The 54946-nt window shown below is 71.9% G+C and carries 55 protein-coding genes (2 of these 55 running past the window's edge); 18 read left to right on the top strand and 37 right to left on the bottom strand.

Annotation, left to right across the window (positions count from 1 at the left end):
• A protein-coding gene (locus AB0C28_RS32440) for a hypothetical protein (protein ID WP_358079826.1) crosses the window boundary here: on the top strand, nucleotides 1-445 show its 3' portion. The gene continues 17 nt to the left of window position 1, outside the view; only the last 445 of its 462 coding nucleotides appear in the window; the start codon falls outside the window, past its left edge; it ends in the stop codon at nucleotides 443-445.
• A gap of 27 nt (nucleotides 446-472) precedes the next feature.
• Here AB0C28_RS32440 and AB0C28_RS32435 read toward each other — a convergent pair whose 3' ends face one another.
• From AB0C28_RS32435 to AB0C28_RS32420, 4 genes are all read right to left on the bottom strand, one after another.
• Nucleotides 473-895: a thioesterase family protein gene (locus tag AB0C28_RS32435; protein WP_357859715.1), complete on the bottom strand. Its 423-nt coding sequence runs from the start codon at nucleotides 893-895 to the stop codon at nucleotides 473-475.
• Nucleotide 896: 1 nt separating this feature from the next.
• The gene (locus AB0C28_RS32430; RefSeq protein WP_358079824.1) at nucleotides 897-1529 is read right to left on the bottom strand and encodes a helix-turn-helix domain-containing protein; all 633 of its coding nucleotides are present in this window, start codon (nucleotides 1527-1529) and stop codon (nucleotides 897-899) included.
• 153 nt (nucleotides 1530-1682) lie between these two features.
• Nucleotides 1683-2558, bottom strand: coding sequence for a methyltransferase domain-containing protein (locus AB0C28_RS32425; protein ID WP_358079822.1), 876 nt, complete (start codon nucleotides 2556-2558; stop codon nucleotides 1683-1685).
• Nucleotides 2559-2793: 235 nt separating this feature from the next.
• A complete protein-coding gene (locus AB0C28_RS32420) occupies nucleotides 2794-4026 on the bottom strand; it encodes an MFS transporter (protein ID WP_358079820.1) in 1233 nt (410 codons plus the stop codon).
• A gap of 214 nt (nucleotides 4027-4240) precedes the next feature.
• Here AB0C28_RS32420 and AB0C28_RS32415 point away from each other — a divergent pair, with 214 nt between their 5' ends.
• The gene (locus AB0C28_RS32415) at nucleotides 4241-5299 is read left to right on the top strand and encodes an LLM class flavin-dependent oxidoreductase (protein ID WP_358079818.1); all 1059 of its coding nucleotides are present in this window, start codon (nucleotides 4241-4243) and stop codon (nucleotides 5297-5299) included.
• A gap of 498 nt (nucleotides 5300-5797) precedes the next feature.
• Here the strand turns inward: AB0C28_RS32415 and AB0C28_RS32410 are convergent, their stop codons facing one another.
• The gene (locus AB0C28_RS32410; protein ID WP_358079816.1) at nucleotides 5798-6523 is read right to left on the bottom strand and encodes an SDR family NAD(P)-dependent oxidoreductase; all 726 of its coding nucleotides are present in this window, start codon (nucleotides 6521-6523) and stop codon (nucleotides 5798-5800) included.
• A gap of 98 nt (nucleotides 6524-6621) precedes the next feature.
• Here AB0C28_RS32410 and AB0C28_RS32405 point away from each other — a divergent pair, with 98 nt between their 5' ends.
• Both AB0C28_RS32405 and AB0C28_RS32400 read left to right on the top strand, forming a co-directional pair.
• On the top strand, nucleotides 6622-7215 hold the full coding sequence (locus tag AB0C28_RS32405; protein WP_357859732.1) for a helix-turn-helix domain-containing protein: 594 nt from the start codon (nucleotides 6622-6624) through the stop codon (nucleotides 7213-7215).
• 278 nt (nucleotides 7216-7493) lie between these two features.
• On the top strand, nucleotides 7494-7673 hold the full coding sequence (locus AB0C28_RS32400; protein ID WP_358079814.1) for a hypothetical protein: 180 nt from the start codon (nucleotides 7494-7496) through the stop codon (nucleotides 7671-7673).
• Nucleotides 7674-7708: 35 nt separating this feature from the next.
• Here the strand turns inward: AB0C28_RS32400 and AB0C28_RS32395 are convergent, their stop codons facing one another.
• Nucleotides 7709-8974, bottom strand: a complete 1266-nt coding sequence (locus tag AB0C28_RS32395; protein ID WP_358079812.1) for an erythromycin esterase family protein — start codon at nucleotides 8972-8974, stop codon at nucleotides 7709-7711.
• Between the two features lie 421 nt (nucleotides 8975-9395).
• Nucleotides 9396-10124, bottom strand: a complete 729-nt coding sequence (locus tag AB0C28_RS32390; RefSeq protein ID WP_358079810.1) for a helix-turn-helix domain-containing protein — start codon at nucleotides 10122-10124, stop codon at nucleotides 9396-9398.
• A gap of 345 nt (nucleotides 10125-10469) precedes the next feature.
• Here AB0C28_RS32390 and AB0C28_RS32385 point away from each other — a divergent pair, with 345 nt between their 5' ends.
• From AB0C28_RS32385 to AB0C28_RS32370, 4 genes are read left to right on the top strand one after another with little or no spacing between them, the layout of a single operon-like run.
• The gene (locus AB0C28_RS32385; protein ID WP_358079808.1) at nucleotides 10470-11447 is read left to right on the top strand and encodes an SDR family NAD(P)-dependent oxidoreductase; all 978 of its coding nucleotides are present in this window, start codon (nucleotides 10470-10472) and stop codon (nucleotides 11445-11447) included.
• A gap of 29 nt (nucleotides 11448-11476) precedes the next feature.
• Complete coding sequence (locus tag AB0C28_RS32380) at nucleotides 11477-12373, top strand: ABC transporter ATP-binding protein (RefSeq protein WP_357859744.1); 897 nt, start codon at nucleotides 11477-11479, stop codon at nucleotides 12371-12373.
• A complete protein-coding gene (locus AB0C28_RS32375) occupies nucleotides 12370-14001 on the top strand; it encodes a hypothetical protein (protein WP_358079806.1) in 1632 nt (543 codons plus the stop codon). Before AB0C28_RS32380 ends, AB0C28_RS32375 begins: the two co-directional genes overlap by 4 nt.
• 39 nt (nucleotides 14002-14040) lie before the next feature.
• Nucleotides 14041-14634, top strand: a complete 594-nt coding sequence (locus tag AB0C28_RS32370) for a hypothetical protein (RefSeq protein ID WP_358079804.1) — start codon at nucleotides 14041-14043, stop codon at nucleotides 14632-14634.
• A gap of 100 nt (nucleotides 14635-14734) precedes the next feature.
• Here AB0C28_RS32370 and AB0C28_RS32365 read toward each other — a convergent pair whose 3' ends face one another.
• The 9 genes from AB0C28_RS32365 to AB0C28_RS32325 all read right to left on the bottom strand — a co-directional run bounded on the left by AB0C28_RS32365 (nucleotide 14735) and on the right by AB0C28_RS32325 (nucleotide 22446).
• Nucleotides 14735-15097, bottom strand: coding sequence for an STAS domain-containing protein (locus AB0C28_RS32365; RefSeq protein ID WP_357859755.1), 363 nt, complete (start codon nucleotides 15095-15097; stop codon nucleotides 14735-14737).
• 290 nt (nucleotides 15098-15387) lie between these two features.
• Complete coding sequence (locus AB0C28_RS32360; RefSeq protein WP_358079802.1) at nucleotides 15388-16290, bottom strand: amidohydrolase family protein; 903 nt, start codon at nucleotides 16288-16290, stop codon at nucleotides 15388-15390.
• Entirely contained in the window at nucleotides 16287-17561 is a 1275-nt protein-coding gene (locus AB0C28_RS32355; protein WP_358079800.1) for a VWA domain-containing protein, read from the bottom strand. Before AB0C28_RS32355 ends, AB0C28_RS32360 begins: the two co-directional genes overlap by 4 nt.
• A complete protein-coding gene (locus AB0C28_RS32350) occupies nucleotides 17554-18414 on the bottom strand; it encodes a MoxR family ATPase (RefSeq protein ID WP_357859765.1) in 861 nt (286 codons plus the stop codon). Before AB0C28_RS32350 ends, AB0C28_RS32355 begins: the two co-directional genes overlap by 8 nt.
• Complete coding sequence (locus tag AB0C28_RS32345) at nucleotides 18411-18713, bottom strand: EthD family reductase (protein ID WP_346101866.1); 303 nt, start codon at nucleotides 18711-18713, stop codon at nucleotides 18411-18413. Before AB0C28_RS32345 ends, AB0C28_RS32350 begins: the two co-directional genes overlap by 4 nt.
• Nucleotides 18707-19720 carry a molybdopterin cofactor-binding domain-containing protein gene (locus AB0C28_RS32340; protein ID WP_106239398.1) on the bottom strand — a complete coding sequence of 338 codons (1014 nt, stop codon included), beginning with the start codon at nucleotides 19718-19720 and terminating at the stop codon, nucleotides 18707-18709. Before AB0C28_RS32340 ends, AB0C28_RS32345 begins: the two co-directional genes overlap by 7 nt.
• Complete coding sequence (locus AB0C28_RS32335; RefSeq protein ID WP_357859769.1) at nucleotides 19720-21108, bottom strand: molybdopterin cofactor-binding domain-containing protein; 1389 nt, start codon at nucleotides 21106-21108, stop codon at nucleotides 19720-19722. The genes AB0C28_RS32340 and AB0C28_RS32335 overlap by 1 nt, the downstream gene beginning before the upstream one ends.
• Nucleotides 21105-21593, bottom strand: a complete 489-nt coding sequence (locus tag AB0C28_RS32330) for a (2Fe-2S)-binding protein (RefSeq protein ID WP_357859773.1) — start codon at nucleotides 21591-21593, stop codon at nucleotides 21105-21107. Before AB0C28_RS32330 ends, AB0C28_RS32335 begins: the two co-directional genes overlap by 4 nt.
• A gap of 40 nt (nucleotides 21594-21633) precedes the next feature.
• Nucleotides 21634-22446: an FAD binding domain-containing protein gene (locus AB0C28_RS32325; RefSeq protein ID WP_357859775.1), complete on the bottom strand. Its 813-nt coding sequence runs from the start codon at nucleotides 22444-22446 to the stop codon at nucleotides 21634-21636.
• A 108-nt stretch (nucleotides 22447-22554) separates the two neighbouring features.
• Between AB0C28_RS32325 and AB0C28_RS32320 the strand changes: the two genes are divergently transcribed.
• From AB0C28_RS32320 to AB0C28_RS32310, 3 genes are read left to right on the top strand one after another with little or no spacing between them, the layout of a single operon-like run.
• Complete coding sequence (locus AB0C28_RS32320; RefSeq protein ID WP_357859778.1) at nucleotides 22555-23232, top strand: GntR family transcriptional regulator; 678 nt, start codon at nucleotides 22555-22557, stop codon at nucleotides 23230-23232.
• Between the two features lie 52 nt (nucleotides 23233-23284).
• Complete coding sequence (locus AB0C28_RS32315; protein ID WP_358079798.1) at nucleotides 23285-23773, top strand: MarR family transcriptional regulator; 489 nt, start codon at nucleotides 23285-23287, stop codon at nucleotides 23771-23773.
• Nucleotides 23774-23819: 46 nt separating this feature from the next.
• A complete protein-coding gene (locus AB0C28_RS32310) occupies nucleotides 23820-25049 on the top strand; it encodes an epoxide hydrolase (protein ID WP_357859784.1) in 1230 nt (409 codons plus the stop codon).
• Between the two features lie 135 nt (nucleotides 25050-25184).
• Here AB0C28_RS32310 and AB0C28_RS32305 read toward each other — a convergent pair whose 3' ends face one another.
• Together AB0C28_RS32305 and AB0C28_RS32300 are read right to left on the bottom strand one after the other, a co-directional pair.
• Nucleotides 25185-25352 carry an NUDIX domain-containing protein gene (locus tag AB0C28_RS32305; RefSeq protein WP_357859787.1) on the bottom strand — a complete coding sequence of 56 codons (168 nt, stop codon included), beginning with the start codon at nucleotides 25350-25352 and terminating at the stop codon, nucleotides 25185-25187.
• Nucleotides 25353-25399: 47 nt separating this feature from the next.
• Nucleotides 25400-25783 (bottom strand): hypothetical protein, encoded by a 384-nt coding sequence (locus AB0C28_RS32300; protein ID WP_358079796.1) that lies wholly within the window; start codon nucleotides 25781-25783, stop codon nucleotides 25400-25402.
• A gap of 221 nt (nucleotides 25784-26004) precedes the next feature.
• Here AB0C28_RS32300 and AB0C28_RS32295 point away from each other — a divergent pair, with 221 nt between their 5' ends.
• Together AB0C28_RS32295 and AB0C28_RS32290 are read left to right on the top strand one after the other, a co-directional pair.
• Nucleotides 26005-26925, top strand: coding sequence for an AEC family transporter (locus AB0C28_RS32295; protein WP_358079794.1), 921 nt, complete (start codon nucleotides 26005-26007; stop codon nucleotides 26923-26925).
• 93 nt (nucleotides 26926-27018) lie between these two features.
• Nucleotides 27019-27492 (top strand): VOC family protein, encoded by a 474-nt coding sequence (locus AB0C28_RS32290; RefSeq protein WP_357859796.1) that lies wholly within the window; start codon nucleotides 27019-27021, stop codon nucleotides 27490-27492.
• Nucleotides 27493-27650: 158 nt separating this feature from the next.
• Here the strand turns inward: AB0C28_RS32290 and AB0C28_RS32285 are convergent, their stop codons facing one another.
• Nucleotides 27651-28307, bottom strand: a complete 657-nt coding sequence (locus AB0C28_RS32285; protein ID WP_358079792.1) for a DUF3159 domain-containing protein — start codon at nucleotides 28305-28307, stop codon at nucleotides 27651-27653.
• Nucleotides 28304-29449: an NAD(P)/FAD-dependent oxidoreductase gene (locus AB0C28_RS32280; RefSeq protein WP_358079790.1), complete on the bottom strand. Its 1146-nt coding sequence runs from the start codon at nucleotides 29447-29449 to the stop codon at nucleotides 28304-28306. Before AB0C28_RS32280 ends, AB0C28_RS32285 begins: the two co-directional genes overlap by 4 nt.
• A 98-nt stretch (nucleotides 29450-29547) precedes the next feature.
• On the opposite strand from AB0C28_RS32280, the gene AB0C28_RS32275 reads away from it, so the two are divergent.
• Entirely contained in the window at nucleotides 29548-30156 is a 609-nt protein-coding gene (locus AB0C28_RS32275) for a TetR family transcriptional regulator (RefSeq protein ID WP_357859804.1), read from the top strand.
• Nucleotides 30157-30302: 146 nt separating this feature from the next.
• Here AB0C28_RS32275 and AB0C28_RS32270 read toward each other — a convergent pair whose 3' ends face one another.
• From AB0C28_RS32270 to AB0C28_RS32255, 4 genes are all read right to left on the bottom strand, one after another.
• Nucleotides 30303-30737 (bottom strand): GNAT family N-acetyltransferase, encoded by a 435-nt coding sequence (locus AB0C28_RS32270; protein ID WP_358079788.1) that lies wholly within the window; start codon nucleotides 30735-30737, stop codon nucleotides 30303-30305.
• A 110-nt stretch (nucleotides 30738-30847) separates the two neighbouring features.
• A complete protein-coding gene (locus AB0C28_RS32265) occupies nucleotides 30848-31306 on the bottom strand; it encodes a DUF6300 family protein (protein ID WP_358079786.1) in 459 nt (152 codons plus the stop codon).
• Complete coding sequence (dnaE, locus tag AB0C28_RS32260) at nucleotides 31303-34848, bottom strand: DNA polymerase III subunit alpha (protein ID WP_358079784.1); 3546 nt, start codon at nucleotides 34846-34848, stop codon at nucleotides 31303-31305. Before dnaE ends, AB0C28_RS32265 begins: the two co-directional genes overlap by 4 nt.
• Before the next feature lie 173 nt (nucleotides 34849-35021).
• Nucleotides 35022-36341, bottom strand: coding sequence for an MFS transporter (locus tag AB0C28_RS32255; RefSeq protein WP_358079782.1), 1320 nt, complete (start codon nucleotides 36339-36341; stop codon nucleotides 35022-35024).
• Nucleotides 36342-36453: 112 nt separating this feature from the next.
• Between AB0C28_RS32255 and AB0C28_RS32250 the strand changes: the two genes are divergently transcribed.
• Nucleotides 36454-37896, top strand: a complete 1443-nt coding sequence (locus tag AB0C28_RS32250; protein WP_358079780.1) for an AlkA N-terminal domain-containing protein — start codon at nucleotides 36454-36456, stop codon at nucleotides 37894-37896.
• A 184-nt stretch (nucleotides 37897-38080) separates the two neighbouring features.
• Nucleotides 38081-38920 carry a class I SAM-dependent methyltransferase gene (locus tag AB0C28_RS32245; protein WP_358079778.1) on the top strand — a complete coding sequence of 280 codons (840 nt, stop codon included), beginning with the start codon at nucleotides 38081-38083 and terminating at the stop codon, nucleotides 38918-38920.
• 219 nt (nucleotides 38921-39139) lie between these two features.
• Here the strand turns inward: AB0C28_RS32245 and AB0C28_RS32240 are convergent, their stop codons facing one another.
• From AB0C28_RS32240 to AB0C28_RS32225, 4 genes are all read right to left on the bottom strand, one after another.
• Nucleotides 39140-41695, bottom strand: a complete 2556-nt coding sequence (locus AB0C28_RS32240) for a DUF6493 family protein (RefSeq protein WP_358079776.1) — start codon at nucleotides 41693-41695, stop codon at nucleotides 39140-39142.
• 285 nt (nucleotides 41696-41980) lie between these two features.
• Nucleotides 41981-42805, bottom strand: a complete 825-nt coding sequence (locus AB0C28_RS32235; protein WP_358079774.1) for a siderophore-interacting protein — start codon at nucleotides 42803-42805, stop codon at nucleotides 41981-41983.
• 43 nt (nucleotides 42806-42848) lie between these two features.
• Entirely contained in the window at nucleotides 42849-43043 is a 195-nt protein-coding gene (locus AB0C28_RS32230; protein ID WP_346101828.1) for an MbtH family protein, read from the bottom strand.
• A 125-nt stretch (nucleotides 43044-43168) separates the two neighbouring features.
• Nucleotides 43169-44452 carry an FAD-dependent oxidoreductase gene (locus AB0C28_RS32225; protein ID WP_358079772.1) on the bottom strand — a complete coding sequence of 428 codons (1284 nt, stop codon included), beginning with the start codon at nucleotides 44450-44452 and terminating at the stop codon, nucleotides 43169-43171.
• Between the two features lie 195 nt (nucleotides 44453-44647).
• Here AB0C28_RS32225 and AB0C28_RS32220 point away from each other — a divergent pair, with 195 nt between their 5' ends.
• Nucleotides 44648-45574: an RNA polymerase sigma-70 factor gene (locus AB0C28_RS32220; RefSeq protein WP_358079770.1), complete on the top strand. Its 927-nt coding sequence runs from the start codon at nucleotides 44648-44650 to the stop codon at nucleotides 45572-45574.
• Between the two features lie 63 nt (nucleotides 45575-45637).
• Nucleotides 45638-46834, top strand: a complete 1197-nt coding sequence (locus AB0C28_RS32215) for a cytochrome P450 (RefSeq protein ID WP_358079768.1) — start codon at nucleotides 45638-45640, stop codon at nucleotides 46832-46834.
• 19 nt (nucleotides 46835-46853) lie between these two features.
• Here AB0C28_RS32215 and AB0C28_RS32210 read toward each other — a convergent pair whose 3' ends face one another.
• The 9 genes from AB0C28_RS32210 to AB0C28_RS32170 form a co-directional block, all read right to left on the bottom strand.
• The gene (locus tag AB0C28_RS32210) at nucleotides 46854-48002 is read right to left on the bottom strand and encodes an FAD-binding oxidoreductase (protein ID WP_358079766.1); all 1149 of its coding nucleotides are present in this window, start codon (nucleotides 48000-48002) and stop codon (nucleotides 46854-46856) included.
• Nucleotides 47999-48805 (bottom strand): ABC transporter permease, encoded by an 807-nt coding sequence (locus AB0C28_RS32205; protein ID WP_357859843.1) that lies wholly within the window; start codon nucleotides 48803-48805, stop codon nucleotides 47999-48001. Before AB0C28_RS32205 ends, AB0C28_RS32210 begins: the two co-directional genes overlap by 4 nt.
• On the bottom strand, nucleotides 48802-49686 hold the full coding sequence (locus AB0C28_RS32200; protein ID WP_357859847.1) for an ABC transporter permease: 885 nt from the start codon (nucleotides 49684-49686) through the stop codon (nucleotides 48802-48804). The genes AB0C28_RS32205 and AB0C28_RS32200 overlap by 4 nt, the downstream gene beginning before the upstream one ends.
• Entirely contained in the window at nucleotides 49650-50744 is a 1095-nt protein-coding gene (locus AB0C28_RS32195; protein WP_358079764.1) for an ABC transporter ATP-binding protein, read from the bottom strand. The genes AB0C28_RS32200 and AB0C28_RS32195 overlap by 37 nt, the downstream gene beginning before the upstream one ends.
• A complete protein-coding gene (locus AB0C28_RS32190) occupies nucleotides 50741-51790 on the bottom strand; it encodes an ABC transporter substrate-binding protein (RefSeq protein WP_358079762.1) in 1050 nt (349 codons plus the stop codon). The genes AB0C28_RS32195 and AB0C28_RS32190 overlap by 4 nt, the downstream gene beginning before the upstream one ends.
• Entirely contained in the window at nucleotides 51787-52671 is an 885-nt protein-coding gene (locus AB0C28_RS32185; protein WP_358079903.1) for an FAD-dependent oxidoreductase, read from the bottom strand. Before AB0C28_RS32185 ends, AB0C28_RS32190 begins: the two co-directional genes overlap by 4 nt.
• A gap of 140 nt (nucleotides 52672-52811) precedes the next feature.
• Entirely contained in the window at nucleotides 52812-53549 is a 738-nt protein-coding gene (locus tag AB0C28_RS32180; protein WP_357859858.1) for a GntR family transcriptional regulator, read from the bottom strand.
• Between the two features lie 87 nt (nucleotides 53550-53636).
• Nucleotides 53637-54425, bottom strand: coding sequence for an ABC transporter permease (locus AB0C28_RS32175; protein ID WP_358079760.1), 789 nt, complete (start codon nucleotides 54423-54425; stop codon nucleotides 53637-53639).
• Between the two features lie 52 nt (nucleotides 54426-54477).
• Nucleotides 54478-54946, bottom strand: the end of a protein-coding gene (locus AB0C28_RS32170) for an ABC transporter substrate-binding protein (protein WP_358079758.1). 551 nt of this gene lie beyond the right edge of the window; 469 of the gene's 1020 nt are visible here — the last part of the coding sequence; the start codon falls outside the window, past its right edge; it ends in the stop codon at nucleotides 54478-54480.

The following is a 54946-nucleotide window of genomic DNA, read 5'->3' as shown; positions in this document are numbered from 1 at the left end:
CATCGATCACACCGGTCCAAGCGCATGGCGGATCGCCATGGACGCCACCGAGGCGACGCTGTCCGTGGGCACGTCGGGGCGGCGGCGTTCGCTGTCCGATCCGCCCGGCGTCAGCGGCGCCTTCTACCTACGGCCGAGTGGCGCGCTGGCGGGATTCGCCCTGCGTCTGCCGCTGCGGCCGCCCGTCCCGGGGGCCGAGGCGCCGGTGCTGGCATGGGAGTCGGCCGAACTGGAGAGCGAGGGGCGGGCCTGGCTGCGGTTCGGACGTCAGGAGGTGTGCCGGGCGGTGTCCGTGCTGTGTGCGGAGGTTCCCGGCGCGCATCCGTATGTGAAGATCGTCCTGGAGACGGCGTTCTCGTCCTGGAGCCTGCGCCTGCCCGGGGTGAGGTGGCCACGGCCGCGGATGGTGACGCTCCGGCTGTTCAGCGAGATCCGGATGGCGTGATCCGCGACTCCGGCTGGGCCTGGGAGATCAGGCCACCGGTGTGCGGAGCAGGGGTTCGGCGGCGCTGCGCAGTTCGTCGCTGAACGGCTTCGGCCGCAGCGTGGCGGGGTCGAGGTTGACGTTCACCCGGTAGCCCTCGGCGTGCACCACCGCGCGGTCGGCCGACACGACACGGAAGCCGTACACGCCGCTGGTGCGTCCCATGCGGTCCATCCAGAAATGCACCGCCACCTCACCCGGCCCCGCGATGGGCACATGGTAGGTGACCTTGAACTCCCGCACGGCCATGAACACGCCCTTCAACGCCGACGGGTCCTTGTCCGTCACCCAGCCGAGGCGCTGCCAGTAGGTGCCGATGGCCCGTTCGACCAGCAGGGCATAGCGGGAGTTGTGCAGCAGGCCCATGGCGTCGAGCTCGTCGAAATGCACATATACCGGCTCGTAGATCACGTCAGTCCTCCGGGAGAAGTGATGGGTCGGGACAGAGCGCGCGCAGGCGCTGCAGGACGGCGCGGCGGGCGCGGACGAGCGCGTCCGATCCGGCGAGCAGGCGGGAGTGGACGACGACCACCTGACCGAGGGCGTCGATCTCGTACGAGAGCTGGGCCGCGTCCACGTCCGCTGCCAGTTCGCTCAGGGCGACGGCCTGCTCCACCTGCCGCTGGACGTACTCCAGCCACTCGCGCATGACCTCCGCGACCCGGTCGCGCACGGCCCCGGGACGGTCGTCGAACTCGGCCTGCACGGTGAAGAAGAAGCAACCGCCGGGCAGCACGCCGTCGGCGTAGAACCGCAGCCGCGACTCGTGCAGCGCGAACAGCCGCCGCACGCCGGCCGGCGCCCGCAGGGCGGGCCCCACCACCTGCTCACTCCACTGGCGCCGCGCCCACTCGACGGCGTCGAGCTGGAGCTGCTCCTTGCCGTTCCAGTGGGCGAAGAACCCGGACTTGCTGGTGCCGGTCGCGGCCGCCAGCCGCCCCAGGGACAGCCCGTCCAGCCCTTCGACCGAGGCCAGGCTCACGGCCCGTTCCAGGATCGCCTCGCGGCTACGTGATCCACGCAGTCGCCGGCCGTCGTGTGTCATGCCGGCCAACCTACATTAACGACCGATCGTTTGCATAGTTGAGGCACGCGGACGGTGGCGGTGCGGTGTCGTCGCCGTACGCGCGAAGCATTGCGGCGCGGGTCGCTTGGGTGGGACGCCGGCGGCTTGGGTGGGGCGCGGGGCCGAGCCTCGTTACGAGACCTCGTACACGCGGGTGGTGCCGAACACGCCCTCGCCGCCCCGCCGCCGCCAGGGCGCGACCGTGCGCAGGTGGCGGAAGCGGCCCGTGCCCAGCAGGCGGTGCTCCTCGACCGGATTGAAGTAGATCAGGGTGAGCGGGCGCGGGTTGCGGTCGACCGAGTCGAGCAGGCCGCCCATCGCGGCGGCGAACGTCTCGCCCCTGAACGGGTTGTTCAGGAAGACCACGCTGACGTCGTCGGGGATCCGGTAGTCGAGCACGTCGGAGCGGACGAACTCCACCTCGCCGGCCCGCAGCCGGAGCCTCGCGCCGGACAGGTTGGCCCGGGCGACCTCGGTCAGCTCGGCGGACAGCTCGACGCCGATCACCCGCTTGAACGTGTACGCGCTGGCCGCCTCCAGCACCATGCGGCCCTTGCCGGCGCCGAGGTCGAGGAACACGTCGTGGCCGGCGACGTCGCGGGCGGGCAGCGCCCGGCGCAGCGTGCCCCAGTGGGCGGGCGAGTAGTAGACGCGTTCGGGATGGTCGAGGCCGAAGTCGGCGAGATCGGCGAAGTCGGCGGTGCTCACGCCGTAGCGGCGGTCGTACAGGAGACGGGCGAACCTGCGGCGCAGCGAGCGCAGCCGCATGGGCAGGCCACCCATCATCAGGACCTCTTCGACGGGCAGCGCCGCCTCGCAGGCCAGCGCGATCGGCGCGCTGGTGGCGAGCGCGCCGAGCAGCAGCGGGATCCGCTCCCGGACGTACGCACGGGGAATCGGTCCCGTACGAGGAGCCGGGGCCGTCGGAGGGATCTTGCCCGTCGGAGGGATCGGGAAGGAGGGGACTGCGGCGTGCGGCGGGCGGGCCAGGTCGTCGATCAGGGTCACGGCACGTCTCCTCGGGAGAAGCGGGGTGGCTCCGGACGGCGGTACGGGCCGGGACATGACGCCGCTCGCCGTCTCGAGTATGCCCCGCCACCCGGCACACCATCACGCACCACCACTCATCACCGCCGCCACCGAGCACCATGCCGCGTATCCTCAGCCCGAATCACCCGTCGCCGGCTCGCAGAGGGCGGTCTCCCTGCGATGGCCGTCCGTTCGTCCGCACATCGGATCGCCGTCAGGAGGCCGGGCGGACGCGGGGCGCGTCCGCGCGCCGCCGGGCCGTGGCGCGTACCGCGGTGACGGTGAGCAGCAACGTCAGCGCCGACACGCCGGCCAGCAGGACCAGGCCCAGCCCGTACGAACCGGACCGGCCGTACACGAAGCCCATGACCAGCGGCGGCACGAACCCGCCCAGCCCGCCCGCGGCCCCGACCAGACCCGTGACCGACCCCACCTTGTCGGCCGGAGCCGCCGTCGCGACCAGGGCGAAGGTGGAGCCGCTGCCCGCGCCGAGCGCCGCGGCCATGACCAGGAACGCGGCCGTGCCCGCCATCATCAGCGGCGGGGTGAACGCCTGGGCCGCCGCGCAGAGCGCCACCACGGCGAAGACGGCGGCCAGGACGGGGATCGGGCCCATCCGGTCCGACAGCCAGCCGCCCGCCGGGCGTGCCACGACGGCCAGCAGTACGAACCCGGCCATCCGGTTGGCCGCGTCCGCCTGCTCCAGGCCGTAGGCGGACTCCAGGTAGACGGGCAAGTAGACGGAGAAGGCGACATAACCGCCGAACGCGACCCCGTACAGGATGCAGGCCTGCCAGGTGATCGGCAGGCGCACGGCCGCGGCCAGGCGTGCCGTGATCGGCGCGACCGGCCCGGCGCGCCCGGGCGGGTCGCGCATCAGGAGCCAGGCGACGGCGGCGTACAGGGCGAGCACGGCGGCGGTGAGCAGGAACGGGGTGGCCGCGCCGCCGGTCCTGACCAGGTTGACCGTGGTCAGCGCGCTGATCGCGGTGCCGCCCATGCCCATCCCGAACACGCCGACGGCCAGGCCGCGCCGTTCGGGCGGGAACCAGCCGCTGATGTACGGCACGCCCACGGCGAAGACCGTACCGCCGATGCCCAGGAAGAACCCGCCGACGAGCAGGGCCGCCAGGGAGCCCTGCCCGATCAGGCCGATGAACAGCACCGGCACGATGGTGGCCGCCGAGATCAGTGGGAACATCGTCCGGCCGCCGAAGCGGTCGGTGAGCGCTCCGACGGGGATGCGGCCCAGCGAGCCGACGATCACGGGGACCGCGACCAGCAGCGCCTGCTGGGCGGCCGTGAGGTTCAGGGTCTCCTTGAACCTCGGGCCCAGGGGGCTGAGCAGGGCCCACGCCCAGAAGTTCACGGCGAACCCCGCCGTCGCCAGCAGCAGCATCAGCGCTCGCGTCCTGTCCGGCCGTGCGCTGATCTTGTCGGTGCTCATCCTGCTCCTCCCCCCATAAGCCCTGCTCAGGGCCTTCCCCTGGGGTGGATCCCGGTAAGCATCCGGCCGCTCGTTCGCCTCTCCCAAAAGTCTCCCGAACGTCTCCCTAAGGTCACACGGGCCCCGCACGGGCGCGGGGCACCCACTTGCGACAATCCCACCGCCTTTTATACTTAACCTACATGTAGAGTAGGTTTTTGGAGGAAGGTCGCTGATGAGTCTCACGTTCCTGTGGTACATCCCGAACCAGGCGCAACCCGGCCACCGGGGCGACGACGTCGTCGAGGACCACAACAGCTTGACGACCCTCACGAGCCAGGCCCTGGCGCTCGAACAGCACGGCTGGCACGGGGCGTTGCTCGGCACCGGATGGGGGCGGCCCGACACGTTCACGGTCGCGACCGCGCTGGCCGCGCGGACGACGACGTTCCAGCCGCTGATCGCAGTGCGGCCCGGTTACTGGCATCCGGCCAAGTTCGCCTCAGCCGCCGCGACACTCGATCACATCAGCGAGGGGCGGGTGCTGGTCAACATCGTCTCGGGCAAGGACAATCTGGCCGCGTACGGCGACAGCGAAGGCGACCAGGCCCACCGCTACGCCCGTACCAGGGAGTTCATCCGGATCGTGCGCAGGTTGTGGACCGAGGAGAACGTCACCTACCATGGCGAGCACTTCGGCGTCACCGACTCCACCGTGGTGCCGCGCCCGGTCGTCCGGGGCGAGCGCCGGCATCCCCCGCTCTACTTCGGCGGCGCCTCCGAGGCCGCCGAGCGGGTGAGCGCCGCCGAGGCCGACGTGCAGCTGTTCTGGGGCGAGCCGCTCGACGGGGTCGGCGAGCGCATCGAGCGGCTCAAGGCGCTCAGCGAAGAGGTCGGGCGCGAGCACGCCCCGCTGGAGTTCGGGCTGCGCATCACCACGCTGGTACGCGACACCACCGAGCAGGCCTGGGCCGACGCCGAGGCCAAGGTCGCGCAGTTGGCGCAGGGCCACATCCCGCGCGACCCGAACTGGCGCGCGGCCGTCGGCCAGCAGCGCCTGCTGGACCTGGCCGCACGGGGCGACGTCCTCGATGACAACCTCTACACCGCGCCAGGCCGGTACGGGGCCGGTGGGGCGGGGACGACCTGGCTGGTGGGGTCCGCCGAGGACGTGGCGAAGTCACTCCGCCGCTACCAGGCCCTCGGCATCACCCACTTCGTCCTCTCCGACACCCCTTACCTGCCGGAGATCACCCGCCAGGGCGAACAACTCCTCCCGCTCCTCGGCACCTGACCGCATCCAACCTCTGCTCAGGGCCCGACAAGCACCCCTCCGACCACGATGAGCACACCACGCGGGTGGCTCTTCCGGCCGGGCAAGCGATCGACGAACACGGTGTACGACCGGCGGGGGAAGTACACGACCGACAAATGCCGCACTTGATCGGCGGGCGGTGCACGATCACCGGGACCGGACCTCAGTGACCAATGGCGACCGTGCCCAATCAGCAGGCTGGCCGGGCCAACGCACCGTGACGGCGACCGAGGCGAATCGGCAGCCTCCACCACCCCAGCGAGAACCCTGTACCACCGAGCGCCGCACCTGACCGACAACGCCCAGCCCGTACGGCGGAGGCGGCGCACGATCTGCGGAGGGCACGACTGATCGCCGAAGTCGCGCCTCATCGACCGAGTCACGCCTGACCGGCGGAGACCGTACCCAACCGGCGGGTCTGATCAGCCGCGCCCGCGATCGATCAGTCGATCTACCGGTCAGTCGATCTACCGGGGGTCAGAACGCGCTGAACGTCGTTTCCGGGCGGTCGCGCTTGGTGAACAGCTCCCAGCCGCCGTCCGCGATCACGTCCGGGTCGAGGGATCGGATTTCCCCGCCGAAAAGCTCAGGCTGGGAGGCGACCACCTGGTAGATGTCGCCTCGTTCGATCAGGCCCCCAATGATCAGGTTTCCGGCGTACACACCCTGCTCGGCCAGCGCCGCGTTCAGTGTCAGCCCGTAGTTGCGCAGCGCCGCCGCGGCGAGAGCCAGGCCGCCGAGGGTGGGCATCGGCATGACGGCGCTGAGGCCGCCGGCGAACAGCAGCCCGCCCTCTCCCCTGGCGAGCATGCCCGGCAGCACCTTGGCCACCACGTCTACCGCCGGATAGAGCAGTTCCATCGCCTCCCGGGCCTGCGCCGGGGTGGTGTCGGTGATCGGCTCGGGCCAGACGGACGGGTCTGCCGCCCCGGGGCCGTAGTAGACGACGTCGATCGTCCCGAACCGTTCGGTGATCTCGTCGAGCGCGCCGAGCAGCCGGTCGCGGTCGTGCACGTCGACGGCGAAGCCGGCCGCCTCGATGCCCGCCTCGGCCAGGGACGCCACGTATCCGGGGTGGCGATCCCCGGAACGGGAGACGAGCGCCACGGCGTACCCCTCGCGCCCGAACCGGTGCGCGACGGACAGGCCGAGCCCGGGTCCCGCCCCGATGACGACGATGGTCTTCCTTGCTGTTGCGGACATGACTATCCCCTTCCAGACAAATCGAGGGTTGCCTCAACTTTCTCCTCAGACCGTATCACGGAACTTGAGGGCGTCCTCGATTTCGTATGATGGAGGGCATGGCAGCCGAATCGAAGCCGCTGCGGTCGGATGCCGCACGCAATCGCGACAAACTGCTGGTCGCAGCCGCCCAGACCTTCGCCGAACGCGGCCTCGACGCGCCCCTGGAACACATCGCCCGCCGCGCCGGGGTCAGCATCGGCACCCTCTACAACCACTTCCCGACCCGGGAGGCGCTGCTGGAGGCGATCCTCCCCCAGCGACTGGCCGCGCTGACGGAGATCAACGCCTCCGCCCTGGCCGACCCCGACCCGTGGTCAGGGTTCGTCGGCCTGCTGGAGGGGATCTTCACGCTGCAGGCCGAGGATCACAGCCTCAACGACGCCATGGTCCAGAGCTTCTCCCTGAACACCGACATGAGCCAGGCCTGCGGCGGCGGCCTGGGGGACGTGGAACGCATCATCGAACGCGCCAAGGCCGCCGGCCGGCTACGGGCCGACTTCGACGTCCAGGATCTGGTCACGCTGGTCTGGGCGATGTCGCAGGTCATCCGGGAGTCGATGAACACGGCGCCGGACACGTGGCGCCGTTGCCTGTCCTTCTTCGTCGACGGCCTGCACGCCGAATCCACCCAGCCACTCCCCTCCCGATAACCTCCCGTCAGCCGCTGTCAGCCGCTGTCAGCCTCTGTCAGCCCACCCTTCCGGTCCCGGCTGACCGGCATGACGCGGCTAGGCGCCCGCCAGCGCCGCGCCGGTTCCCCGCGCCAGTTCCCCATGCCGGTTCCCCACGCCGATTCGCCGCGCCAGTTCGCCACACCGTTCCCCGCCGGTTCGCCACTCCGATTCGCCGTGCCGCGTCCCTTCCCGGCTCCACTACCCGGGGCCACGCCACTAGCCAGCACCATTTCGCCGCGCCACGTCACTTCGCCGTGCCACCCACCTCGCCGGTTCGCCGCGCGTCACTACCCGAGGCCACTTCACCGCACGACCTCTCCGGCACCGTGTACGTCAGCCCGAGCGGGTCGTTGCAGGGTGACGGATCCAAGAACGTCATCGTGGAGTTCTGCGGCGGGCCGCACGACGCCGGGTTCGACCTGCGCTGTCACTGACCGGTTGGTAATCAAGCGCTCGGTCCCCAAGCCGGTCACAGCGGGGTCACCGGCTCTGCCTCTGGTACGTAGACCAGGGCGTCGTAGGACTTGGCGGGCACCATCTCCACCGTGTACGCCCACTGGATCGAGCTGTAGGCCGACCGGAAGCCGTCGCCGACGCTGCCCATCCTGATCTTCGAGGTGAGCAGCTCACGGTTGCCCGGCTCGGCGGAGGCCCGCGCGATGTTCACGTAGCCCATCGGCTCGCCGCCGAACAACTTGGCCAAGGGCGAGTCGTGGCTGACGGTGAAGCGCCTGCGTTCGCCGGAGCCGTCGTCCTTGCTGATGAAGGTACTCCTGCCGAACTCGGTGCCGATGGCGAAGTAGCCGCCGCCGTAGGTCTTGGCCAGCCGCTGCCCCATCGACTCGAACGAGAACGCCGCGCCGCTCTTGTCGATGTGACCGTTGTGCCCGGCCACGATGAGTTTCTCCTGTTTCCTGGTTGCTTCGGTGGCGGCGATCCAGCGGATGTTCTCGGCCATCCAGGCGTCGCGTTTGGCGGCGTAGGCGTTGCCCGAGGTCTGCAGTTGCGCGCCGCGCCAGATGGTCTCGGCGTGGTGCAGGGCCAGCGCGTACGACTGCGCGGAGCTCGCTGTCACGTACCGCTCCCGTCCGGCCTTCATGGTGACGACGAGCCGGGCGGCGGCGGAGGCCGCGGCGGTGATCTTCTTCGGGTCCTGAGTGGCCCGGGTGGCGTCGGTGAGGTCGGCCAGCGACGTCTCCGCCTCGCGTCTCAGGGCGGGATCGACCTTGGCGAGGTAGCGCAGCAGCCGCTCCTTGTTGCGGTCGTAACGCTGCATGTCGAAGCCGTAGAGGCGGATCTTGTCCCGGTCCGGGACGGCGGCGTTGTGGTCGTGGATCCACTTGATCAGGTCGGCCGTTTCGCGGGTGCGGTAGAGGTCGAACCCGAGCGCCTTCGCCGCGTCCTCCGCGCTGCCCTCGCCGCCCATGACATAGTCGCCGGCCACGGCCGTACCGCCGAAGTCGGCCTCGATGGCGACGGCGCGGAAGCCGTGGTCGCGCACCAGCTTCTGGATGACCAGCAGCCGCGTCTCGACGAACTCCTTGTTGCCGTGGGTGGCCTCACCGATGCCGACCACGCGGGCGGGCGCGGCGTCGGAGAGCGGCGCCCGGTCGAGGGGAACCACGTCGCAGGCTGTCACCCGGGAGGTGTCCACTCCCCCGCAGCCGGCCGCCGTCAACGCGGTCAGGCCGCTCAGGGCGATGGTCGCAAGCTTGCGGAACGGCCGGATCCTCATGCCGGCCCGCCCTGGACGACGGCAGCGACAGGGGGAAGGAGGTCGGCACTTGCGCCGAGGTGGTCGTGCTCGATCATGGATAGATTTCATCGCAGGCGGGGTCGGCTGGTCATCGGACCCAGGTCGAGAGCGGGCGGGCGCAGGGATAGTCGGCTCGGGCCGGACGTAGACCCGGGGCCAGGGTGATGTGGACCTGGGTAGCCAACGCGGCCTGGGGCGGCGGGTCTGTTCGGAGAACAGCGGGTCTGTTCGGAGAGCGGCGGGTCCGGGCAGGGGCGCGAGGGCCGGGGCACAGGACGGGATGGCAGGGACGCAGGACGGCATGACCCGGCGTTCGTCGGCCGCCGCCCGCTCGGCCTGTCTGCCGGCCTCGCGGACGGCAACGCGACCGGCTGCGGGGCGGCCCGAGGGGGAAGCCTGGTCAGGGGGTGGGGGTCCAGGAACCGGCGAAGGCGGTTCTGTAGTGTTCGGCGGCGGCGGCCATGTCGTCGCTGAGCAGTTGGAAGAAGCGGCTCGCGGTCAGGAGTCGGGTGCTGGCCGGGGTGTTCGCGCCGAGCACGTCCGCACCTTGCCTGACGGTGGCGGCCCACAGCGCCATCGAACGGGTGCCCACCAGCCACGCTCGGTACCAGACGTCGTCGTCGATGAAGTACCGTTCGCGCCGGTTGTCACGCTCGCGCTTGACGAGTCCGAGCTGTTCCAGTGCGCCGACCGCCTTGGAGATCGACGCGGGGCTCACTCGCAGGCGTTCGATCAGGTCGGCCACGGTCAGGTTGCCGCTGTCGCTGGTGAGCAGGCACACCATCACCTTGGCCGCCATCGGTGGCCATCCTCCCGCCAGCAGGCCGGTGAGCTTCTGCTCGTACTCGCGCACCGCCTCCGGGTCGCGTCCCGCTTGGTCAGGTCGCGCGATGCCACCGGCGGCGGGGTGGGGCGGCGGCGGGGTGGGGCGGCGGCGGGCTCGCCAGGTGGTCGCCTGCTGTGCCCGGGCCGCGTGGTAGCCGTGCGGGCCGCCGTTGCGGGCGATCTCGCGGCCGATGGTCGATCTCGGTCGTCCGAGGCGGCGGGCGATCTCCGCGTAGGCGAGCCCTTCGGCCAGCCCGTCGGCGATTTTGCGGCGGTCCTCGTACGTCAGATGGCCTCCAGGCATGAGCCCCTCCCGATCGGTCCTGCCCGCCCGAGTATGCCGCCGTTCGAGGGTCATTGCGACACGCGGTGGGCGGATGTTGCATTCGGTGGCAGCGTCGTTGCGCCAATCGATCCGCTTTGACCTGCGAATACGTCGATTTCACGTTGCTGTCTACTCGAACGCGGACGTAGCTTTCCCGGTGCGTGAACGATGGCCGTTCCCGCAGAAAAGAACCGACATGACCCAGTCACACCTGCCGATCGAGCGTGCGGCAGAACGCCCCTTCGATCCTCCTGCGGAGCTCACGCGGCTTCGTCTTCCGGCTGCCGGGGGCGCCTATATGCGTCCCGTGGCGTGGGAGGCGTGATGGCATCGCATCGTGCGGAGGCCCGGGAGACGGCCGGCCGGGTCTGCCTGGTCACCGGCGCCTCGTCCGGCATCGGGCTGGCCACCTCGCTGGAGCTGCTGCGGGCCGGCCACATCGTGTACGGCGCCGCCCGCCGCGTGCCCAGGATGGCGCCGATCGTGGCGGCGGGAGGGTACGCCCTGCCGTTGGACGTCACCGAGGAGGACGATCTCCAGCACGTCGTCGGCACCGTCCTGGACCGGCACGGGCGGATCGATGTGCTGGTCAACAACGCCGGATCCGTCGTCCACGGCGCGGCCGAGGACACGCCGGCGGCCATGGCGCGTGATCTGTTCGAGGTGAACGTGTTCGCCCCGGCGCGGCTGGCTCAGCTCGTGCTACCGGGGATGCGGGTGCGCGGGTCGGGCACGATCGTCAACGTGTCGTCGATCGGCGGCGTGATCGCCCTGCCGCTCGGCGCCTGGTACTACGCCTCCAAGCACGCGCTCGAGGCCTTCTCGGACACGCTCCGCATGGAGGTGGAGCAGTTCGGCGTCGATGTGGTCGTCGTCCGGCCCGGCATCATCAGGACCGGCTTCGAAGCCGATGCCGCCCGGCAGCTGCGGGAGATCTCCGGGCACGGCCCCTACGGCCGGATGGCCGAGGCCATGGCACGCGCGGCCGAGACGCAGGGGGAAACGGAACCGGAGATGGATGCGGCGCCGGCGCCGGCGGACGCGCCGGCGCAGACGCAGAGGAACGCGGACGCGGAGGTGAGCGGCCCGGGATCGGTCCGGGCCTCAGAGAGGGCTTCTGAGCAGGGCCACGGCCAGGCGTCCGACCCGTACGTGGTGGCGGAGGTGATCCGGCGGGCCGTCGAGGCGGATCGGCCGGAGACCCGTTACGTCGTCGGCTGGCAGGCCGAAGCGCTCCTGACCCTTCACGAATCCCTCACGGACCGCGATTTCGACGCCCGCGTCACCGCCCCGCTGCTCTGAGCCGGCCCCTCCCCATCGGAGAACCACCCATGACCCCTGCCATCGCCATCTCAGGACTCGTCAAGACGTTCGGCCCCGCCCGCGCGCTCGACGGCCTCGACCTCACCGTGAACACCGGCGAAGTGCACGGCTTCCTCGGCCCCAACGGCGCCGGAAAATCTACCACCATCCGGGTCCTGCTGGGCCTGATGCGCGCCACCTCCGGCACCGTCCGGCTGCTGGGCGGCGATCCCTGGGCCGAGGCGGTCGCGTTGCACCGGCGGCTGGCGTACGTACCCGGTGATGTCGAGCTGTGGCCGGGCCTCACCGGAGGTGAGGTCATCGACGTGCTCGGGCGTCTGCGCGGCGGGATCGACGAGCGGCGCAAGAACGAGCTGATCGAGCGGTTCGAGCTCGACCCGAAGAAGAAGGCGCGCACCTACTCCAAGGGCAACCGGCAGAAGGTCGCCCTCGTCTCCGCCCTGGCCGCGGACGTCGAGCTGCTCATCCTGGACGAGCCGACGAGCGGTCTCGACCCGCTGATGGAGGCGGTGTTCCAGCAGGTCGTCGCCGAGGTGAAGGCCGCCGGGCGCACCGTGCTGCTGTCCAGTCACATCCTGGCCCAGGTCGAGATGCTGGCCGACCGGATCACCATCGTCAGGGACGGCAAGGCGGTGGAGTCGGGGACGCTGGCGCAGTTGCGGCATCTGACGAGGACGACGATCGTGGCGCGGACCGCCTCCCCCGTCACCGGCCTCGACCGGCTGCCCGGCGTGCACCAGGCGCGGGCCGAGGCCGGGAGCGTCAGCTTCAGCGTGGACGCCGAGCACCTGGACGCGGCCGTCAGGCATCTCACCACGTTCGGCATCACCTCGCTGGTCAGCCATCCGCCGACGCTGGAGGAGCTCATGCTGCGCCACTACGGGACCAGGCGGGCCGCGGCATGACCACCACGTTCTCCCCGGCCCGTGCCCGATCGCTGCAGCGGGCCGGCGGCGGCTCGCTGGCCGGAACCGGGGCCATGGTCCGGCTGGCGCTGCGCCGCGACCGGCTCAAGTTGCCGATCTGGGTGCTGGTCATCGTGGCCCTCGTCCCGCGCTTCTACTACGCGGCCACGTCCGCGGTCGTCCCGACGCCGCAGGCGCTGGCCGACGCCACGCGGCTGATCCGGGTCTCGTTCATGCGGGTGCTGGCCGGGCCCTTCTTCGGCGCCGAGGCCGTCACGTCGCAGAAGTACTTCCTGGCCGCGTACTGGGTGGAGTTCCTGCTGGCCGCGGCGCTGATGAACATCATGCTCATCACACGCCACACCCGGGCGGAGGAGCAGAGCGGCCGGGCCGAGCTGGTCAGGGCGGCGGTCGTGGGCCGGCACGCCCAGCTCACGGCGGCGCTGGTCGTGGCAGGGGCGGGCAACGCCGTGCTCGCGCTGCTCGCCGCGGGCGGGGCCGCCGGCATCGGGTTCGCGGTCGGTGGCGCGCTGCTGTTCGGCGCCTCCCTCGCCGCCGCCGGGATGGTGTTCGCCGCGGTCACGGCGGTCACCGCGCAACTCACCGAGCATCCGAGGGGAGCCACCGGGCTCGCCGGGGCGGTGCTGTTCGTGGCGTGGCTGCTGCGCGGTGCGGGGTCGTTGCAGGCGGAGCAGGGCGGGCCGCTGTTCTGGCTGTCGCCGATCGGCTGGTCGCAGCAGACCCGGGTGCTGGCCGGGGATCGGTGGTGGCCGCTCGGCCTGTCGGTGCTGCTCGCCGCGCTGCTGGTGGCGGGCGCGTACGCGCTGGCGAGCCGGAGGGATCTCGGCGCCGCCCTGGTGGCCGCGCGTCCCGGCCGGGCCGGCGCCCCCGGCTGGCTGCGCTCGCCGTTCGCGCTCGCCCTGAGATTGCGACGGGCGGCCGTCGTCTCGTGGGCGGCGGCGTTCCTCGCCGTGGGGCTCGTCCTGGGCGGCATGACCGGCGGGATGTCGGTCACCGACCTGCCGATCTTCGCCGGGGCGGACTTCGGGCGGGCGTGGCTAGGCCTGATGGTGTTCACCGGGTCCCTTTACACGGGCGTGCACGCGGTGCTGTCGGTGCTGCGGCTGCGTGCTGAGGAGGTGCGCGGGCTCGCCGGCCCTCTGCTGGCCGGGCCGACGAGCAGGGTGGCGTGGCTCGGGTCCTCTCTGCTGGTGTCGGCGCTCGCCGTGGTGGCACTGCTCATGGTGTACGGGGTGGGGCTCGGCGTCGGCGCTGCCCTGTCGACCGGGGACGGAGGGCTCGTGGCCGAGGTCGTCTGGGCGAGCCTGCGCCGCGTTCCGGAGGTGCTGGTCCTGCTCGCCGTGCCCGCCGCCCTGCTCGGGCCGGCTCCACGTGCGGCCGGCGGGGTGGCTTGGGGCGTGCTCGTCTTCAGCGGATTCGTCTCGGTTCTGGGGACGTACCTGCGGGTTCCGGGGTGGCTGGTGAACGCGTCGGTGCTGTCCCACCTGCCGTGGCATCCGCTGGGGGCGGCGGCGCCGGTGGCCACGGTGGTGCTGCTCGGGCTCGCCGCGACGCTGACGGCACTCGGCCTGTACGGTGTGCGCCGCCGCGACCTCAGCACGGGATAGGCCTGCCTGCCGGTGCGGTGACGGGGGCATAATCGGGCCATGCGGGTCGGCATAGCGCATCATTTCGGCTGGGCCGTGGCCGTCACCGCGTCCGACGGTCACCGGGTCGTCGATCGCAGGCGGATCGAGCTGGTCGAGCCGGGGGTGCCGGCGGCGCCCGTTCACCATGACGGCAAGCCCCTCGACGACGACGCGTTCTCGGCTCTGGTGGCGCGGGTGCGGGCGTCGGCGCTCCGGGCGACGGCCGCCTCGCTGGACGAGCTCGCCGCCGCGCTGCCGGGGCCGATCGTGTCGGTGTCGCTGCGTGCCTGGCCGGACGACTTTCCCGACGACCTCGCCGTCCTGCGGCGGGCGCCGTACGAGGCCAGGGCGGACTCGGTCATGTACCGCCAGGTCCTGGCCGAGGTCGCCCGGGCGCGTGGCTGGCTCGTGCACCTCTACGACGCCAAGGACGTGGAGTCCCAGGCGGCCCGCATCTTGGCCGGGCGGGCCGACGAGGTCCTGCACGGCCCCAAGGCGGCCCTCGGACCGCCTTGGACGAAGGATCACCGGATGGCGCTCGCGGCGACGATCATGGCGGCGGTCCCCCGTGCTGCCCCGGGTGCCGGGCAGCCGGTGACGACGCGTCCGTGAAGGTGAGGTTCCGCAGCCGTCGCCCCGTCGAACAGCGCTCCAGGCCGGACGCGCGGGTCCGGCAAAGCGGTCCCGTGCCGAGTTGCGGCCGGGTCGGCGGTTACCGCGGTGGGCGTACGGCCGGGAGGGCTGCCTCGACGGTGTCGAAGATGGGTAGATGGGCGTACAGCCCGGTGATCCGCAGCCACTGCCGCACCAGCGGGGCGGGCTGGGTGAAGGCCATCCGCACGCCCGCCTGGCGCAGGCGTTCGCTGGTCGAGAGCAGGCTGGAGATGCCGGCCGAGTCGAGGAACGTCAGCGCCGACAGATCCACCAGGACGGGTACGCCCGAATCGCCCGCCACATGCCCGTCGAGCCACGTCTGCCAGTCCGCGACGGTCTCCCACACGAGCTCTCCGGCCGGTCTGACGACGAGCACGCCGTGTTCCTCGGCCACGGTCACGGCGATCGCGTTGCCGGGCATCCCGCCTCCCCATGGTGGCCGCGTCGGCTGGCGAGCAGACGTGAGCTGCGTCGCCGCCGGGGCCGGCACCGAACCCCAGCGCTCACCCACAGTACCCGTAAGGGACCGCCGCGTTCCCGTAAGCGACCGCCGCGTTTGATCGCACCACTCCCCCGCACCGGGCAACCGCACCAGGTAAGCGTGCGGGCTGATCATTCGGTCGGTTGTGCAGGTTGATCGTGTCGATCCACCGTGTCGATCCACCGTGTCGATCCACCGTGCGGATTGATCGTGCTGGTCGGTTGTGCCGGTCAGAGGCGGTAGACGCGGGTGGCGGTGGCGGTGAAGACGTCGTGGATCTCCTCGGCCGAGCGACCGGCGAGCGCGTCCTGCCAGGCGGCCAGTAGGGTGCGCAGGTCGGTCCAGAGTTTCTCGATGGGCAGATTGCTGCCCCACATGCAGCGGCGGGAGCCGAACAGGTCCAGGCACGTGGCCGTCACCCGTTCGATCAGCTCCCGGTCGACGCGGTGGACGAAGGTGCCCTGGCCGCTGAGCTTCACCACGACGTTGGGCCGTTCGGCCAGCAGCTTCATGCCGCGCGTCCACTCGGCGAAGGCGCCGGGGCCCACCGGCATGCCGGCGTGCACGAGCACGAACGTGATCTCGGGGAAGTCCGCGACGAGGTCGGCGGCGTCGGGCATCTGGGCGGGGAAGACCTGGAGTTCGAACAGCCAGCCGAGTTCGGCGAGCGTGGCGAGGTTGCGCCGGAAGGTGGCGTCCTTCATCCGGTCGGGGGCCTCGGCGAAGCGGAATTCGGGCCGTTCGTGCCAGTGGAGCTGCAGCCGGGTGCCGCGGACGAGCGGGGTGAGCGCGGCCTGGCGGCGCAGGACGTCGGGGGCGCCGGCGTCGAAGAGGTCGGCGCTGCCGACGACGGCGGTGGGCCAGCCGGTCTCGGCGTGGACGTCGCGCAGCCAGCGGACCTCGTCCACCGCGCGGTCGAGCGGCCAGTTGGTCTGGACGTAGACCGACGAGGTGATGCCGCAGGGCGCGGCTTCGGCGAGGTATTCGGCGATGGGATAGTCGCGGCGGATCGGCTCGTACGGGCCGAAGATGCGCGGGACCATTTCCCCTTGCAGCCAGGGCAGGTCGGCGGCGCGCCAGATGTGGTGGTGCGCGTCCACGATTCCGGCGCGGTGGTGGGACGGATCGGTCATCGGGCGGCTCCCATGGAGTGCGGGGTCGGCCCATGCGGGGCAGGCCGGTGCGGGTCGGGCCAGTGCCTGGCGGCGGTGTGGCGCGGGCCGGACAGGACGGCGGGCAGGCGCCGGACCTCCGCCAGCGCGGTGGCCAGGTCGCGTACGCCGCCGAGATGGTCCAGGCTCGGCAACTGGGCCGACATGGCGCGGGTGACGGGACGGTAGCCCGGCGAGCAGGCCAGCGGCGTCCACCAGACGAGCCGGTGACCGAGCCGCGACAGCCGGGCCGTGGCCCGGACCATGGGGGCGGGGTCGCCGCGTTCGAGCCCGTCGGACAGGACGATCACGAGCGCGCCGCGGGCGAGCGCCGCGTAACGCGGGTTGGCCAGGAAGCGGTGCAGTGCCGCGCCGATCGCCGTTCCGCCGTCGGCGTCGGTGACCAGCCGCGAGACCGACGTCAGCGCGTGGTCGGCGTACGGGTGCGACATCGCGGTGGTGATCCTGGTGAGCCGGGTGCCGAAGGTGAACACCTCGGTACGGGCCGGCGCGGCACGCAGCGCGGTGTGCGCCACGCGCAGCAGGTCGGGTGTGTGCTGCCGAAGCGAGCCCGAGACGTCGACCAGGAGCAGCAGGCGGCGGGGGCGGGGCGGGCGGGCGAGGTGGCGCAGCTCGGCGATCTCGCCGTGGTGGCGGCGGGCGCGCCGCCAGGCGTGCCGGACGTCCAGCCGGTCGCCGGTCCTGGCCGGGCGGCGGCGTCTGGACTGGGTGGCGGGCAGGGCGGCGGGCCAGACGGCTTCGAGTGCGCGCATGAGGGCGTGCTCGCGTTCGCCGGTTCGGCCGAGGTCCCGCGTGCCGTAGGTGCTCAGGGTGCTGGCCCGCGTGCCGTCGCCGGGGCGCAGCTCGTGGGGAGGCGGATCGTCGTGGCCCGGCGCGCCGGGGGACGGCGTGCGCTCGTCGTCGCGCGCGAGCGGCGGGTCGTCGAGGAGGCCGTGCCGGAACCAGGCGTCGAAGACACGGTCGAAGGCGGGCAGGTCGGCGACGTCCTGGAGGAGAGTGACGCGGGCGTACCAGTACAAAGCGGTCGGGTCGGGCGGCGGTGTCTCGGCGATCACGCGCAGCAGGTCGGCCCGCTTGGCCGGCGCCGCCGGCAGCCCGGCCGCACGCAGCCCCATGAGGAACCCCCACAGGTGGTCGGCGGCCGGCCCAGCCGGACCCGCCGCCACCAGGCCGTCATTCCCGGGGACCTCATCCGCCGCCGGTCGGTCCCCGTGCGCGGCCGGGTCAGGCATCGGTGAACAGCTCCTCGGCGTGGTCCAGGAGGAGCCGGGTGTCCTCCTCGTCCTTGATCAGCAGTCCGAGGGCGCGGCGGAGCGCCACGGGCCACGGGCTGCCGTCCTCCGCCAGCGCCACCGCCCCGCGCGCCCACTCCACCGACTCGGCGATGCCGGGCCGTTTGAGCAGCGGCAGCCGCCGTACCCGCTGCACCGCCCCGACGAGCCCCTCGGCCGCCCGTTCCTCCAGCCCGGGCACCGACGCGCGCAGGATGGCCCGCTCCCGGTCCGGCTCGGGGAAGGCGATCCAGTGGTAGAGGCAGCGCCGCTTGAGCGCGTCGTGCAGCTCGCGGGTGCGGTTGGAGGTCAGCACCACGATCGGCGGCGTGCCCGCCCTTACGGTGCCCAGCTCGGGGATCGTGATCTGGAAGTCGCCCAGGAATTCGAGCAGGAACGCCTCGAACTCGCTGTCGGCCCGGTCGATCTCGTCGATGAGCAGCACCGCGCCCCGCTCCGCCCGTACGGCGCGCAGCAGCGGCCGGCGCAGCAGGAACTCCTCGCGATACAGCTCGCCGACGTCCTGGCCCCGGCTCTCGGCCACGCGGACCTGGAGGAGCTGCTTGGGGTAGTCCCATTCGTACAGGGCCTGGCCGGAGTCCAGCCCTTCGAAGCACTGCAGGCGGATCAGCTCCAGCCCGGTGACCCGCGACAGCACCGAGGCCACCTCGGTCTTGCCGACGCCGGGCTCGCCCTCCAGCAGCAGCGGCCGGCCCAGCCGCAGCGCCAGGTGGACGGCCGTGCACAGCCCTTCGTCCGCGAAGTACCCCTCGCCCTCCAGCGCGGCGGCCAGCTCGCCGGGGCTGAGGGTCACAGCTGCGCGTGCTCGGTGGTCAGCAGGTGCACGCGCTGGGAGGTGTGCGCGGCCGCGTCGGCCGCCGCGGCCTTGCCGTGCTCGGAGCCGAACGCGGCGGCGCGGGCGTCCTCGTCGTCGAAGTAGAGCTCGTTCACCGAGTCGTACGCGCCGTCCTCGCCGTTGCTCACGCTGACCGTGTACTTGCGCAGGCCGGGCAGCTTCCTGGCGAACGCGACGTGCTCCTCCACCACCCACGTGGCGAACTCCTCGTGGGACAGGTGCTCGGCCCGCTTCAGCAGGGAGATGACCTTCAGCATGTTTCCTCCGTCTTCAGGGCGTCCAGCCCTCGCAGGACGCGTTCGGGGGTGAACGGCATCGACGTCAGGCGTACGCCGCAGGCGTCGAAGATCGCGTTGGCGATGGCCGGGATGGGGGCGTTCGCCGTCATCTCGCCGATCCCCTTCGCCCCGTACGGGCCGTTGGCGGACGGGCGTTCCAGCAGCAGGCTGTGCTGGACGGGGAGGTCGGCGGGCCCCGGCATCAGATATCCGGCGAAGTCGCGCGGCCCGTGGTCGCGGGCCGGGTAGTACGGCTCGGTGGTCTCGAACAGGGCGTGCGACAGCCCCATCCACGCCCCGCCCTCCACCTGCTGGGTCGCCATGGCGGGGTTGAGCGCCCGGCCGATCTCGTAGGCGTTGAACAGCTCCAGCACCTCGACCACCCCGGTCTCGTCGTCGACCTCGACGACGGCGACCGTGCACGCGTGCGCCTGGCAGGAGTCGGGGTCCATCTCCCCCGTCTCGGGTACCGGGACGCTGGGCTCCTTGAGGTAGATGCCGCGCCCGGAGATCGTCCGCCCGTGCTTGAAGTGCGCGGCCAGCGCCAGGTCGGTGATGTGCACGCGTTTGTCCTGGGCGCCCTTGACCGCGATGTAGCCGGTGCCGTCGGTCTCCAGGTCGGCGGCGTCGACCTCCAGTTCCTCGGCGGCGACCTCCAGCATCACGCCGCGCGCCTCGGCGGCGGCCATGATGACGGCGTTGCCGACGCGGTGGGTGCCGCGGCTGGCGAACGTGCCCATGCAGTGCGGGCCGGTGTCGGTGTCGGCGGTGTCGACCAGGATGTTCTCCATCGGCAGGCCGAGCGTCTCCGCGGCGCACTGGGCGGCGATCGTCTTGATGCCCTGCCCGAGGTCGACGGAGGACAGCGAGATCACGAACGTGCCGGTGGTGGTGGCGTGGACCAGGGCCTGCGAGGGGTCTCCGCCCAGGTTCATGCCGGTCGGGTAGTTGACCGACGCGTACCCCCGGCCGCGCAGCTTCGCCATCACAGCCCCTCTCGTGTCGTGGACGACATCCGGCGGTAGGTCTCGGGCAGCTCGTGCCCGGACATCTCCGCCGCCTTCTGGATCACCTCGACCAGGGCCGTTCCCTCGGCGACCTTGCGGTGGGCCTTGACGTCGCCGTCGCGGTAGGCGTTGATGAGCCGGAGCTGGAGCGGGTCCATGCCGAGGGCGCGGGCGACCTGGTCCATCTGCGACTCCAGCGCGAAGTCGGCGATGGTGACGCCGAAGCCGCGCATGGCGCTGGACGGGGTGCGGTTGGTGAACACGCAGTGGCAGTCGGCCCACACGTTCGGGATCGCGTAGGGGCCCGGCAGGTGCGCGGCGGCCTTGGTGACGCCGTAGGGGCTGTGGCGGGCGTACGCGCCGGCGTCCACGTACAGGGTGATCTTACGAGCGATGATCTTGCCGTCGTTCATGACGGCGTCCTTGATGTAGAGGCGTTCCGCGGCGCGCGGCGAGGAGACCTGCATCTCCTCGGCGCGGTCGTAGACGAACTTGACCGGGCGGTCGATCGCCATCGCGGCCACGCATGCGATCGGCTCGACCACCACGTCCACTTTGCCGCCGAAGCCGCCGCCGACCGTCCCGCCGACGATGCGCAGCTTGTTGAACGGTGTCTCCAGGATCAGCGCGGTGTTGTCCAGGGTGAAGAAGCACGCCTGGGTGTCGGAGTGGATCCGCAGCCGGCCGTCGGCCTGCGGGATCACCACGCAGCCTGTGGTCTCGACGGGCGCCTGCTCGATCGGCGCCGACTGGTAGCGCCACTCGAGGACGTGGTCGGCGCGGGCGAAGGCGGCCTCGACGTCGCCGAAGCGGATGCGCCGGCAGTGGTGGCCCTCGTAGATGAAGTGGTTCTGGCCGTGGTACTCGTTGACCAGTGGCGCGCCTTCCCGCAGCGCCTCCTCGACGTCGAAGACGGGCGGCAGGTCCTCGTAGGTGACCTGGATCCGGGCGGCGCCCTCCAGCGCGGCGGCCTCGGTCTCGGCGACCACGGCGCAGATGGGCTCGCCGAGGTAGCGCACCTTGTCCACGGCCAGGATCGGCTCGTCGTCGGGCCCGACGCCGATCAGCTTGAGCGGGGTGAAGAGGTTGTTCGGCACGTCGGCGTGGGTGAGGATCCGCAGCACGCCGGGCACGGCCAGGGCCTGGCTCAGGTCCACGCCGGCGATCCTGGCGTGGTGGCGGGCCGAGCGGTGCATCTTCAGGTGGGCGAGCCGGGGCGGGGCCACGTCCTCGAAGAACTCGGTCCTGCCGGTGACGTGCCCGCGGGCGTCGGAGCGCTGGACCACCGAGCCGATCACGGTCAGGTCGCCGCCGTCCCGTTCGGCGGCGAAGGTGGTGGTGTCGATGGGGGCGAGCCGGTACGTCATCGCGTCACCGCCCCCTCCCCGCGTCGGCGGGCCGCCTCCAGGACGGCCTGCACGATGGGCCGGTAGCCGGTGCAGCGGCAGACGTTGCCCGAGATCGCCTCGATCACGTCCTCCTCGCTCGGGTCGGGGTTCCGGTCGAGCAGCGCCTCGGCGACCATGATCATGCCGGAGGTGCAGAAGCCGCACTGGGTGGCGAAACACTCCACGAAGGCGCTCTGCACCTCGTCCAGGTCGCCGCCGGTGGCGACGCCCTCCAGTGTGCGGACGGAGGCGCCGGCCACGGTCTCGACGGCGACCAGGCAGGACGCCTGCGGCCGGCCGTCGACCAGGACCGTGCAGCTGCCGCAGGCGCCCTGGGCGCAGCCGCGTTTGGCGGCGGTGAGGCCCAGCGACTCCCGCAGGCAGGCGAGGAGGGTGGCTCCCGGCGCGGCGATGAACTCATGGTGCTCGCCGTTGACGACGAGCGAGACGATCTGTGACGGCACGGTCCCACCTCTTCTGATGCGGGCGCTTACAGGGGTGACCTCAGGCGTTATGAGGCGCTTCGGGGAAGAATGTGCGGCGGAAGTGCACGGGCAGGACGCGGGTCCGGTACCACGCGCTGGCGTAGGCGTCGTCGAAGGGGTCGATGTCGGCGCGGGCGGCCAGGCCCGCCTCGTTGACGCTCTCCTCGGTCAGGGGACGACCGCGCAGGACGCGTTCGGCGGACAGCGCCCGTACGGGACGAGGGGCCACGCCGCCCAGCGCGATCCTGCAGTCCGAGGCCCCCTCCAAGGTGACGGCGGCGACGGTGACGATGGAGGCGGAGTTCAGCCGGCGGCGCATGGCCTTGTGGTAGTGCCAGGCGCCCGGCGGGGGCGGCGTGAACCGTACCGCGACGACGAGCTCGCCGGGAGCGAGCCCGGCGGCCAGCACGTCCGCGACCGGTGCGTCCCGCCGACCGGCGGGGCCGGCGATCTCGCAGGCGGCGTCGAGGGCGAGCAGGCAGACGGCCAGGTCGCCGTACGGCTGCGCGACGAACAGGTTCCCGCCCACGGTGGCCTGGTTGCGCAGGGTCGGGGAGGCGATCGTGCGCAGCGCCGGGCGCAGGAAGGCGAGAGCGGGATGCTCGGCGACGGCGGTGAGCGTGGCCGCCGCCCCGATCACGGCCACACCGTCGCTCACCTCGATGCCGTCCAGGCCCGCGCGGCGCAGGCTGATCAGCTCGGTCACGCCCGCGGATCCGCTGTTGACCAGCGGCATCACGACCGTTCCCCCGCCCATGACCAGGCCGCCCGCGGCCGAGCGGGTCACCACGGCTTCGACGGACTCGGGCACGTGCACCGCCTCGATCAGCATGTGCGGCCTCCCTGCTCGGGGTTTCCGGCGCTATAATTCTCGATAATTGATTATCGAGATTCCCGCGTCAAGAGATCTTCCCTCATCGCCGATCGGTAGGATCTGCCCATGACCGAAGAGCCCCCGAAGCTGCCGCGGCTCACGCTGGCTCGGCAGATCCGCGACTCGCTGGTCAGCAGGATCGTCTCCGGGCAGGTCAGGCCGGGCGAGCGGCTGGTGGAGACCCGGCTCGCGGCCACCTACGGCACCAGTCAGGCACCCGTACGCGAGGCGCTGCGCGAGCTGGAGGCCATGCGGCTGGTGGAGACCCTGCCGCGCCGGGGCACGTTCGTGCGCCCGTTCGTCCAGGAGACCCTGCGCGAGAGTTACGTGGTGCGGGCCGCGCTGGAGGAGACCGCCACCCGGCTCGCCCTGCTGGCCGGGACGGTTCCGGCGGAGGCGATGCGGGCCGACGTCGAGGCGATGAAGGCCGCCGCCGATCGCGGTGACACCGAGGCGTCGGCGCGGGCGAGCGTGTCGTTCCATCGTCACATCGTCGAGGCGGCCCACAACGAGCTGCTCAAGCTCACCTGGGACAGCCTGCAGATCGAGGCGCGCACGTCGGTCACCATGGTCGCCACCGAGGTCGATCTGCACGACGTCGCCCGCGATCATGCCGAGTTGCTGGCGGCGATCGAGGCGGGTGATCTGGAGACGGCGTGCCGGGAGGCTCGCGACCACCAGTGGCACTACGCCGACCTGCCGCACGACGCCCACGGCCGTACTCGCGACTCCGCCACGGGCTGACCGCCCCTTGGCGTTCGGGTGAAATACATCGATATTTGATATAAATACGGGCGTGACGCCCGCGCCGCCCGATCCGGAGCCCGCCTCCGCACCCAGCCCTGCCCTCGACCTCGACCTCGACCTCGACGAGCTGGCCACCGCGATCGAGGACTTCAACACCTACTTCATCCGGCTCCCGTCGGTCAGGAAGCTCAGCTTCTCGACCCTGTCGGTGCTGCACACGCTGCAGCGCCGGGGGCCGATGCGGCTGACCGCGCTGACGGCGACCGAGCAGCTCAAGCAGCCCGCACTCACCAGCCTGGTCGCCAAGCTGGAGCAGGACGGGCTCGTCTCGCGCCGCCCCGACCCGCGCGACGGCCGCGCCGTCCTGCTGGAGCTCACCGAGGAGGGCCTGGGGATCGTCCGCTCCCGCCACGCCGACCGGGTGGCGCGGCTGTCACGGCTGGTGGACCACCTGAACGACGAGGAACGGGCGGCGCTGGCCGGCTCGGCGCGGGTGCTCGGACGCCTGACCGAGATCGCCGCGAGCCTCGACGACTGATCCCGTACGACCAGCCCCATCAGCTCCAGAACCCAGGAGGAGACCCATGCCGACCCGGCCGTTCCCGCTCGAACCGCAGCCCCTGCACGTCCCCGACGACGTGCTCGACGACCTGCGGCGCAGACTGGTGATGACCCGGTGGCAGCCGGACGTGGGCAACGACGACGGCTACTACGGCGTGCGCAGCGCGTACCTGGAGGAGCTGGTCTCCTACTGGGCGGACGGCTTCGACTGGCGAGCCGCCGAGCGGGCGATCAACGCGTTCGAGCACTACCGCGTGGACATCGGCGGCGTGCCCGTGCACTTCATGCGCAAGCCCGGCGTCGGCCCCGACCCGGTTCCGCTGATCCTCAGCCACGGCTGGCCGTGGACGTTCTGGCACTGGTCGAAGGTGATCGGCCCGCTCGCCGACCCGGGCGCGCACGGGGGCGATCCAGCGGAGGCGTTCGACGTGATCGTGCCGTCGCTGCCGGGCTTCGGCTTCTCGACCCCGCTGACGAACCGTCCGGACATGAACTTCTGGAAGATCGCCGAGATCTGGCACGAGCTGATGACCGGCGTGCTGGGGCACGACAGGTACGCGGCCGGCGGCTGCGACGTCGGCGCGCTGATCACGGGGCAGCTCGGCCACAAGTACGCCGGCGAGCTGTACGGGATCCACATCGGCTCGGCGCTGAAGCTCACCCTGTTCAACGGCGACCGTGCCTGGGACTTCAGCGGCGGCGCGCCGATCCCCTCCGGCCTGCCCGCCGACGTCCACGCGAGATTCCTGGAGATGGACCGGCGCTTCGCCGTGCACCTGGCCGCGCACATGATGGCGCCGTCCACGCTCGGCCACGGGCTGAACGACTCCCCCGCCGGCATGCTGGCCTGGATCCTGGAACGCTGGGCGAAATGGTCGGACAACGGCGGGGATGTCGAGAGTGTCTTCAGCAAGGACGACCTGCTCACCCACGCGACGATCTTCTGGGCGGGCGGCGGGATCGGCACCTCGATCCGCACGTACGCCAACAACAACCGCTACCCGTGGACGCCGTCGCACGACCGGTGGCCGGTGGTCGAGGCGCCCACGGGCATCACGTTCGTCGGCCACGAGAACCCGCCCGGCGTGCGGACCAGCGAGGAGCGGGTGCGCGGGTTCCTCGGCAGCGACCGGGCGGCCTGGTACAACCACGTCAACATCACCGCCCACGACCGCGGCGGCCACTTCATCCCGTGGGAGACTCCGGCGGAATGGGTGGACGACCTGCGCCGCACGTTCCGCGACCGCCGCTGACGGCCCCGCCCCTGGACCGCGCGCACGCCTCGCTCAAGCCCAGCTCACAGGCCCAGTCTGATCGGCTCGTCCGGTACGCCGTCCGCCAGTAGCGCACCCAGCGTCCCGGCCAGGTCGCGAGGCGAGAACAGGTCGTCACCGCCACCCGAGCGCGCGCAGGTCCGACTCGCCCGGCTCAACCCCGCCGCCCGGCATCACCCAGACGACGGGGCCGTCCAGGGCGGTCAGGTCGTGGCGGCAGAGCAGGACCCGATCGTCAGGGTCGAGGACGATGGCGCGGACGGACCTGCGTTTACGCGGCATTCACCGCACTTACCCGAGCGGATCTTGCTCAGGGGCGGTGCGGCGGGTCACGGGTTGCCGGAGCGGCAGACCGGGGACGAGCGGAACTCCACGGACGCGCCCGTACTGTCCGAGATCACCGCCCGGATGTCGTAACGGAAGGTCGGCTGGCAGCCGATCCCGACGAACGTCCTGTTGTCGTACGCGGGCACGTGGAACCCGTCGACGAACCAGCGGACGCTGACCGGCGCGACCGCCCCGGTGAAGGCGACCGAGCAGAGGAAGCGCCGCGCGAGTCCCTCGCAGCTGCCGCCGGTGAGCGTGAGGGCCGCCGCGCTGGACGCGGATGACGAGGTGGTGGCCGAGGCCGACGCGGGGAGCGCGCCGGGGAACATCAGCATTCCGGCCGCCGCCACGGCAGGCAGGGCGAGCTTGTACGACGTACGACGCATGTCCGTCTCCTCCAGGTAGGGCCTCGGACGGAACCGGCGCCGCGCACGGACACCTCCGGGCACGGCGATCCCGCCCACCCCTTGCTTCGCACGACCCGCGATCCCGGATGACCATCACCGGACGCCATTTCCCGCCGAAGACCCCAAGCGGCGCGGACCGGCCAAAACGCCCGGAAAGCCCTCAGATACGCTCCTGAACGTCCACTTTTGGAGGGAACAGGTTGTCGGGGGTTGTCGCGGCGTTCGCCGCTCTGGTGTCGGTCGCCGTGCTCGGGTACGTCATCGGTGTCATCGGCCTGCTGCGCGTCAGCGACGAGCTGGTGCTGTCGCGGCTGGCGTTCTTCGTGGCCACCCCGGCGCTGATGTTCGCCACGGTGTCCAGGGCCGACCTGAGCGCGCTGCTGTCGCCGGTGCTGCTGACCCAGATCGTCGCGGTGACGTTCACGGCGCTCGTGTTCGTGCTGGTGGCCAAGCTCGCCTGGCGGCGTACCGCGCGGCAGCTCACGATCGGCGCGCTCGCCTCCTCCTACGTCAACGCCGGCAATCTGGGCGTGCCGATCTCCCTGTACGTGCTCGGCGACGCCGCCCTGGTCGCCCCGATCCTGCTCTTCCAGTTGCTCGTGCTCACCCCGCTCTCTTTCCTCGTGCTCGACAAGGGCTCCCGCTCGCCGCGGGCCGCGCTGCTGCTGCCGCTGCGCAACCCGCTCACGGTGGCCTCGCTGGTCGGGCTCGCGTTCGCGCTGTCGGGGGTCGCGCTGCCGGTCACGGTCATGCGCCCGATCGACCTGCTCGGCGGCGCGGCCGTGCCGGTGGCGCTGCTGGCGTACGGGCTCAGCCTGTACGGCTCGCGCCGCGCCGCCCCGGCCCCTGAGGAGGACGGCGTGGCCAGGGACATCTTCCTGGCGGTGGCGCTCAAGGCGTTCGCCCAGCCCGCGGTGGCGTACGCGACCGCCCGCCTGCTCGGCCTGGAGGGCACGCAGTTGCTGGCCGCCACCCTCTTCGCGGCGCTGCCCACCGCGCAGAACATCTATGTGTACGCCGTCACCTACGACACGGGCAGGCGGCTGGCCCGTGGCGCCGTGCTGGTGACCACGGGACTGTCCATCCCGATCATGGCGGCGCTCGGCGCGGTCCTCGGTTAGAAAAACTTTCCCGCGCGGGTGTCGATCCGCGCCCGGCGTGTTCGACGCTCTGGTGAACGACCACGACGACGACTCCCGATGGAGGGACTCACCATGCGGAAGATCACCACGTGCCTCTGGTTCGCCACCCAGGCCGAGGAGGCCGCGACCCTTTACACCTCGCTCATCCCCGGCTCCGAGATCCTGGAGGTGCAGCGGTTCGGCGAGGACGGTCCCGGCACCCCCGGCACGGCCATGGCGGTCACGTTCGAGCTGGCCGGGCAGCACTTCATGGCGCTGAACGGCGGCCCCGACTCCGCCTTCACCGAGGCCACGTCCGTGCACGTGGCCTGCGAGTCGCAGGAGGAGATCGACGAGCTGTGGACCCGGCTCACCGAGAACGGGGGCGAGGAGGGGCAGTGCGGGTGGCTGAAGGACCGCTGGGGCGTTTCCTGGCAGATCATCCCCCGGCAGCTGCCGGAACTGCTCGGCCACGCCGACCCGGTGGCGGCGCAGGGGGCGATGAAGGCGATGCTCGGCATGCGGAAGATCGACCTGGCCGCGCTGTACGAGGCCGCCGGGCTCTGAGGATGCCCTCTGATCGGCACGACGACCATTCCGGACCGCGGGGTGTGACAGGAGGGTAGGCGTCAGGCGGGAGCGTCGGTCGCCGCTGCCGCCCTGACCCAGCCTGGCGAGGCACCTACTCGAACACGAGCCACAATCTACTCAAATCAAATGCCCACTCAGTGACTTTGCCCGATGACAGCCGGAACCGGGGCCGCGTCCGTCGGGTCCGCTTGAGCGCGCAGGATTCGCCAGCACAGATAGACGCAGACGCCCATTGCGGGCGCACCGCCCAGCAGTGTGGCGGCGATGCCCAGTGGAGTCACCTTTCCGGCCAGGTACAGAGGCACCAGCACCATGGTGGCGATGCCGTACTTCGCCAGGAAGATAGCCGTGCACACCTGATAACGCCGTCGCCGTGCAGGGTCTCGCCGCCAGCCGAAGCGTTCACCGCGTGCTGCCCCCAGCGCCAATCCGATCACGGGCCACCGCACCACAATCGATACGAGGAACACCACACCCCCGCCCGCCTGCATGAGCACGGTCGGAAGGTAGAAGTCGACCGCGTGCCCGGTACTCCCGGCCAGCAACGCGGAGGCGCCCACGACGACCAGCCCGACCGCTGCCTGCCAGTACTTCCGGTCGGTGAACACCCGGGCCGCGGCGAACACCACCACGCCACCCACCGCCACCAGCGCGGAGGTCGACACCTGATCGGTCACCAGATAGGCGACCAGGAACAACACCCGGGACGTGGCTCCTTCGGCGACCGTGCGCCAACCACCCATCGCGGCGAACCAGGACAACGACTTCTGGGTCAGGACGTTGAGGCTCATGCGCCCGCCTTCACCGCGGCAGGCGCGGAGAAGCTGTCGCGGCGCATCGTGTCCTCGTAGGCGTCGATCGCGTCGATCAGATCCAGCCGGCCGCGATACGTCTCGACCAGGGCCTCGCAGAGGTGGTGCGCATCCTGCATGGCCAGGTTGCCGCCGAAACCCGGGGCCAGGTGGATGGCGTCGCCGATGACCGTCACCGGACCGGCGGGCCAGGCGGGTATCGGCGGGATCGTCCCGATGCGCAGGGCGACCGTGAGATCCGGCCACGCCTCGGCGAGGACCAGCCGCATGGCCGAGGGCAGGTTCACGCTCGACTCCTTGGCCAGGCGCCACCTCGCGGCCGGCGACGCGGCCTGGCCGAGTTGCTCCCGTGTGATCGGCAGAGCCCACATCGCGTAGTCCTCGACCGTGGTGACCGCATCGAGAGGCAGGGCAGGCAGCCACCGCTGCCGCGCGGCCACCGGCGACTCGGTGAACCGCAGCACGCCCAGCACCATCATCGTGCCGTCCACCTGAACGCCGGCGGGGCTGTCGCCGACCAGCTCAGGCAGCCCGGTATCGGCGATCATCCGCAGCGCGGTCGCGCCCATGAGCATGCGCCGTCCAGTGTCGACCACCCGCGCGTGGGGCAGGTACTGACGGCGGACCGCCGAACCGATCCCGTCCGCGCCGACCAGCACGTCCGCCGTGTCCGTGCCGCCGTCGGCGAACCACACCTGGACCATCCCGTCGGCCCGCTGCTCGAACCGCGTGAACTCCGTCCCGAACCGAACCACGTCCTCCAGCCCCGTCAGCAACACCGCACGCAGCAACGGACGATGAACCTGCCGCCCGGGCCGCGGCCGGCCCGCCACGCCGGTGGACGGCTGAGCACCCACCACGGTGAGCGCTCCATCCACTTCGGACAACGTCAGTGTCCGCTCGCGCGAACCGCCCATCGTGGCCTCGACCATCGCGGCGTGCGCCGGAGGCAGGCAGGCTCGCAGCGCCCTGGCGCCGCGGTCGTCGACATGCAGGCTGACGCCCTGCGCGCGTCCTCGTGCACCGTCTCGCTCATACACGACGACCTCGATTCCCGACCGGCGTAAGCCCTGTGCCAGCGTCAACCCGCCCAGACCGGCACCGATCACGATCACCTTCATCGCAGGCCCTTTCTTCATCGCTGATGAAGTTCAAGCTACCGGGGCTCGGACATGAAAGTCCACCTATGGTGAAGAAACTTCGATAGACTCGTCAGGTCATGACAGAACACAGTTCCCCTGCTCGCCCCGGGCGCTGGCGAACGGGCGCGGAAAGCAAACAGCGGATCCTGGACGCGGCACGTGCACTGTTCCGCGAGCACGGCTACGGCGGCACCACGGTGCGCGCGGTCGCCGCCCGCGCGGAAGTCGACTCAGCGATGGTGTTCTACTTCTTCGGCAGCAAACAGGGCCTGTTCGCCGCCGCTGTCGAGATGTCCTCCCAGCTCCCGCCGGCCATCGAATCGATCTTCACCGGCGGCCTCGACGGTATGGGCGAGCGCATCGTCCGGACACTCGTGGAGAACATCGACGCATCGGGCCGCACCCCGCTTGCGATGCTCACCCGGTCGGCCCGGACCAACGACCAGTCCGAAACCTTGATCCGCGAATACATCGACCGGGAAATCACCAGCCGAGTGGCGACACTGCTCGGCACACCGGACGCCGCGATGCGGGCCGGCATGGTCAACGTCCAACTTCTGGGCCTCACCGTGGCGCGCTACATCGTACGGATCGAACCGATCGCATCATCGTCCGTCGACGAACTGGTCAGCTGGTTCGGACCGCTCGTGCAGCACTGCCTGACCGGCCAGACCGCATCGTCCTGAGTGACGCTCACCAGCGCGCCACCGAGCATCGGTTCCACCGTCCGGCCACCGGACGGACAGAGGTGATCACCGAAGGCTCTCGGCCGCCCTGTCTCGACCAAACAGGCAAAGGGGCGGGTCGTCGCCGGGCTCTGCGGCGGGTCGGGTCAAGGGCTGACGTAGTGGTGCACCAGGGCGGGCTCGCCGGTCGCGTTGAGCCAGGTGGCGCGGTCGCTGCCGATCCTGCGCCAGCCCGCGCGCTCGTAGAAGGCGATGGCCGCCTTGCCCTCCGAGGACACCTGCAGCTTGAGCGGGCCGGTCGCGGCGGTCCTGGCGGTTTCGAGGAGCCGGGCGGCCAGCCCGCCGCCGCGTGCCGCCGGGGTCACGAACAGGCGCACGACCTCGCCGTCCCCGGTCAGCCCTACGTGCCCGACCACCGCGCCCGGCTCCACCGCGATCCAGGCCGACGCCAGGTCATCAGGTGTCAGCCAGCCGGCCGGGTCGTCCGGCCAGTCCACTGGATACCGGTCGGCGGCCTGGACCTGGGCGAGCGCTTCGACACATGCGGGGAGGTCTTGCGAGGTTCTGGGGCGGATCGTCACCCGGGCAAGGGTAGCCGCGACCTCATTCGGGCATCACATCGCGGTCCAGCCGTATCCAGGCGTGACGCCGCGGCCGACGCCTCCGGTGTGGCGGGCGCGGCCGGCGACCGTCACAGTTCGCCCCTGTGCCAGGCGTCGGCCTCCGACCGCAGGGCCTCGCCGGACGGGGCCGACGGGGGCGTGCCGCCGATCCAGCGGCGCAGCAGGCGGGCGAGCTCCGGGACGTGTTCCGGCAGTGCGACGGGGTGGCGGGCGAAGTAGGCGACGATCGGGCCGCCCAGGGGGTCGCCGGCGTCGCAGCGGGCGCACAGCAGGACCTCGCTCGTCCCCCGGACCTGCCGTCCCGACGCGTTCGTCCAGGTGTGCGGACGGCGCAGCACGGCCAGGACCTCACCGGTGCGGCACCGAGGACACTCCCGGCCGGGCTCATCGTCGCCGGCCACCTCGATGTCACCGGTCACGATCACCTCACCGCCGTCGGTCCTCCTGGAGCCGCCGGTCGCCTCGCCGTCACCCGGCATCCCGGCGTCGTCGGGGAAACCGATGCCGGTAGCTCCCGAGCCGGTCACGCGGGGCCGATCGCGGTGGCGCCGAGCAGGGCCTTGAGGTCGCCGTACAGGGCGGGGGCCGCGGTGACGCGGTAGGGCCGCAGGTCCAGCAGGACGCCCGGGCCGACGCGCCGGTGCAGCCGGACGTGGACGGGCGCCCGGCCGGGGTGCGTGCTCAGGATGTGCCGCAACTCCCGCACCAGCCGGGGGTTCAGCTGTGGCTCCTGGATGGAGATGACCACGGGCGGCTCGGCGCCGGCCTGGGTGACGTCGAGGACGGTGATCTCCTCGCCGTACAGGCTGACGGCCTCGTCGCGTACGTTGATCCGCCCCCGTACCGACACCACCCGATCCTCGGCGAGCGTCTCCCCGTACAGGGCGTACGTCTTGGGGAAGACCAGGCACTCCACGGCGGCGTCGTGGTCCTCGACGGTGACGATCGCCCACGGGCTGCCCTGCTTGGTGACCTTGCGCTGCAGGCCGGAGACGATGCCGCTGATCCGGGCCGCCCCGTCCGGGCGTCCCGAGGCGAGCAGGCCGGCGATGGTGGTGTCGCGATGGGCCTCCAGGACGGGCTCGGCGCCGTCGAGCGGATGGCTGGAGACGTACAGGCCGAGCATCTCGCGTTCGAAGGCGAGCAGGGTCGCCTGGTCCCACTCCCCCTCCGGGATCGCGACGGTGAAGGCCCCGGCGCGCCCGGCCTCGCCGAACAGGGAGTCCTGGCCGTACGCGGCATTGCGCTTGACGTCGGCGACGGCGTCCACGGCCTGCTCGTGCACCGCGACCAGGCCCTTGCGGTGGTGTCCGAGGCCGTCGAAGGCGCCCGCCTTGGCCAGCGACTCGATGACGCGCTTGTTGCAGACGACGGCGGGCACCTTGGCCAGGAAGTCGTCGAAATCGGTGTACGGCCCCTCGGCCCGCCGGGCGGTGACGATGGCGTCCACGACGTTGGCCCCCACGTTGCGTACGGCCCCCAGCCCAAAGCGGATGTCGGAGCCGGTGGCGGCGAAGTCGAGCAGGCTCTCGTTGACGTCGGGCGGCAGCACCTTGATGCCGAGCCGCCGGCAGTCGGCCAGGTAGACGGCCATCTTGTCCTTGTCGTCCCCGACGGAGGTGAGCAGCGCGGCCAGGTATTCGCTGGGATGGTTGGCCTTGAGGTAGGCGGTCCAGTAGGAGACGAGGCCGTAGCCGGCGGTGTGGGACTTGTTGAAGCCGTACCCGCTGAAGGGCACGAGCACGTCCCAGACCGCCTTGATCGCGCCGGCGGAGAAGCCGCGTCCGCGCATGCCCGCCGCGAAGCGGTCCCATTCGGCGTCCAGGACCTCTTTCTTCTTCTTGCCCATGGCCCGGCGCAGCATGTCGGCGGCGCCGAGCGAGTAGCCGGCGAGTTGCTGGGCGATGGCCATGACCTGCTCCTGGAAGACGACCAGGTGGTAGGTGTCGCCCAGGATGGGTTCGAGCGCCTCTTCCAGTTCGGGATGGATCGGCTCGACGGCCTGTTTGCCCGTCTTGCGCAGGGCGTAGTTGGTGTGGGCGTTCATCTCCATCGGGCCCGGCCGGTAGAGCGCGTTGACCGCCGCGATGTCGGTGAACGTCGTCGGCTGCATGAGCTTGAGCAGCACCCGCATGCCGCCGCTGTCGAGCTGGAACACCCCGAGCGTGTCGCCGCGGGCGAGCAGTTCGTACGTGGCGGGGTCGTCGAGCGGGACGCCGAGGATGTCGATGTCGATGCCCTTGTTGGCGCGCACGCCGGCGATGGCGTCCCCGATCACGGTGAGGTTGCGCAGGCCGAGGAAGTCCATCTTCAGCAGGCCCATCTCCTCGGCCTGGGTGAAGGGGAACCCGGTGACCACCGGGCCGTCGCCCTTCGGCCTGGCCAGGGGGATCACGTCCAGCAGCGGCTCGCTGGACAGGATCACCCCGGCGGCGTGGACGCCGGTGCCGCGGGTCAGGCCCTCGATGCCGGCCGCCGTGTCGACGATCCGCCTGACGTCGGGGTCCTGCTCATACAGCTGGCGCAGCTCGGCCGCCTCGCCGTGGCGGGGGTGGCGTTCGTCGTGGATGGCGGCCAGGGGGATCTCCTTGCCGCCGGCGGCCGCGGGGAACGCCTTGGTGATGCGGTCGCCCAGCGCGTACGGCAGGCCGAGCACGCGGCAGGAGTCCTTGATGGCGGCCTTGGCCTTGATCGTGCCGAAGGTGACGATCTGGCAGACGCGGTCGTCGCCGTACCTGCGGGTGACGTACTCGATCATCTCGTCGCGGCGGCGGTCGTCGAAGTCGAGGTCGACGTCCGGCATCGAGATGCGCTCGGGGTTGAGGAAGCGTTCGAAGATGAGCTTGTGCTCGATCGGGTCGAGCTGGGTGATGCCCGTGCAGTACGCGACGATCGACCCCGTCGCCGAGCCACGGCCCGGGCCCAGGCCGATGCCCTGCTCGCGGGCGTACCGGCAGATGTCGGCGACGACCAGGAAGTAGCCGGGGAAGCCCATCGCGTCGATCACCGACAGCTCGTAGTCGATGCGCTCCAGCACCTCGGGCGGCGGGTTCGCGCCGTAGCGGCGGCGCGCCCCCTCCAGGCTCTCCTTGCGCAGCCAGCTCGACTCGCTCTCCCCTTCCGGTACGGGGAAGCGGGGCGTCAGGTCGCGGTGGGCGAACACCTCCCCGTACTCGCCGATCCGCTCCGCGACGAGCAGCGTGTTGTCGCAGGCGCCGGGCACCTCCGCGTCCCACTGCGCGCGCATCAGCTCGGCCGGTTTGACGTAGTAGCCGCTGCCGCTGAAGCGGAAGCGGCCGGCGTCGTCGAGCCGCTTGCCGGTGCCGACGCACAGCAGCACGTCGTGGGCGCGGGCCTGGTCCTCGGTGACGTAGTGGGAGTCGTTGGTGGCCAGCGGCGGCAGGTTCAGCTCGCGGCCGAGGCGCAGCAGGTCCTCGCGGACGCGGCGTTCGATGGGCAGGCCGTGGTCCATGAGTTCGAGGTAGTAGTCGCCGGCGCCGAAGATGTCGCGGTAGCGGGCGGCGGCGGCCCTGGCCTGGTCGTACTGGCCGAGGCGGAGCCGGGTCTGCACCTCGCCGGACGGGCAGCCGGTGGTGGCGATGACGCCTTGGCCGTGCTCGGCCAGCAGCTCATCATCCATGCGCGGATATTTCTGGACATGCCCCTCCAGCCAGGCGCGTGACTGCAGCCGGAACAGGTTGCGCAACCCCCGCGCGTCGGCCGCCCACATGGTCATGTGCGTGTAGAGCCCGCGCCCGGACACGTCGCCGCCGGCGCCGGTCTCGTCGTCAGATCTGCGCAGGGTGAGGTCGTCGCTGAAGTAGACCGGCCCGCGATGGCGCCGCGAGGCGGGGGCGACGTACGCCTCCATGCCGATGACCGGCTTGACCCCCGCCTTTCCCGCCGCGTGGTAGAACTCGTACGCGCCGTGCACGTTGCCGTGGTCGCTCATCGCCACGGCCGGCATCCCCAGCCGCGCCACCTCGTCCATCAGCGGGCCCACCTTGGCGGCGCCGTCCAGCATGCTGTACTCGGTGTGCACGTGCAGGTGCACGAACGACCTCTCCACGACCACGCCCTCCGGTTGTCGGCTCTGTCCCGCGAGCGAGTATTCGATCCCAAGCCGGAAGGGGTTGTCCAACAATCGACACGACGTGAACTCACAACCATTGGTTGTGGAACGGGTCGCGTACCGCCTCAGTGCCTCATGCCCGGCAGGGCTGCGGCGGGGACGGCCGCGCCTCAGTGCCTCATGCTCAGCAGGACGACGGCGGGCACGGCCGCGACGAGGGCCATGACGAGCGCGGCCGTGCCGAGCAGGCCCGCGGCCAGGAGTGGCGTGACGATCGCGGCGCCGATCGGCGGTGTCGCCTGCATGAGCGTCCTGAGGATCGCGAAGCCCCGGCCGCGCAGGTGCGCGGGGATGCGTGCCATGCGTAGCGACTGCGCCCAGATGGTCATGGGCGCGCTGAACATCCCGATGACGAGGAAGCCCGCGGCCACGGTGATCGTGAGCGGGGCGGTCAGCAGCGCCAGGAAGCCGGCCGCGGCGACGAGCTGGACCACGGCGATGGCCCTGAGCGGGCGGGCCCGCGGAGTCCTGGCGCCGGCGACCGCCGCGCCGGCCAGCTCGCCCGCCGCCAGGGCGGCGAGCAGCAGGCCCAGGGCTTGCGGGCCGCCCTGGAGCTGGGTCTTGGCCAGCCAGGGGCCGGTGACGAGGAGCATGCCGACGGCGATGTTGAAGGCCATGAACGCGAGCGTGGTCGCGACCAGGACCCGGTCACGCAGCAGGGTCACGAGCGCGCCACGCGACCCGTCCGGCTCCGGCGCCTGGGCCGCCTGCGGGGTGAGGGGACGGCGGACGGCGCGGCGTTCGGCGAAGGGCCGGCAGGTGGCGAAGGGCCGGCGGACGGCAAGGCGACGCGGGACGCCGAGAGGGCGCGGGACACCGAGGGGGCGGCGGACGGCTAGGGCGGCGACCGCGAACACCACGTAGGAGATCGCGTCGAAGGCCAGCACGGCCTCACCACCGAACCCGGCGATCAGAACACCGCCCAGAGCGGGCCCGATCATCCCCGAAAGGCTGAAACTCAGGCTCTCCAGCGCGTTGGCCGCGTCCCGGTCCTGCTCGGGCACGAGGTCGGGAATCGCCGCGGGGAACCCGGCCAGCGGCACCATCTTCAACAACCCGTACACCGCCGCCACCACGAACGGCATCGCCGGCGGCACCTCGCCCAGCAGCGACACGACCGGGATCGACGCCATCGCCGCGCCCCGGACCACGCTGTCGACCGCCAGCACATGCCGCTTGTCGAACCGGTCCAGCACCGGCCCGGCCAGCAGCCCGCCCACGAACACCGGCAGCGTGTGACAGACGGTCAGCAGCCCGAGCCGCCGCACCCCGTCAGGCTGGGACAACACCAGCCACGTCAGTGCGACGAACGTCATCCCGTCGCCCACGAGCGAGACGGACGAACCCAGCCAGAGTACGCGGAAGTCACGCCGCGACAGCGCTCGCCGGTATGCGGCCAGGCGGCCGCCGGCGACATCGTTCACCATCATGCGGACCAACCCTGGGTCCAGCTCCTCGCCGGCGCTGGCGGGCATCGGCCGTCAACGGTCGGCGTCCGATGCCCGCCAGTCGCGCTCCCGGCCCTGTGGCACGCTTGATGGGGTGATCGAGGACGAGGTGGCGTACGCGGCCATGCGGAGCCGTGACCCGCGCTTCGACGGATGGTTCTACGTCGCCGTCACCACGACCCGCGTCTACTGCCGCCCGAGCTGCCCGGCCGTCATGCCGAAGCCGGAGAACGTGCGGCTGTTCCCGACCGCGGCGGCGGCGCAGGTCAACGGGTTCCGGGCGTGCAAGAGGTGCCGTCCAGACGCGGCTCCCGGGTCGCCGGAGTGGAACACGCGTACCGACCTGATCGGCCGGGCCATGCGGCTGATCGCCGACGGGGTCGTCGACCGCGAAGGCGTCACCGGACTCGCCGCCCGCCTCGGCTACAGCCCACGCCAGGTGCACCGCCGGCTCGTCGCCGAGGTCGGCGCCGGACCCCAGGCCCTGGCCAGGACGCGGCGGGCGCAGACCGCGCGGATGTTGCTGGAGGCCGGCCCGCTGCCGATCAGCGACGTGGCCTTCGCCGCCGGGTTCGCCAGCATCAGGCAGTTCAACGACACCATCAGGCAGGTGTACGCGACGACGCCGACCCGGCTGCGCGGCCCCGGGAACGGCGCCCAGCCGCCGGGGGTCACCACGGTCCGGCTCGCCTACCGGCCACCCATGGACGTGCCGGCGATGCTGGCCTGCCTGGGCGCGCGGGCCGTCCCCGGCATCGAGCACTACGACGGCGACGCCTACAGCAGGTCACTGTCGCTGCCGCACGGCGCCGGCGTGATCACGCTGCGCCCCGGGACCGGTCACGTGCTCTGCGCGCTGCGACTGGAGGACCTCAGAGACCTCGCCGCCGCGGTGCAGCGCTGCCGGCGACTGCTCGACCTGGACGCGGACCAGCAGGCCATCGACGCCTTCCTCGGCGCGGACCCGGCACTGGGGCCGCTGGTGGCGGCCCACCCCGGCCTCCGCGTGCCAGGCTGCGCCCACCCCGGAGAACCGGCGATCCGGGCCATCCTCAGCCACCGAGCGCGAGCCGCGACGGCGCGGGCTCGGCTCGCCGACCTGGTCACCACGTACGGCCGCCCACTCGCCACCCCATTCGGCCCGATAACCCACCTGTTTCCCGACATGCCGACCTTGGCAGACGCCACGTCCACCGGCCACACCGGACGAGCCCTGGCCCGCGCCCTGGCCGACGGCACCCTCAGCCTGGACCCCGGCTGCGACCCCGCCCAGGCCCGCAAACAACTGCGCGACCTCCCGGGAATGAGCGCGTGGGCCCTCTCCCGCATCCGGATGAACGTCCTCGGCGACCCTGACGTCCTCCTCCCCGGCCTGCCGACACGCCGCGCCGTACACCGCCTCGCGGCCGATCCCGCCCGGTGGCGCCCCTGGCGCTCGTACGCCATGCAGTACCTGGCACTCATGCCCTCCACATCCAACGCCTCCGAAACCGACTCCCCAACGCGCCCGCCACACGCCCGCGCCGTGCATGCGTAGCCCGCGTGCCTGCCTCCTCCGCCCTTCCACCGACAGCACCCCCGGCCGACCCCTTCCACCCTCCGACTGACAGCGCCCCGGTCTTCCCTTCCCACTCCAGCCGACAGCACATCAGTCCTGCCGTGGTCATGCGTACCCAGGTGCCGATTGACATAGTGGGCGCTTGCCCATTTATAGTGGGCGCATGACCACTTCTACGCCGGGCTCCGGCCGTACGTCCACGTCCACCCCCGAGCACGTCGCGCACTCCCACCGGCAGCGGGAGATGGCCGAGTCCTTCGGGGTCGATGCCGAACGTTACGACCGCACCCGGCCCGCCTACCCGGACGCCCTGATCGAGCGGATCATCGCCACCAGCCCGGGCCGCGACGTCCTCGACGTCGGCTGCGGCACCGGCACCGCCTCGCGCCAGTTCCTGTCCGCCGGCTGCACCGTGCTGGGTGTCGAGCCCGACGCGCGCATGGCCGCCTTCGCTCGCCGGGGCGGGCTCGACGTCGAGGAGGCGACGTTCGAGACGTGGGACTCCAACGGCCGCACCTTCGACGTCGTCGCCGCCGGAACGGCCTGGCACTGGATCGACCCGATCGCCGGCGTCACCCAGGCCGCACGGGTCCTGCGCCCGGGCGGGCGATTGGCGGCCTTCTGGCACGTCTACCAACTGCCTGCCGAGGTGTTCGAGGCCTTCACCGCGGCCTTCCGGGGTGCCATGCCCGGCTCGCCGGTCAACGGCCAGGCGCCCGGCCAGTCACTCGACGCCTACCAGCCGCTGCTCACCAAGGCCGCGAACGGCATCCGCGAGGCGGGCGGCTTCGCGGAGCCCGAGCAGTGGCGGCACGACTGGGAGCGGACCTACACCCGCGACGAGTGGCTCGACCAACTCCCCACCTCGGGCACCCTCACCCGGCTCCCACCCGAGGAGCTGGCACCGATCCTGGACGCCGTCGGTGCCGCCATCGACGCCGTCGGAGGCCGCTTCACCCTGCCGTACGCCACGATGACCGTCACCGCGACCCGCCTCCTCTGAACGCTCCCGCTCCCCTTCCGCCACTCACCCGAGCTCACCGTCTCCCTTGACCGCCCCGCCCCCGCCCCCGCCCCCTGAACAGTTCGCCTCCGCTACTCGCCCGGCTCCGCTTGAGCGACCTGCCTCCGCCAAGCGATCCCAGCGGCCCCGCCGTCCGGTCACGTCGTCGGTTGCTGTTGGGGGTCTGTTCTCCATGCAGACGGTAAACGGCGACCGCCTTTACGTTGTAGATTTCTGCGGTAACGCGCCGGCGATCCCGATCAGCCGCCGCGCCTCCAGGACGAGCCTGGACGACCCCTTGCGGGCCGCGACCGCCGCCACCTCCGGCAGGTCCGCCCGGGCCCCCGCGATCCGGGCGGCTCGCGCCCCCGCCGCCAGCAGGTCCGCTGCCCCGGCTCGTGGGCGCTCCCCCTCCTTCGGCAGCAGGCCGGGCAGCACGTGGGTGATCACCGCCCACACCGCCTCGTGCGCCCCGGCCTGGGTGGCGTCGTCGAGGACCGACACCACCCGGTTGAGGCGGATGAACTCCTGCGTGACCAGGTCCGTCACCGCCTTCCCCAGCTCCCGCGCCGGCACCTCGCCGCGCGCGGCCAGGGTGAGGAAGGCGTCGGTGGCGGCGACTCGTTCGCCGGTCTTCTCGTGGCTCATACCGCAGGCCAGGGCGTAGGCCGTCGCGAGGCCGAGCGGGCCGTCGCCGTGCGCGAGGACGGCGAGCGCCCGCGTCTGGCCGTCGCTGGACCCCATGGACGACGGCAGGTAGCCGGCCAGGTGTGCCGCCGCGAGCTCCCGGTGGGCGGGCAGGGCGAGCGGCCACCAGGTGAGGGTGTAGCTGTGGCCGGACCGCACCTCGAACACGGCGCGGATCTCCTCGGGCAGCCCGTCGGGGGTCTCGGGCTCCGCCTGGAGCAGGTGCCAGCCCGTCTGGTAGTAGCGGCGCCATCGCCGTACGGACATGTTCACCGGCGGATCGGTCAAACCGCCGTTCCGCATCCACGTCGCGCACTCGCGGCCCGCCTCCGACGTCAGGCGGCCCGCCCGCTCCACCTCCAGTTCCGTGAACGTGCGGGGCAGCCGGAGCAGGGCCTGCGCCAGGTCGGCCGGCAGTGCCTGCACGCCCTCGGCCTCCAGCAGTTCCAGCCGGTCGAGCAGGGTGGCCGGGTCGAGGTGGCCGGTGCCCGTAGTGGGCGTGGCCAGCAGGATCGGGTAGCCGGTGCCCTCCTCGAACGGCGTCAGCAGTTCCATCGCGCGGCGCAGATAGAGGCGGTCGAGGGGACCGGGGGACGCCGGGCGCCGCCGCATCCCGGACGCGGCCAGGGTGAGGCTCCTGCTGTGTTCGGGGGCGGCGAAGGCGAAAAAGGTGCGGTTGACGGCTTCGATCAGGTTTTCGTGGATCTCGCTGCCGTAGTGGCCGTACGCGACCGGGTGCAACGGGTGCCACCAGGGTTGCAGCGCCTCGCGCAGCTCGTCGGGCGCGCGGTGCGACCACTCGGCCAGGCCCGCCAGCAGGCGTTCGAAGACGTGGACGTCCTGGGCCCAGCGCAGGGCGGTGAGGGCCTGGACGAGTTCGCCGGGTGAGGCGATGGGCGGGGGCATCGACGGCACGGAGGGGACGATGAGCGGGAGCGCGGCGGGCGCCTGCGCCGCGGCGATGCCGCCCCCGAACGCCGCCGAGACCCGTTCCCGCAGCTCGTCGGGCAGCTCGGCGGCGGCCTCGCGCACCGCTTCGCGCGCCTCCTGCCCCGCCCCCGGCGCGAGCTTGACGGCCAGCCGTACGGCGCGGTCCTGCAGAGCGAGGGTGTCCTGGGCGAAGATCAGCGCCAGCGCCTCCAGCACCGTGCCGGTCCTGCCGGCGTCACGCAGCACCGCGTCGCCCGCCCACGACATGGCCGCCCGCAGCAGCTTCTTCTCCGGCCGGAACGCCAGCGCCCGCATCGCCTCGGCGAACAGCTCCTCCTCCAGCCGCCCCGCCTCCTCCAGCCGGCGCAGCTGCGCGAGCGCCAGGTCGGCCACCGCGACCGGCCCCGCGGGCAGCAGCCGGACGTAGTCATCGGCCCGCGCGTACGCCTCGTCGATGTCGGGGTCGAGCCGATCGTGCAGGCCCGCCAGCGGTACGAGGGCGCCGGGGCCGTCGCGCAGCAGCCGCCCCACGACCGCGTCGAGGACGGCCACGCGGTCCAGCCGGCCTGCGTCCACGAGCCGCACGACCGTCTCGACGACCTGCCACAGGTCGGTCTCCGCCAGCGCGTCGATCTCGAAGATCCGCCCGGCGTAGGCGGCGAACAGCGGATCGTCCGCGACCGGCGCCGAGCACAGCTCGCGCAGCCAGCCGACCATGAACGCGTCGTCGCCGGGCGGCTCGACGCCCGTCTCGCGCACGAGCCGCGCCGCCAGCCCCCAGCGCAGCAGCTCAGGCACCCGCAGCCGCGCGCACATCCGCCGGGCCAGGTCGGCCCGCCAGGCCACCGGCCGGTCGCCGAGCAGGCCGAACACCCGCTCGGCGGCCTCTGCCTCGTGCCACCACCGGAACTCGCGCCTGAACAGCCACGACGTCACCGCCGCCGGGCCGCCCAGGCACACCACGCCGGCCAGCACGAGCGGCGTCAGCTGCCGGTTCCACGACTCCCATCCCGCGACGCGGGACTCGCCGGTGACGTAGGCGGGCAGCTCGGCCGCGACCGCCTTCCGGCCGGCCGCGTCCAGCTCGGTGACGGTCCTGATCGTGCCTGTCACGTCGCCCGCGCGTACCAGCTTGCGCACGTCCACCCACGCGTCCACGCCTGCACCTCCTGATGGAGGCGCCGACGCCTCCGTACTGTACGGGGGACGGCCGGACGCGGCGTGATCATGGCCACGCGCCGACCATGATCGGGACACTAGCGAGCGGGGACGACAATTCCGGGGTCGGTCACGACGGTCTTCGGCATCCCCGGCGAGATCACGACGGCTCCCCGGCCTGCCCCGGCGCGGTCTCGACGGGTCTCCGCCCGCCCCTGGCGAGGTCACGGCCGGCCCCCTGCCGCGTTCCGGCCGCCGGTGACAGCGCGCCGCTCAGCCCAGGGGTCAGTGGTGGCGCCAGTAGCCGCAGAACATGATGTGCTCCTTCGGCATCCCGGCCCGTACCCAGTGCCGCCGCAGTCGTACGGGCAGCTCCGACTCCCCCACCACCCAGCCGTAGCACGGCTCCTCGGGCACGGGCAGGGCCTGCGCCGCCGCCAGCGCCGCGGCGCCGGGCACCGCGCCGGGGTCGTCGCGGACGATCCAGCTCACCTCGACCCCCTCGGGGTGGTCGAGTGGCTGCCGGTCCTGCGCTGAGGGGATCTCGGCCAGCGCGTGCCCTCGGGCGTCTGCGGGCAGGGAGGCCAGGATGCCGGCCAGCGCGGGCAGTCCGCTCTCGTCGGCCGCCAGGACGACCCGCCGCGTCCCGGGCGGCGGGTTGAAGCCGATGCCCTCGTCGATGAGCGCCACGCTGTCGCCGGGCGCGCAGGTCTCCGCCCACGTGGCGGTCGGCCCGGCCGTGCCGTCGGCGGCGGAGCCGTGCAGCACGAAGTCCACGTCGATCTCGGGACCCTCAGGACCGGAGGGGCGGTAGGCGCGTACGGAGTAGTTGCGCAGCACCGGGCGGTCGGTCTTCGAGATCGTCAGGAACCGGGCGTAGCTGAGCGTGGTGAGCCTGGGCGGGAGGCGGGTCAGCGAGTTCGCCGAGACGGGCAGGAAGAGGCGGAACCACTGGTCGTACCCCATGGGCGTGAACCGCTCGATATCGCCGCCCCCGAACGTGACGCGGGCGAAGTGCGGCGACAGGCGCTCGCGGCGCAGGACCCGCAGGACGAGTAGTTCCGACGTCCTGGGCTTGATCCTGGCGCTGTTCAGGTTGCTGCGGGCCACGCGGGGTTCCTCTTTCGCGAACGGGCGCCTTTACGTTGTAGATTCACCGGCGGAGGCTGCGGGGGCGCAGGTCGGACCAGTTGCCGGCCACGTACGCGAGACAGGCCGCCCGCGCGTCGGGCCCGAAACGGACCTCCCAGCCGTCGGGCACGGCCGCGAAGGAGGGCCAGATGGAGTGCTGGTCCTCGTGGTTGACCAGGACCAGGAACTCGCCGTCCGGGTCGTCGAAGGGATTCATGGGCTCCGCTCCTCAGTTAGGTAAGCCTTGCCTAATTTGATCGGAAAGTCCCGATCTGTCAAGAAGGAACCGGGCCCTGAGGGGTGCGACACCCGCCGGGGGTGCCGGACACTGACGCACGGGGTCTACGTCAAGCCCGGTCCGGCCCCGGGTTCGTTCACGGGCGCCGCGCCCGAGTGGTACGACGGCTGAGCGGCGCCGGCGAACTCACCGGCCAGGCGGTGCCTGCGTCTGGGCAGGGCGTAGGTGGGGTGCCGGGTGGCCCACAGCGCCATCGTAAGGACGCCCGCCTTGAGATGCGCGCTCATGCGGCCGCCGTTGTGGTGCGGTTTCGCCTGTCCTTCTTCGTCGAACGTCTGCAGGATCCCGTCCCGCCGCCCGAGGCTGACGAGGTTGTACGTGTGAGTCAGCTCGGTGGTCGCGACGGTGCGCCCGGTCAGGCGGCCCACGATCGCCTCGATGGCCTGCCGCCCGGTGTGGCCGGCCGACGCGCAGGACATCGGCAGCGGCCGGCCGTTGTCGCCGATGGCGTGGACGCTGTCACCGATGGCGTAGACGTTCGGGTGTGAGACCGACCGCATGGTGCGATCGACGACGATCTGACCGTGCCCGGTCACCTCCAGCCCGGCGACGGCGGCGATGGGGGTGACGGCGAACCCGGCCGCCCACACGGTCGCGCCGGACACCAGGGCGGTGCCGTCGGCGCACAGCACTCGCGCCGGCTCGACGGCCGCGACGCTGGTGTGCTCCAGGACGGTGACGCCCAGCCGGTCGCAGGTCCGCCGCAGATGAGTGCGGGCTCCGATGGACAGCCGGGCGCCCAGCTCGCCGCGGGCGATGAGCGTCACCGACAGGCCGGGCCGCGACTCGGCGATCTCGGTGGCGGTCTCGATGCCGGTCAGCCCGTCGCCGACGACCACCACATTCCTGCCCTCTCCCCGCATGTCCAGCCTGTCCAGGCGTTCGCGCAGGCGCAGCGCCGAGGGCCGGCCGGTGACATCGAAGGCGTGCTCGGCCACGCCGGGGACGCCATGGTCGGCGACGTGGCTGCCGAGCGCGTAGACAAGTGTGTCGTAGCCGAGCTCGCCGCCGCTGGCGGAGGCGGTGGCGGTGGCGGTGGCGGTGGCGGTGGCGGTGGCGGCCACGGTGACGACCTGGCGCTCGGGATCGATGGCGGTGACGCGGGCCAGGCGCAGTCGTATCCCCGTACCCGCGAAGACGTCGGCGAGCTCAGGCACCTCGACCTCCTGCCCGGCCGCGACCTGGGGCAGCCGCATGCGCTGGACGAAGTGCGGCACAGCGTTGACGACGGTGATCTCGGCGTCCTCCGGGGACAGCCGGCGGGCCAGGTTCCCGGCCACGTAGGCCCCGGCGTAACCGGCGCCGAGGACGACGATGCGGTGCTTCATGTGCGGCTCCTGTCGGTTCGTCTGCGTCTGCCGCGCTCGTCGTGAACGCGGCGTCCTGACCATGCGGCGCCGGCGCCCGGCGCTCTGTGACAGCGCCGCCATGTGACGCGTGTCACTGAGCACGGGTGTCACACAACGGCGGGCTCCAACGCCTTGTGCACAGAGCAGCGACGGGTGGACAGGCAGGAGCCAGGCATGAACGAGCGCGGCGACGCGGCAAAGGGCACGGCAGGTAACCGGACGGATCCGGCGACCGAGGCGTTCCTAGCCCATCGCAACCTGCTGTTCACCGTCGCCTACGAGATGCTCGGTTCAGCGGCCGACGCCGAGGACGCCTTGCAGGAGACCTGGTTGCGGTGGGTCAAGGTCGACCTCGCGCAGGTGCACGACCAGCGCGCCTACCTGGTGCGGATCGCCACCCGGCGCGCGCTCGACCGGCTGCGCGCCATCAAACGCCGCAAGGAGGACTACGTCGGCCCCTGGTTGCCCGAGCCGCTGCTCACCACACCGGATGTGGCCGAGGACGTGGAGCTCGCCGAGAGTGTGTCGATGGCGCTCATGCTCGTCCTCGAGACGCTCTCCCCCACGGAACGCGCCGTCTTCGTCCTGCGTGAGGTCTTCGGCATCAGTCACGAGGAGATCGCCGCCGCCGTCGGCAAGAGCTCGGCGGCCGTCCGGCAGATCGCGCACCGCGCCCGCCGGCATGTCGAGTCCCGCCACCCGCGCGAGGTGGTCTCCCCGGGTCAGACCCGGGTGGTGCTGGAGTCGTTCCAGCGCGCGCTGGAGACCAGGGATCTCCAGGGCCTGCTCGACGTGCTCGCCCCGCACGTCGTCCTGCTGAGCGACGGCGGCGGCGTCAAACAGGCCGCGCCGCAGCCGGTCACCGGCGCCGGCAGGGTGGCCCGCATGATCGTCAGTGGTCTCGGCAAGGCCCGTTTCGCGCTCACCAGTGAGCCCGCCGTGGTCAACGGCAATCCGGCGCTCCTGCTCCGCCTGGACGGCGAGATCGACGGCGTCATCGCGGTCCGGGTCGAGGACGCCCGCATCACCGGCCTCTACTACGTCCGCAACCCGCACAAGCTGACCCGCATCGCGTCCGAGACCCCGCTCACCCTGCGCTGAACCCCGGCGCCGAGACGGGGCGGCACGAGCACGAAACGAAGATCCACTACTGGGAGGTCTTTCATGACGAATCTCAAGCTGCCGGTCGAGCGTGGCTGCCCGTTCGCCACGCCCCCCGCCTACGAGCGGCTGCGCGAGCGGGCGCCGATCAGCAAGGTCCGCCTGACCTCCGGTGGTGAGGCGTGGTGGGTGTCCGGGCATGAGGAGGGCCGCGCCGTCCTCGCCGACCCCCGCTTCTCCTCCGACAAGCGCAAGGACGGTTTCCCGCTCTACTCCCTCGATCCCGCGACCCTGCGGCAGCTCCGCGAGCAGCCGCCGTTGCTGCTCGGCATGGACGGCGCGGAGCACGCCGCGGCCCGCCGGCCGGTGATCGGCGAGTTCACCGTGCGGCGGCTGGCCGCGCTGCGCCCGCGGATCCAGAGCATCGCCGACCACTTCATCGACGACCTGCTCGCCGGCGAGCGCCCGGCCGACCTGGTACGGGCGCTGTCCCTGCCGGTGCCCTCCCTGGTGATCTGCGAGCTGCTCGGCGTCCCGTACGCCGACCACGACTTCTTCCAGAGCCGCGCCGCCATGATGGTGAGCAGGACCTCGCTCGAAGACCGGCAGCGAGCGTTCGCCGAACTACGCGCCTACCTGGACGACCTGGTCACCCGCAAGGAGTCGGCGCCCGGCGACGACCTGCTCGGCCGGCAGATCGCCCGGCAGCGGCAGGAGGGCGCCGTCGACCACGGGGGCCTGGTGAGCCTGGCCTTCCTGCTGCTGACCGCCGGGCACGAGACCACGGCGAACATGATCTCGCTCGGTGTGGTCGGGCTGCTCTCCCGTCCGGAACAACTGGCCGTGATCAAGGACGATCCGGCCAGGACGCCCATGGCCGTGGAGGAGCTGCTGCGTTACTTCGCCGTGGCCGACGGGGTCACCACGCGGGTGGCCACCGAGGACGTGCGGATCGGCGGGGTGAGCATCAGGGCCGGTGAGGGTGTCGTCGTCTCGACCCTGTCGGCCAACTGGGACCCCGCCGTGTTCACGGAACCGGGCGAACTGGACGTCGAGCGCGGGGCCCGCCATCACCTCGCCTTCGGCTTCGGCCCGCACCAGTGCCTCGGCCAGAACCTGGCCAGGATGGAACTGGAGATCGTCTTCGGCACCCTGTTCCGCCGCGTCCCCGGCCTGCGGCTGGCCGTGCCGGCCGAGGAGCTGCCGTACAAGGCCGAGGCCGTCGTCTACGGCGTGCGCGAACTCCCGGTCACCTGGTGAGCGAACAGGCGGCCCGCCGTCACTGCTGGCCGGGGCGGCGGGCCGGAGCGGGGGCCGGGCCGGCCGTGCCGTCGGCGAAGCGGGACGGACGGAACGGCGCCAGCAGCGCCGACTCCCGCCCGAACACCTCCCCCGCGACCTCCTCCATCAGCAGCGGCGCCAGCGTGACCCCGCTGTGCGTGGCCACCGTGTAGACCCGCCGGCCGGCGTCGGCGAAGCCGGCCACGGTGAGCCCGTCGCCGGGCATGGCCCGCCGGCCCACCACCGCCCGCTCGGCCGTGGCGCCCTCCGTGCCGCGCAGGACGCCGGGCAGCAGCGTCAGGATCTCGCTGATCACCTCGCCGGGCACGGGCGCGTCCGGGCGGGCCAGGCCGTCCAGGGGCAGCGACTGCAGCAGCAGCCGCCCGCCGCCGTCGGGGCGCAGGTTGAGCGCGGCGGTGGTGAGGACGCGCGACAGCCGGGCGGGCAGCGCGGCGGTGGTGACGAGAAAGCCGTTGGTGACCGTGCCGGACACGGCCGGGTCCAGCATCGGGACGGTGGCCCCGGCCAGGGCGGCGACCCTCTCGGTCCAGCGGCCGGCGCAGGTGACGACCACGTCGCCGGCGAACGTGCGCCCGTCGGCGATCGTCACCTTCGCGCCCGAGCCGGACGCGTCGATCGCGGTCACCTCGGCACCGCACTCGACCGTGGCGCCGCCGTCGCGGGCCTCGCCGAGCAGGCGGCCCAGCAGGCGCAGCGGCTGGACGTACGCCTCGCCGGGGAAGAACACGTACTCGGTGCCGGGCGGAAGGGGCACCAGGTCCGGCTCCAGGGCCAGGGCGCGCCGGGCGGTCACCCGCTCGACCGGGTAACCCATGGTGATCAGCCGGCCGACGCGGGCTTCGAGCTGCTCCTTGTGCTCGTCGGAGACCGCGCATTCGAGGTTGCCGGTGGGGAAGAACCAGTCGCCGGGCAGCTGGTGGTGGGCCCAGACGGCGGCGTGGTTGAGGTCGAAGTACTCCTTCGGCGTCTTGTTGTTGGCGTTGACCCACGCGACGGAGGTGGACGACGTGCCGGCCCCCGGGGTCCGCGCCTCCAGCACCGTGACCCGCGCGCCGCGCCGGGTCAGCCCGGCCGCGACCGCGGCTCCGAGCACCCCCGCGCCGATGACGACGACTCGCACGCTCATTCCTTTCCCTTGTGCTCCTCATCGGCGCCGAAGAGTTTGGCGACGCCGACGAATCGTTCGATGACGACGACCGCGACCAGCGCGAACAGCACCATCAGGGTGCCGATGGCGGTGACGGTGGGGTCGTAGTCGTACTGCATGTAGTTGAAGATGCGCACCGGCAGCGTCTGCAGATCGGTGGTGACCACGAACAGCGCCACCGTCAGGTCGTCGAAGGAGGTGATGAAGGCGAAGAACGCCCCTCCGATCAGCGCCCCGCGCACGGCAGGCAGGGTGACGTGCCAGAACACCAGGAACGGCGGCGCCCCCAGCCCGGCCGCGGCCTTCTCCGCCGCGCGGTCCAGCCCGGACAGCCCGGCCAGGACCAGCCGCACCGCGTACGGGACGGTCAGCACCAGGTGCGCCAGCAGCAGCGTGAACGGGCTGGAGGCCAGCCCCATCTGCGCGAACCACTGCAGCAGCCCGATGCCGAGCACGATCGTGGGCACCGCGAACGCGCTGGACAGCACCGTCTCCAGCGCCGCCCGGCCAGGGAAGCGGTAGCGGTGGATGGCCAGCCCGCCGGCCAGCCCCACCACGGCCGAGATCGCCGCCGCGGCCAGCGCCACCCCCGCGCTGAGCGCGAACGACGACAGGAACTCGGGCTTGCCCAGCACCTCGGCGTACCAGCGCAGCGTGATGCCCTGCGGCGGGAACGTCACGTACGGCGTCGTGGTCAGCGAGGAGGCCACGGTGACCGCGACGGGCGCGATGAGGAACGCCACCACCAGCGCGGCGAACAGACCGCCGAACACCCGGGTCATCCGAACACCACCTCCCCCTTGCCCCGCCGCAGCAGCCGCGAGTAGCCGAGCAGCAGCCCGGTCGTGACGACCACCAGCACGAAACCGATCGCGGCCGCGTACGGCCAGTCGAGCGTGGTCGTGGCCTGGGTGTAGACGAAGTACGGCATGAGCTTCACCTTGGGGCCGCCGAGGATGGCCGGCGTGACGAAGCTGGAGGCCGTCAGGCTGAACACGATCATCGCCCCGGCCAGCATGCCGGGCGCCGACAGCGGCAACGTGATCCGCCAGAAGCAGGTCCAGCCGGGCGCGCCGAGCCCCTTGGCGGCCGGTACGAGCGTCGGGTCGATCCGGTCGAGACTGCCCATGAGCGGCAGCACCATGTACGCCAGCATCACGTGCACCATGCCGATGAGCACGGCGGTGTCGTTGTAGAGCAGCTGCGGCGGCGTGAGCCCGAACCACTTGATCGCCGAGGCCACGGGCCCGTTGGGCCCGAGCACCACCAGCCATCCGTACGCGCGGATGACCATGCTGATCAGCAGCGGCGACAGCAGGAGCAGCGCCAGCCAGTTGCGCACCCTGGGCGAGCGCCCGCGCAGATAGAGCGCGAACGGGTAGCCGACGAGCAGGCAGCCGAGCGTGGTGAGGCCGGCGACCTTCAGCGTGTTCCCCAGCACGTCCCGGTAGAACGGGTCGCCGAGGAAGCGCGCGTAGTTGCCGAGCGTGAACGCCCCGGTCTGCGTCCTGAAGCTGTTGGCCACCAGCGTGAACAGCGGCGCCACGAACAGCAGCGCGAAGATCACGAGGGCGGGCAGCGCCAGCAGCAGTCCCGTGCGCCGGCTCGGGCGGCCCGCCCCTGCGGTCACCGGGCCGCCAGCGACGCGTCCGACGGCCGCCATGAGCAGGTCACCTCCTCCCCCGGCTCGGGAACGCGGGCGTCGAACGGCAGCGCCGCCGTCACCTCTCCGGCCGGGGTGGACACGACGCAGCGGATGCGTGAGCCGAGGAACCGGGTGTCGCGGACGGTCCCGCGCAGCCCCTCCCCCTCGTCGCCGACGCGGATGACCTCCGGCCGTACGTACACGCGCACGGCGGCGCCCTCGGCCGGGGCCCGCCCCACGGGGGTGGCGGACACCTTCCTGCCCGCGACCACGCAGGTCCCGCCGCCGGCGGCGGTGCCGTCGAGGGCGTTGACCTCGCCGATGAACTGGGCCACGAAGTCCGTGGCAGGGCGCAGGTACACCTCCTGGGGCCGGTCGAGCTGGTGGATGACGCCGTCGGCCATGACCGCGATCCGGTCGGAGACCGCCAGGGCCTCCTCCTGGTCGTGGGTGACGAGGATGGTGGTGGTGCCGATCCTGCGTTGCAGCGAGGAGACCTCGTCGCGCAGGCGTACCCGCAGCTGGGCGTCGAGGTTGGAGAACGGCTCGTCGAGCAGGAGCAGGTCGGGCTGGATGACCAGGGCCCTGGCCAGCGCGGCACGCTGCTGCTGGCCGCCGGACAGCTGGCGTGGATGCCGCTCGGCCATGCCGTCCAGGCCGACCAGCTCCAGCACCTCGGCGACCTGTTTTCCGCGCCGGGCGGCGGTGACCTTGCGCATGCGCAGGCCGAACGCGACGTTGTCGGCGACGGTCATGTGCGGGAACAGGGCGTAGGACTGGAAGACCATGCCCATGGAGCGGCGGTGCGGCGCGACCGTGGTGATGTCGCGGCCGTCCACCTCGATCAGGCCGCCGTCGGCGGTCAGGTGGCCGGCGATCATGTTCAGGGTGGTCGTCTTGCCGCAGCCGGACGGGCCGAGCAGGGTGAGGAACTCGCCCGGCTCGGTCTCCAGGTCCACGGCCGAGACGACCTCCTTGCCGCCCAGGACCTTGCGCACGCCGTCCAGGCGCAGCCGCCCGCGCGGGGCGTCCGTCCCTGGCGGCGTCTTCGCGCTCGTCAAGGGGGTGCTCGTCACTGTTCGACCTCCTTCGTCCATCGGTCGGTCCAGGCGGCGCGGTTCTCGTTGATCACGGCCCAGTCGAGCTTGCGCAGCTCGGCGGCCCGGTCCTGGCCGACCACCTTCGCCGCCAGGGCGGGGTCGAGCTGGACGCCCTTGACGGTGGGGCCGTTGAAGTTGGACTCGGCCATGGTCTTCTGGGCCGCCGGTTCGAGCAGCGTGTTGACGAACTTCTGGGCCAGGTCGGGGTGGGGTGCCTTGTTCACCACGTTCACCGTGGCGATCAGCGGCAGCGCGCCCTCCTCCGGGTAGACGAATTCGACCGGGAAGCCCTTCTTGGCCAGCATCTGCACCCGCGAGTTGCCCCAGACGCTGGCCACGGCCTGGCCTTGCAGGAAGTAGTTGGAGACGTCGGCGGTGGTGTCGAACGTGACGGCGTTGGCCGCGACCTTCTTGATGCCGGCGAAGCCGGGGTCGACCTCGCGCTCGGATCCGCCGCCGACCTTGGCCGCCATGAGCAGGGCGCCCAGTCCGTACGTCTGCGTGATGGACGGCATCACAAGCTTGCCCTTGAGGCCTGCGTGCGCCAGGTCGGACAGCCGCTTGGGGGAAGGCAGGCCGTTCTTGGCGTAGTAGTCGGTGTTGTAGGCGATGCCGGTGGCGTTCAGGGAGAAGCCGACGCCGACGTCGCCGGGCAGGCGGGCCAGGTCGATGACGTTCGCCAGGTTCGTGACGGTCTTGGGGTCGAGCTTGGCCAGCAGACCCGCCTGCACGGCCTGGTTCTGCACGCCGTCGTCGATGAGGGCGACGTCGATCTGCGGGGCGGCCTGCTGGGCCTTGAGCTTGGCGACCGTGTCGGTGGAGCTGCCGGAGATGTAGGTGACGCGGCAGGAGCAGGACTTCTCGAAGCCGGGGATGACGGACTGCTTGAACGCCTCCTCGTACGAGCCGCCGTATCCGGCGACGATCAGCGTGCCGGGGGCGGCGGACGGGTTGGGCGCGGCGCAGGCGGACAGGGCGAGGGTGGCGAGCATGAGGCCGGCGATCGGCGTCACGGGTTTCATGGCGACCTCCGTAGGGGGCGGTCCGGGGCTAGGTGGCCGATGCCGCGCGCGGTCGCGCCGCTCTCGACCAGGTCAGCGACGATGTCGCCGAAGACGGGGGCGAGCTTGAAGCCGTGCCCGCTGAAGGCGGCGGCGACGACGGTGCGGCCCCGCCGGCCGAGCAGGCCGTGGCCGTCGGGGGTGAAGGCGTCGGCGTACGTGGCCACGCGCACCGGGTCGGGCCGCAGGCCGGGCAGCGTGGCGGCGACCGCCCGCGCAACCTGCCTGACGTACGCGGCGGGGACGCTGCGGGCCAGCGATTCCGGCGAGCCGATCTCCCGCCACGGCACGTGCAGGTTGACCTTGACGCCGGCGCCGTCCACGGAGGGGAAGCAGGAGTAGGCGGGCTCCCCGACGCGGATCGCGATCGGGCACCGGCCGGGGTCGAACAGGCTCTCGTCGCGGTGCGGGAACCAGGTCGAGGTGATCGCCTTGGCCACGATCGGCTCGTGCGGGAGCAGGGTGCGCGCCCACGGGCCGGGGGCCACGACGGCGTGGGTGAAGCGTCGCTCTCCTTCCGCGGTGACGACGGTGACGCCCGCCTCGTCCTCGCGTACCTCCGTGACGGGGGTGTAGCGGGCGATGCGGGCGCCGGCCTGTTCGGCCGCCGCGGCGGCCGCAGCGGCGTTCCAGCTCCTCCCACAGGTCGCGGGCCTGGCGCAGCAGTGGCACGTACGCGGACCCCTCCTTGTAGGCGGTGCGGAAGATCCGTGACTCGCCGCCGGCCGCGCCGCGGTCGTGGCCGGGCGCGTAGGCGTCGAATCCGACGGCGGGGATGCCGCGCTCGGACAGCCGCCACAGGGCCATGGAGCCCACGGCGCCGACTCCGACGACGGCGACAGAGATCATGGATCCGCTCCTTCTCGGGCATGGCTGGGCTGGGGGTCGGGGCATGGCTGGGGACCGTGGCACCGGGGGCCTGGCGGGGAACGCCACGGGCCCGGCGCACGGAAATGGGCCGATCGGCTGGGGAAAAGGGGATTCAGCTGTGGTGGTCGGAGGAGCCGCTCAGGTCGGTCTCGACGTAGAAGCGCTCGGACCCGGCCGGGATGACGATCTCGACCAGCTCGGCGATCTCGCCGCGGCGGGTCCAGGTCTCGCGGGTCCAGCGGAAGACGGGCGCGCCCGCCGGCAGGGCGAACAGCTCCGCCTGGGGCCCGGTGAGGGCGTGCGGCTCCACGTAGAGCCTGGCCCGCACCAGCTCGACCCCGCGATCGCGCAGGTAGGCGTGGGTGGTCAACGGTTCTAACGGCTGGTCCAGCAGGTCGGGAGCCAGCCGGAACGGCAGGACGTGCAGTTCGATGTTGGCCGCGGTGCCGTCGGACCGCAGCTTGTGCCGTTCCATCTGGACGACCGCCTCATCGGCGGGCACACCCGGCAGCCGCAGCCGCGCCGCCTGGGCGGGCAGCACCTGCGCGGAGACGACCCGGTGGTCGCCCGGCATCTCCGGGCCCTGGATCAGCAGGCCGGTGTAACGCAGCAGGTTGTGCCGGCCGACGGCCTGGGCCACGAAGCTGCCGCGCTTGCGGAAGCGCACGATGAGCCCGGCGTCGGCGAGGTCGCGCAGGGCCCGTTGCACGGTGATGCGCGAGACCCCGAACTCCTCGCAGAGCTCGACCTCGGTGGGGATCCGGGTGCCCGGCCCCCATTGTCCGTCACGGATGCGTGCCTCAAGCGCCTTGCGGATCCGCACATGGAGCAAGAGGTCACGTTCTGACATGCCAAAATACTCGTTGTAGCTTTTAGTTATGTCAATAGGTGTTTAGCTATAACTTATCGGCGTACGTCGAGGTGAGCGCCCGCCCGGTCAGCGCGCCGCGGACGTCTCCCTGACCCACGGCAGCAGCAGCCGCTCGGCCAGCACCAGCGCGTAGAACAGCGCCAGGCTCATGACGCCCAGCAGCGCGATGGCGGCGAACGCGAGCGCCGTGTCCGCGCTGCCGCCGGCCTGGACGATGACGAAGCCGAGCCCCGCGTCGCCCGCGCTGAACTCGCCGATCACCGCGCCGACCGAGGCCAGCGGCATGGCCACCTTCAGCCCGACGAAGATCTGCGGCAGCGCCGCGGGCAGGCGGATCCGCACGAACGTCTGCCCGCGCGGCGTGTCCAGCGACCTGGCCAGCTCGACCAGCTCGGGCGGCGTGGACGTCAGCCCCGAGGCCACCGACAGCACGACGGGGAAGAAGCACACCAGCAGCGCCATGACCACCTTGGGCTGCTGCCCGAAGCCCATCCACACCACCAGCAGCGGCGCCAGCGCCACCTTGGGCACGGCGTTGAAGGCGACCAGCAGCGGCGCGAACATCAGCTCCGCCACCCGCCAAGCCGCGATCAGCAGCCCGATCGCCAGCCCGCAGACCACCGAGAGCGCGAAGCCGAGCACGGTCTCCGTCAGGGTGATCGCGGCCTGTTCCAGCAGGTAGCCGGGCAGGCGCAGGAAGGCGGTGACCACGGCGGCGGGCGAGGGCAGGATGATCTCCGGGATCGCGAACGCCGCGGCCGTCAGCGCCCATCCGCCGATCGCGGCCGCCACGCCCAGCGCGGACCAGCCCGCCGCCGTCACCACGTCCCTGCGCCGCCTGTCCTCCTCCGCCATCACCCGGCCTCCGGCATCACCGCGTGCGGGCGCCGCCCGCCGTCCTCCACGCTCAGCCCTTGGGGACGAGGTCGAACGACACCACCGACTCCGGCGCCACCTCGCCCGTGAAAGCCCCGGCCTCGCGCAGGACGCTGATCGCGCGTTCGACACGTTCGCGGCTCATCGCCCCCATCGGCGCGCCGCCGTCCGGGCGCACGTAGGGGGCGATCAGGGTCAGCTCGGCGGCCGCGGCCTCCGCGTTCTGCGCCGGCTGGTGCGCGAGCAGGATCTGGGCCGCCTCCTTGGGGTTGTCCACCGCGTACGCGAGCCCCTTGAACAGGGCGCCGGTGAACCGCCTGACCAGGTCGGGGTTCTGGGCCGCGAGGGTGGCGGAGGTGCTCAGCGCCGAGCCGTACATGTCGGTGATGACGTCGCCGAACGGCAGGACCTTGACCTCCTTGCCCCGGGCGGCGTTGCGCACGGTGGGCTGGCCGACCACGTACTGGCCGATCGCGTCCACCTTGCCCGAAGCCAGGTTG

Source organism: Nonomuraea sp. NPDC048892, from assembly GCF_040649735.1.
Taxonomy (GTDB): domain Bacteria; phylum Actinomycetota; class Actinomycetes; order Streptosporangiales; family Streptosporangiaceae; genus Nonomuraea; species Nonomuraea maheshkhaliensis.
This window is presented reverse-complemented; position numbering and strand designations above follow the sequence as displayed.

Excerpts from the sequence above, each read along its gene's own strand:
- AB0C28_RS32180 (WP_357859858.1), bottom strand. The coding sequence starts at position 53,549 with ATGTCAGAACGTGACCTCTTGCTCCATGTGCGGATCCGCAAGGCGCTT.
- AB0C28_RS32175 (WP_358079760.1), bottom strand. The coding sequence starts at position 54,425 with ATGGCGGAGGAGGACAGGCGGCGCAGGGACGTGGTGACGGCGGCGGGC.
- AB0C28_RS32335 (WP_357859769.1), bottom strand. The coding sequence starts at position 21,108 with ATGACGTACCGGCTCGCCCCCATCGACACCACCACCTTCGCCGCCGAA.
- AB0C28_RS32410 (WP_358079816.1), bottom strand. The coding sequence starts at position 6,523 with ATGTCCGCAACAGCAAGGAAGACCATCGTCGTCATCGGGGCGGGACCC.
- AB0C28_RS32200 (WP_357859847.1), bottom strand. The coding sequence starts at position 49,686 with ATGGCGGCCGTCGGACGCGTCGCTGGCGGCCCGGTGACCGCAGGGGCG.
- AB0C28_RS32215 (WP_358079768.1), top strand. The coding sequence starts at position 45,638 with ATGACGAATCTCAAGCTGCCGGTCGAGCGTGGCTGCCCGTTCGCCACG.
- AB0C28_RS32285 (WP_358079792.1), bottom strand. The coding sequence starts at position 28,307 with ATGAGCCTCAACGTCCTGACCCAGAAGTCGTTGTCCTGGTTCGCCGCG.
- AB0C28_RS32415 (WP_358079818.1), top strand. The coding sequence starts at position 4,241 with ATGAGTCTCACGTTCCTGTGGTACATCCCGAACCAGGCGCAACCCGGC.
- AB0C28_RS32385 (WP_358079808.1), top strand. The coding sequence starts at position 10,470 with ATGGCATCGCATCGTGCGGAGGCCCGGGAGACGGCCGGCCGGGTCTGC.
- AB0C28_RS32340 (WP_106239398.1), bottom strand. The coding sequence starts at position 19,720 with ATGGCGAAGCTGCGCGGCCGGGGGTACGCGTCGGTCAACTACCCGACC.
- AB0C28_RS32230 (WP_346101828.1), bottom strand. The coding sequence starts at position 43,043 with ATGAATCCCTTCGACGACCCGGACGGCGAGTTCCTGGTCCTGGTCAAC.
- AB0C28_RS32290 (WP_357859796.1), top strand. The coding sequence starts at position 27,019 with ATGCGGAAGATCACCACGTGCCTCTGGTTCGCCACCCAGGCCGAGGAG.
- AB0C28_RS32375 (WP_358079806.1), top strand. The coding sequence starts at position 12,370 with ATGACCACCACGTTCTCCCCGGCCCGTGCCCGATCGCTGCAGCGGGCC.
- AB0C28_RS32390 (WP_358079810.1), bottom strand. The coding sequence starts at position 10,124 with ATGCCTGGAGGCCATCTGACGTACGAGGACCGCCGCAAAATCGCCGAC.
- AB0C28_RS32360 (WP_358079802.1), bottom strand. The coding sequence starts at position 16,290 with ATGACCGATCCGTCCCACCACCGCGCCGGAATCGTGGACGCGCACCAC.
- AB0C28_RS32320 (WP_357859778.1), top strand. The coding sequence starts at position 22,555 with ATGACCGAAGAGCCCCCGAAGCTGCCGCGGCTCACGCTGGCTCGGCAG.
- AB0C28_RS32345 (WP_346101866.1), bottom strand. The coding sequence starts at position 18,713 with ATGCTGAAGGTCATCTCCCTGCTGAAGCGGGCCGAGCACCTGTCCCAC.
- AB0C28_RS32205 (WP_357859843.1), bottom strand. The coding sequence starts at position 48,805 with ATGACCCGGGTGTTCGGCGGTCTGTTCGCCGCGCTGGTGGTGGCGTTC.
- AB0C28_RS32370 (WP_358079804.1), top strand. The coding sequence starts at position 14,041 with ATGCGGGTCGGCATAGCGCATCATTTCGGCTGGGCCGTGGCCGTCACC.
- AB0C28_RS32305 (WP_357859787.1), bottom strand. The coding sequence starts at position 25,352 with ATGCCGCGTAAACGCAGGTCCGTCCGCGCCATCGTCCTCGACCCTGAC.
- AB0C28_RS32300 (WP_358079796.1), bottom strand. The coding sequence starts at position 25,783 with ATGCGTCGTACGTCGTACAAGCTCGCCCTGCCTGCCGTGGCGGCGGCC.
- AB0C28_RS32190 (WP_358079762.1), bottom strand. The coding sequence starts at position 51,790 with ATGAAACCCGTGACGCCGATCGCCGGCCTCATGCTCGCCACCCTCGCC.
- AB0C28_RS32355 (WP_358079800.1), bottom strand. The coding sequence starts at position 17,561 with ATGCCTGACCCGGCCGCGCACGGGGACCGACCGGCGGCGGATGAGGTC.
- AB0C28_RS32430 (WP_358079824.1), bottom strand. The coding sequence starts at position 1,529 with ATGACACACGACGGCCGGCGACTGCGTGGATCACGTAGCCGCGAGGCG.
- AB0C28_RS32255 (WP_358079782.1), bottom strand. The coding sequence starts at position 36,341 with ATGATGGTGAACGATGTCGCCGGCGGCCGCCTGGCCGCATACCGGCGA.
- AB0C28_RS32220 (WP_358079770.1), top strand. The coding sequence starts at position 44,648 with ATGAACGAGCGCGGCGACGCGGCAAAGGGCACGGCAGGTAACCGGACG.
- AB0C28_RS32210 (WP_358079766.1), bottom strand. The coding sequence starts at position 48,002 with ATGAGCGTGCGAGTCGTCGTCATCGGCGCGGGGGTGCTCGGAGCCGCG.
- AB0C28_RS32275 (WP_357859804.1), top strand. The coding sequence starts at position 29,548 with ATGACAGAACACAGTTCCCCTGCTCGCCCCGGGCGCTGGCGAACGGGC.
- AB0C28_RS32280 (WP_358079790.1), bottom strand. The coding sequence starts at position 29,449 with ATGAAGGTGATCGTGATCGGTGCCGGTCTGGGCGGGTTGACGCTGGCA.
- AB0C28_RS32395 (WP_358079812.1), bottom strand. The coding sequence starts at position 8,974 with ATGAGGATCCGGCCGTTCCGCAAGCTTGCGACCATCGCCCTGAGCGGC.
- AB0C28_RS32325 (WP_357859775.1), bottom strand. The coding sequence starts at position 22,446 with ATGCTGATCGAGGCGGTGCACGTGCCCGAGTCCGTCGAAGCCGTGGTG.
- AB0C28_RS32310 (WP_357859784.1), top strand. The coding sequence starts at position 23,820 with ATGCCGACCCGGCCGTTCCCGCTCGAACCGCAGCCCCTGCACGTCCCC.
- AB0C28_RS32245 (WP_358079778.1), top strand. The coding sequence starts at position 38,081 with ATGACCACTTCTACGCCGGGCTCCGGCCGTACGTCCACGTCCACCCCC.
- AB0C28_RS32225 (WP_358079772.1), bottom strand. The coding sequence starts at position 44,452 with ATGAAGCACCGCATCGTCGTCCTCGGCGCCGGTTACGCCGGGGCCTAC.
- AB0C28_RS32365 (WP_357859755.1), bottom strand. The coding sequence starts at position 15,097 with ATGCCCGGCAACGCGATCGCCGTGACCGTGGCCGAGGAACACGGCGTG.
- AB0C28_RS32405 (WP_357859732.1), top strand. The coding sequence starts at position 6,622 with ATGGCAGCCGAATCGAAGCCGCTGCGGTCGGATGCCGCACGCAATCGC.
- AB0C28_RS32380 (WP_357859744.1), top strand. The coding sequence starts at position 11,477 with ATGACCCCTGCCATCGCCATCTCAGGACTCGTCAAGACGTTCGGCCCC.
- AB0C28_RS32420 (WP_358079820.1), bottom strand. The coding sequence starts at position 4,026 with ATGAGCACCGACAAGATCAGCGCACGGCCGGACAGGACGCGAGCGCTG.